The organism is Magnetospirillum sp. (assembly GCA_027532905.1).
Taxonomy (GTDB): Bacteria; Pseudomonadota; Alphaproteobacteria; order CACIAM-22H2; family CACIAM-22H2; genus Tagaea.
In genome coordinates this window covers 424,552-481,007 of sequence record JAPZUA010000004.1, presented here as the reverse complement: position 1 = coordinate 481,007, position 56,456 = coordinate 424,552, and the positions used below count along the sequence as shown (strand labels likewise).

The 56,456-nt window shown below is 61.5% G+C and carries 52 protein-coding genes and 1 pseudogene (2 of these 53 only partly in view); 23 read left to right on the top strand and 30 right to left on the bottom strand.

Annotated elements, in window-relative coordinates; genetic code table 11:
• From murJ to O9320_16175, 6 genes are all read left to right on the top strand, one after another.
• Positions 1 to 1,285, top strand: the 3' portion of a protein-coding gene (gene murJ / locus O9320_16200) for a murein biosynthesis integral membrane protein MurJ (GenBank protein ID MCZ8312389.1). It extends 263 nt beyond the left edge of the window; 1,285 of the gene's 1,548 nt are visible here — the last part of the coding sequence; its start codon lies beyond the left edge, outside the window; its stop codon occupies positions 1,283 to 1,285.
• Positions 1,286 to 1,319: 34 nt separating this feature from the next.
• Positions 1,320 to 2,318, top strand: coding sequence for a tryptophan--tRNA ligase (trpS, locus tag O9320_16195; protein MCZ8312388.1), 999 nt, complete (start codon positions 1,320 to 1,322; stop codon positions 2,316 to 2,318).
• 82 nt (positions 2,319 to 2,400) lie between these two features.
• Positions 2,401 to 3,330, top strand: coding sequence for a sulfite exporter TauE/SafE family protein (locus O9320_16190; protein MCZ8312387.1), 930 nt, complete (start codon positions 2,401 to 2,403; stop codon positions 3,328 to 3,330).
• Positions 3,331 to 3,342: 12 nt separating this feature from the next.
• Complete coding sequence (locus tag O9320_16185; GenBank protein ID MCZ8312386.1) at positions 3,343 to 4,293, top strand: sulfite exporter TauE/SafE family protein; 951 nt, start codon at positions 3,343 to 3,345, stop codon at positions 4,291 to 4,293.
• Positions 4,290 to 5,021: a TIGR02186 family protein gene (locus O9320_16180; protein MCZ8312385.1), complete on the top strand. Its 732-nt coding sequence runs from the start codon at positions 4,290 to 4,292 to the stop codon at positions 5,019 to 5,021. Before O9320_16185 ends, O9320_16180 begins: the two co-directional genes overlap by 4 nt.
• Before the next feature lie 27 nt (positions 5,022 to 5,048).
• Positions 5,049 to 5,531 (top strand): universal stress protein, encoded by a 483-nt coding sequence (locus tag O9320_16175; GenBank protein ID MCZ8312384.1) that lies wholly within the window; start codon positions 5,049 to 5,051, stop codon positions 5,529 to 5,531.
• Between the two features lie 116 nt (positions 5,532 to 5,647).
• Here the strand turns inward: O9320_16175 and O9320_16170 are convergent, their stop codons facing one another.
• From O9320_16170 to O9320_16160, 3 genes are all read right to left on the bottom strand, one after another.
• Positions 5,648 to 6,721 carry an XRE family transcriptional regulator gene (locus O9320_16170; protein ID MCZ8312383.1) on the bottom strand — a complete coding sequence of 358 codons (1,074 nt, stop codon included), beginning with the start codon at positions 6,719 to 6,721 and terminating at the stop codon, positions 5,648 to 5,650.
• A gap of 5 nt (positions 6,722 to 6,726) precedes the next feature.
• Entirely contained in the window at positions 6,727 to 7,332 is a 606-nt protein-coding gene (locus tag O9320_16165; protein MCZ8312382.1) for a hypothetical protein, read from the bottom strand.
• 346 nt (positions 7,333 to 7,678) lie between these two features.
• Positions 7,679 to 8,974 carry an adenylate/guanylate cyclase domain-containing protein gene (locus tag O9320_16160; protein MCZ8312381.1) on the bottom strand — a complete coding sequence of 432 codons (1,296 nt, stop codon included), beginning with the start codon at positions 8,972 to 8,974 and terminating at the stop codon, positions 7,679 to 7,681.
• A 139-nt stretch (positions 8,975 to 9,113) separates the two neighbouring features.
• On the opposite strand from O9320_16160, the gene O9320_16155 reads away from it, so the two are divergent.
• Together O9320_16155 and O9320_16150 are read left to right on the top strand one after the other, a co-directional pair.
• The gene (locus O9320_16155; GenBank protein ID MCZ8312380.1) at positions 9,114 to 9,671 is read left to right on the top strand and encodes a NifU family protein; all 558 of its coding nucleotides are present in this window, start codon (positions 9,114 to 9,116) and stop codon (positions 9,669 to 9,671) included.
• 41 nt (positions 9,672 to 9,712) lie between these two features.
• A complete protein-coding gene (locus O9320_16150; protein ID MCZ8312379.1) occupies positions 9,713 to 10,648 on the top strand; it encodes a glucosaminidase domain-containing protein in 936 nt (311 codons plus the stop codon).
• On the opposite strand, the gene O9320_16145 is transcribed toward O9320_16150, so the two are convergent.
• Entirely contained in the window at positions 10,645 to 11,661 is a 1,017-nt protein-coding gene (locus tag O9320_16145) for an aromatic ring-hydroxylating dioxygenase subunit alpha (GenBank protein ID MCZ8312378.1), read from the bottom strand. The genes O9320_16150 and O9320_16145 overlap by 4 nt on opposite strands.
• A 74-nt stretch (positions 11,662 to 11,735) precedes the next feature.
• On the opposite strand from O9320_16145, the gene O9320_16140 reads away from it, so the two are divergent.
• Genes O9320_16140 through O9320_16130 form a run of 3 tightly spaced genes read left to right on the top strand, consistent with a single transcriptional unit; the run spans position 11,736 to position 14,529 of the window.
• Entirely contained in the window at positions 11,736 to 13,364 is a 1,629-nt protein-coding gene (locus O9320_16140) for a CocE/NonD family hydrolase (GenBank protein MCZ8312377.1), read from the top strand.
• Positions 13,361 to 13,951, top strand: a complete 591-nt coding sequence (locus O9320_16135) for an NAD(P)H-dependent oxidoreductase (protein ID MCZ8312376.1) — start codon at positions 13,361 to 13,363, stop codon at positions 13,949 to 13,951. The genes O9320_16140 and O9320_16135 overlap by 4 nt, the downstream gene beginning before the upstream one ends.
• Positions 13,948 to 14,529 (top strand): NAD(P)H-dependent oxidoreductase, encoded by a 582-nt coding sequence (locus tag O9320_16130; GenBank protein ID MCZ8312375.1) that lies wholly within the window; start codon positions 13,948 to 13,950, stop codon positions 14,527 to 14,529. Before O9320_16135 ends, O9320_16130 begins: the two co-directional genes overlap by 4 nt.
• Positions 14,530 to 14,544: 15 nt before the next feature.
• Here O9320_16130 and O9320_16125 read toward each other — a convergent pair whose 3' ends face one another.
• The 10 genes from O9320_16125 to O9320_16080 form a co-directional block, all read right to left on the bottom strand.
• Positions 14,545 to 15,939 (bottom strand): FAD-binding oxidoreductase, encoded by a 1,395-nt coding sequence (locus O9320_16125; protein MCZ8312374.1) that lies wholly within the window; start codon positions 15,937 to 15,939, stop codon positions 14,545 to 14,547.
• Entirely contained in the window at positions 15,936 to 17,351 is a 1,416-nt protein-coding gene (locus O9320_16120; GenBank protein ID MCZ8312373.1) for an FAD-binding oxidoreductase, read from the bottom strand. Before O9320_16120 ends, O9320_16125 begins: the two co-directional genes overlap by 4 nt.
• Positions 17,348 to 18,706, bottom strand: a complete 1,359-nt coding sequence (locus O9320_16115) for an FAD-binding oxidoreductase (protein MCZ8312372.1) — start codon at positions 18,704 to 18,706, stop codon at positions 17,348 to 17,350. The genes O9320_16120 and O9320_16115 overlap by 4 nt, the downstream gene beginning before the upstream one ends.
• Before the next feature lie 2 nt (positions 18,707 to 18,708).
• Positions 18,709 to 20,043: a cytosine deaminase gene (locus tag O9320_16110; protein ID MCZ8312371.1), complete on the bottom strand. Its 1,335-nt coding sequence runs from the start codon at positions 20,041 to 20,043 to the stop codon at positions 18,709 to 18,711.
• Between the two features lies 1 nt (position 20,044).
• On the bottom strand, positions 20,045 to 20,803 hold the full coding sequence (locus O9320_16105) for an ABC transporter permease (protein MCZ8312370.1): 759 nt from the start codon (positions 20,801 to 20,803) through the stop codon (positions 20,045 to 20,047).
• 113 nt (positions 20,804 to 20,916) lie between these two features.
• On the bottom strand, positions 20,917 to 21,750 hold the full coding sequence (locus tag O9320_16100) for an ABC transporter ATP-binding protein (protein MCZ8312369.1): 834 nt from the start codon (positions 21,748 to 21,750) through the stop codon (positions 20,917 to 20,919).
• Between the two features lie 2 nt (positions 21,751 to 21,752).
• Entirely contained in the window at positions 21,753 to 22,766 is a 1,014-nt protein-coding gene (locus O9320_16095) for an ABC transporter substrate-binding protein (protein ID MCZ8312368.1), read from the bottom strand.
• A gap of 177 nt (positions 22,767 to 22,943) precedes the next feature.
• The gene (locus O9320_16090) at positions 22,944 to 23,747 is read right to left on the bottom strand and encodes a creatininase family protein (protein ID MCZ8312367.1); all 804 of its coding nucleotides are present in this window, start codon (positions 23,745 to 23,747) and stop codon (positions 22,944 to 22,946) included.
• Between the two features lie 68 nt (positions 23,748 to 23,815).
• Positions 23,816 to 24,085: a hypothetical protein gene (locus tag O9320_16085; protein MCZ8312366.1), complete on the bottom strand. Its 270-nt coding sequence runs from the start codon at positions 24,083 to 24,085 to the stop codon at positions 23,816 to 23,818.
• 14 nt (positions 24,086 to 24,099) lie between these two features.
• Positions 24,100 to 24,654, bottom strand: a complete 555-nt coding sequence (locus O9320_16080; protein MCZ8312365.1) for a cytochrome c family protein — start codon at positions 24,652 to 24,654, stop codon at positions 24,100 to 24,102.
• 182 nt (positions 24,655 to 24,836) lie between these two features.
• Between O9320_16080 and O9320_16075 the strand changes: the two genes are divergently transcribed.
• On the top strand, positions 24,837 to 25,703 hold the full coding sequence (locus O9320_16075; GenBank protein ID MCZ8312364.1) for a prephenate dehydratase: 867 nt from the start codon (positions 24,837 to 24,839) through the stop codon (positions 25,701 to 25,703).
• On the opposite strand, the pseudogene O9320_16070 reads toward O9320_16075, so the two are convergent.
• Positions 25,700 to 26,539 (bottom strand): annotated as a pseudogene (locus tag O9320_16070) (PA0069 family radical SAM protein). The gene O9320_16075 and the pseudogene O9320_16070 sit on opposite strands and share 4 nt — an antisense overlap.
• Before the next feature lie 326 nt (positions 26,540 to 26,865).
• Here O9320_16070 and O9320_16065 point away from each other — a divergent pair.
• The 5 genes from O9320_16065 (at position 26,866) to O9320_16045 (ending at position 35,103) form a co-directional block, all read left to right on the top strand.
• On the top strand, positions 26,866 to 28,386 hold the full coding sequence (locus tag O9320_16065) for a class I SAM-dependent DNA methyltransferase (GenBank protein ID MCZ8312363.1): 1,521 nt from the start codon (positions 26,866 to 26,868) through the stop codon (positions 28,384 to 28,386).
• Positions 28,383 to 28,763 (top strand): hypothetical protein, encoded by a 381-nt coding sequence (locus tag O9320_16060; protein ID MCZ8312362.1) that lies wholly within the window; start codon positions 28,383 to 28,385, stop codon positions 28,761 to 28,763. Before O9320_16065 ends, O9320_16060 begins: the two co-directional genes overlap by 4 nt.
• 2 nt (positions 28,764 to 28,765) lie before the next feature.
• The gene (locus tag O9320_16055; GenBank protein MCZ8312361.1) at positions 28,766 to 30,268 is read left to right on the top strand and encodes a class I SAM-dependent DNA methyltransferase; all 1,503 of its coding nucleotides are present in this window, start codon (positions 28,766 to 28,768) and stop codon (positions 30,266 to 30,268) included.
• Positions 30,261 to 31,418, top strand: coding sequence for a restriction endonuclease subunit S (locus tag O9320_16050; protein MCZ8312360.1), 1,158 nt, complete (start codon positions 30,261 to 30,263; stop codon positions 31,416 to 31,418). Before O9320_16055 ends, O9320_16050 begins: the two co-directional genes overlap by 8 nt.
• A gap of 142 nt (positions 31,419 to 31,560) precedes the next feature.
• Positions 31,561 to 35,103 carry an HsdR family type I site-specific deoxyribonuclease gene (locus O9320_16045; protein ID MCZ8312359.1) on the top strand — a complete coding sequence of 1,181 codons (3,543 nt, stop codon included), beginning with the start codon at positions 31,561 to 31,563 and terminating at the stop codon, positions 35,101 to 35,103.
• Positions 35,104 to 35,460: 357 nt separating this feature from the next.
• Here the strand turns inward: O9320_16045 and O9320_16040 are convergent, their stop codons facing one another.
• Entirely contained in the window at positions 35,461 to 37,980 is a 2,520-nt protein-coding gene (locus O9320_16040; GenBank protein ID MCZ8312358.1) for an AAA family ATPase, read from the bottom strand.
• Positions 37,973 to 38,200 (bottom strand): hypothetical protein, encoded by a 228-nt coding sequence (locus tag O9320_16035; GenBank protein ID MCZ8312357.1) that lies wholly within the window; start codon positions 38,198 to 38,200, stop codon positions 37,973 to 37,975. Before O9320_16035 ends, O9320_16040 begins: the two co-directional genes overlap by 8 nt.
• Before the next feature lie 668 nt (positions 38,201 to 38,868).
• Here O9320_16035 and O9320_16030 point away from each other — a divergent pair.
• A complete protein-coding gene (locus O9320_16030; protein MCZ8312356.1) occupies positions 38,869 to 39,492 on the top strand; it encodes an HNH endonuclease in 624 nt (207 codons plus the stop codon).
• 10 nt (positions 39,493 to 39,502) lie between these two features.
• Here the strand turns inward: O9320_16030 and O9320_16025 are convergent, their stop codons facing one another.
• Together O9320_16025 and O9320_16020 are read right to left on the bottom strand one after the other, a co-directional pair.
• On the bottom strand, positions 39,503 to 39,886 hold the full coding sequence (locus tag O9320_16025; GenBank protein MCZ8312355.1) for a thermonuclease family protein: 384 nt from the start codon (positions 39,884 to 39,886) through the stop codon (positions 39,503 to 39,505).
• A 15-nt stretch (positions 39,887 to 39,901) separates the two neighbouring features.
• Entirely contained in the window at positions 39,902 to 40,042 is a 141-nt protein-coding gene (locus O9320_16020) for a hypothetical protein (protein ID MCZ8312354.1), read from the bottom strand.
• A 401-nt stretch (positions 40,043 to 40,443) separates the two neighbouring features.
• Here O9320_16020 and O9320_16015 point away from each other — a divergent pair, with 401 nt between their 5' ends.
• From O9320_16015 to O9320_16005, 3 genes are read left to right on the top strand one after another with little or no spacing between them, the layout of a single operon-like run.
• On the top strand, positions 40,444 to 41,235 hold the full coding sequence (locus tag O9320_16015) for a metallophosphoesterase (GenBank protein ID MCZ8312353.1): 792 nt from the start codon (positions 40,444 to 40,446) through the stop codon (positions 41,233 to 41,235).
• Complete coding sequence (locus O9320_16010; GenBank protein MCZ8312352.1) at positions 41,232 to 41,753, top strand: metallophosphoesterase family protein; 522 nt, start codon at positions 41,232 to 41,234, stop codon at positions 41,751 to 41,753. The genes O9320_16015 and O9320_16010 overlap by 4 nt, the downstream gene beginning before the upstream one ends.
• Positions 41,683 to 42,048 (top strand): hypothetical protein, encoded by a 366-nt coding sequence (locus O9320_16005; protein ID MCZ8312351.1) that lies wholly within the window; start codon positions 41,683 to 41,685, stop codon positions 42,046 to 42,048. Before O9320_16010 ends, O9320_16005 begins: the two co-directional genes overlap by 71 nt.
• Positions 42,049 to 42,188: 140 nt before the next feature.
• On the opposite strand, the gene O9320_16000 is transcribed toward O9320_16005, so the two are convergent.
• The 8 genes from O9320_16000 to O9320_15965 are packed head-to-tail and all read right to left on the bottom strand — an operon-like array spanning position 42,189 to position 52,090.
• Positions 42,189 to 44,342 carry an AAA family ATPase gene (locus O9320_16000; GenBank protein ID MCZ8312350.1) on the bottom strand — a complete coding sequence of 718 codons (2,154 nt, stop codon included), beginning with the start codon at positions 44,340 to 44,342 and terminating at the stop codon, positions 42,189 to 42,191.
• Positions 44,343 to 44,345: 3 nt separating this feature from the next.
• Positions 44,346 to 44,798 (bottom strand): hypothetical protein, encoded by a 453-nt coding sequence (locus tag O9320_15995; GenBank protein ID MCZ8312349.1) that lies wholly within the window; start codon positions 44,796 to 44,798, stop codon positions 44,346 to 44,348.
• Position 44,799: 1 nt separating this feature from the next.
• A complete protein-coding gene (locus O9320_15990; protein MCZ8312348.1) occupies positions 44,800 to 45,291 on the bottom strand; it encodes a hypothetical protein in 492 nt (163 codons plus the stop codon).
• Positions 45,284 to 47,431, bottom strand: coding sequence for a hypothetical protein (locus tag O9320_15985; protein MCZ8312347.1), 2,148 nt, complete (start codon positions 47,429 to 47,431; stop codon positions 45,284 to 45,286). The genes O9320_15990 and O9320_15985 overlap by 8 nt, the downstream gene beginning before the upstream one ends.
• 5 nt (positions 47,432 to 47,436) lie before the next feature.
• On the bottom strand, positions 47,437 to 49,323 hold the full coding sequence (locus O9320_15980; protein MCZ8312346.1) for a hypothetical protein: 1,887 nt from the start codon (positions 49,321 to 49,323) through the stop codon (positions 47,437 to 47,439).
• Positions 49,323 to 50,747 (bottom strand): tyrosine-type recombinase/integrase, encoded by a 1,425-nt coding sequence (locus O9320_15975; GenBank protein MCZ8312345.1) that lies wholly within the window; start codon positions 50,745 to 50,747, stop codon positions 49,323 to 49,325. The genes O9320_15980 and O9320_15975 overlap by 1 nt, the downstream gene beginning before the upstream one ends.
• 8 nt (positions 50,748 to 50,755) lie before the next feature.
• Positions 50,756 to 51,019, bottom strand: a complete 264-nt coding sequence (locus tag O9320_15970) for a hypothetical protein (GenBank protein ID MCZ8312344.1) — start codon at positions 51,017 to 51,019, stop codon at positions 50,756 to 50,758.
• Between the two features lie 60 nt (positions 51,020 to 51,079).
• A complete protein-coding gene (locus O9320_15965) occupies positions 51,080 to 52,090 on the bottom strand; it encodes an aminoglycoside phosphotransferase family protein (GenBank protein ID MCZ8312343.1) in 1,011 nt (336 codons plus the stop codon).
• Positions 52,091 to 52,185: 95 nt separating this feature from the next.
• Between O9320_15965 and O9320_15960 the strand changes: the two genes are divergently transcribed.
• Together O9320_15960 and O9320_15955 are read left to right on the top strand one after the other, a co-directional pair.
• The gene (locus tag O9320_15960; GenBank protein MCZ8312342.1) at positions 52,186 to 52,842 is read left to right on the top strand and encodes a TIGR04283 family arsenosugar biosynthesis glycosyltransferase; all 657 of its coding nucleotides are present in this window, start codon (positions 52,186 to 52,188) and stop codon (positions 52,840 to 52,842) included.
• Positions 52,839 to 53,429 (top strand): TIGR04282 family arsenosugar biosynthesis glycosyltransferase, encoded by a 591-nt coding sequence (locus O9320_15955; GenBank protein ID MCZ8312341.1) that lies wholly within the window; start codon positions 52,839 to 52,841, stop codon positions 53,427 to 53,429. Before O9320_15960 ends, O9320_15955 begins: the two co-directional genes overlap by 4 nt.
• Here the strand turns inward: O9320_15955 and moaB are convergent.
• The 3 genes from moaB to O9320_15940 form a co-directional block, all read right to left on the bottom strand.
• The gene (gene moaB, locus O9320_15950; GenBank protein MCZ8312340.1) at positions 53,426 to 53,983 is read right to left on the bottom strand and encodes a molybdenum cofactor biosynthesis protein B; all 558 of its coding nucleotides are present in this window, start codon (positions 53,981 to 53,983) and stop codon (positions 53,426 to 53,428) included. The two genes, O9320_15955 and moaB, sit on opposite strands and share 4 nt — an antisense overlap.
• A 6-nt stretch (positions 53,984 to 53,989) precedes the next feature.
• Positions 53,990 to 56,023 (bottom strand): lytic transglycosylase domain-containing protein, encoded by a 2,034-nt coding sequence (locus O9320_15945; GenBank protein MCZ8312339.1) that lies wholly within the window; start codon positions 56,021 to 56,023, stop codon positions 53,990 to 53,992.
• Positions 56,024 to 56,189: 166 nt separating this feature from the next.
• Positions 56,190 to 56,456: the end of a uracil-DNA glycosylase gene (locus O9320_15940; protein MCZ8312338.1), read on the bottom strand. The gene runs 543 nt beyond the window's last position; only the last 267 of its 810 coding nucleotides appear in the window; the start codon falls outside the window, past its right edge — the gene reads right to left on this strand; the stop codon is at positions 56,190 to 56,192.

The window sequence follows — 56,456 nt, the reverse complement described above, 5'->3', positions numbered from 1 at the left end:
TGCCGTGTTGCTGGTCGCTTTGTTCGCGCTCGTGGTCGCGTGCGAGTTCGCCATGCCGTGGATTTTGCGCGTCGTCGCCCCCGGCTTTGCCGACGAGCCGACGCGCTTTACGCTCGCGGTCGAATTCACGCGCATCACGTTTCCGTATCTGCTGTTTATCAGCCTCGTATCGCTGCAAGGCGGCGTGCTCAACTCGCTCGACAAATTCGCGGCCGTGGCGGCAACGCCCATCCTGCTCAATCTGTGCATGATCGGCGCGTTGCTGGGCCTCGTGGGTCGCGTGCCGACGGCCGGCCATGCCGCGTCGTGGGGCGTGCTTGCGGCGGGCTTGGCGCAGTTCCTGTTCCTTGCATATGCGTGCAGCCGCGCCGACATGGCTTTGCGCCTGCGCTGGCCGCGCTTGAGCGACAACGCCAAGACATTGCTGAAGCGCATGGCGCCGGTGGCTCTCGGTTCGGGCGCCGTGCAGATCAATCTTGTGATCGACGTGATGCTGGCCTCGCTGCTCGCGGCAGGGTCGATCAGCTGGCTCTATTACGCCGACCGCGTCTACGAATTGCCGCTCGCCGTGATCGGCATTGCGATCGGAACGGCCCTGCTGCCGCTGATGTCCAAACAGGTGCGCAGCGGCGACGAGGCCGCCGCCCTTGCCACGCAGAACCGCGCGCTCGAAGCCGCAGGCCTGCTAACGCTGCCCGCAACCGCCGCCCTCGTGGTGCTGGCCGAGCCCATCGTCGCAGGTCTGTTCGAGCGCGGCGCTTTTGCGGCTGCCGACGTTGCCGCCACCGCCGCGGCGCTTATCGCCTACACGGTGGGCCTGCCGGCTTACGTGGCCGTGAAAGTGCTGGCACCCGCCTTCTATGCGCGCGAAGACACCAAAACGCCGGTCAAGATCGCCGTGCTGTGCGTTGCCTTGAACAGCATCGTCGGGTTCGTCTCGATGCAGTTCGTCGGCCATGTCGGCTTGGCGCTCGCAACCGCGCTGTCGGCGACGTTGAACGCACTGCTGCTGCTGCGTGCCCTTGCCGCGCGTGGCCAGTTTGCTGCCAGTGCCCGGCTGCGCCAACGCCTGCCGCGACAGCTGGCCGCGACGGCGGCAATGGCGTTGGGCCTGTGGCTTGCCCTGCAGGCCGCATCCCCGTTCATGGCCGAGCCCGGTATTTTGCGCCTTTTTGCGCTGGCGGGGCTGATCGCGTTGGGGCTCGTCCTCTATGCTGCCGCCGCCTGGGCCTGCGGGGCGGCCGATCGTGCGGATCTGCGCGCATTGCTGTCGCGCCGCACTTGATTAACGCCGCAAAGGCCGCCATAAGCTGCGCCCCATGAACCGCATATTCTCGGGCATCCAGCCCACCGGCAACCTGCACCTCGGCAACTATCTCGGCGCGATCCGCAACTGGGTCAAGCTGCAGCGCGACTACGAATGCATTTTCTGCATCGTCGATCTGCACGCGATCACGATGCCGCAGGAGCCCGCCGCCTTGCGCAAAGCCACGCGCGAAGTGACGGCTGCGTACATCGCCTGCGGCATCAATCCCGTCGCCTGCACGATCTTCAACCAATCGACCGTGCCGGGCCATGCGGAATTGGGCTGGACGCTCGGCTGTTTTGCCCCGCTTGGCTGGCTCAACCGCATGACCCAGTTCAAGGAGAAGGCGGGCAAGCAGCGCGACAATGCGGGCCTTGGCCTCTACGCCTATCCGGTGCTGATGGCGGCCGACATTCTGCTCTACAAAGCCACGCACGTGCCGGTCGGCGAAGACCAGAAGCAGCATCTCGAACTCGCGCGCGACATTGCGGGCGCCTTCAACCACCGTTACGGCGTCGAGTTCTTCCCGCTGCCCGAACCGCAGATTTTCGGTGCCGCCACGCGCGTGATGAGCCTGCGCGACGGCACCAAGAAAATGAGCAAGTCCGAGCCGTCGGAGCAGAGCCGCATCAACCTGACCGACGATGCCGACACGATCGCGTCCAAAATCCGCAAGGCCAAGACCGACCCGCATCCGCTGCCCGACAGCGTGGCGGGCCTCGAAGGTCGGCCGGAAGCCGAGAACCTGCTCGGCATCTACGCAGCCCTGACCGACAAGACCCTCGAAGCCGTCGTGGCGGAATTCGCAGGCGCGCAGTTTTCGACGTTCAAGGGCGCTTTGGCCGACATGGCCGTGGCCGTGCTGTCGCCGATCACGGCCGAGATGAACCGGCTCATGGCCGATCCCGGTGCCATCGACGCGATCCTGAAGCAGGGGGCCGAAAAGGCTAACGCGATCGCCAAGCCCAATCTGCGCCAAGTCTACGAACTGATCGGCTTCTTGGCGCCGTAAGGCCGGCCAAAGCTCTTGCTGCAAAAAGCTTGCTGCAAAGCGCTTGCCGTATCGGGGCGGGCGGGCGCATTCTCGGCAGCGCGTGCTGATCTATCTGCCCCTTGCCGAAGTTTCGGTCGACGTTTTTCTGCTGCTGCTGCTCGGCGGCGGCGTGGGGTTTCTGTCGGGTTTGTTCGGCGTCGGTGGCGGCTTTTTGATGACGCCGCTGCTGATTTTCGTCGGCATTCCGCCGGCCGTGGCCGTGGGTTCGGAAGCAGCCCAGATCGTCGCGGCGTCGGTCTCGGGCGTGCTCGCCCATATGCGGCGCGGCAATGTCGATTTCCGCATGGGTGGGGTCCTGTTGGCGGGTGGCATTGTCGGCTCGACGCTCGGCGTGCAGATTTTCAAATTGCTGCAAGGCCTCGGCCAAATCGATTTGTTCGTGTCGCTGGCGTTTGTGGCCGTGTTGGGCGCGATCGGCCTCTTGATGCTGGTCGAATCGGTGCGTGCTTTGCGCCGGCGCTCGGGCGGCAGGCGTGCCGCACCCGTCAAACGCCACCAGCATCTGTGGATCCACGGGCTGCCGTTCAAAATGCGCTTCCCGCATTCGATGCTCTATATCAGCGCTATCGCCCCGTTTTCGATCGGGCTTGCCGTCGGCGTGCTCGCGGCTTTGATGGGCGTGGGCGGCGGCTTCATCATGGTGCCGGCCATGATCTATCTCTTGGGCATGCCCACCTCGGTCGTGGTCGGCACGTCTTTGTTCCAGATCGTGTTCGTCACGGCCAACGTGACCTTCCTGCAAGCCTGGCAGAACCAGACGGTCGACATCGTGCTGGCCTTGCTGCTGCTTGTGGGCGGCGTGGTGGGTGCGCAGTTCGGCGTGCGTGCGGGGTCCAAATTGCGCGGCGAACAATTGCGCGGCCTGCTGGCGTTGATGGTGCTCGCCGTTGCGGCCAAGCTGCTCGTCGATCTCGTTTCGACGCCCGAAGATCTCTATTCGCTCGGCAGCCGCACCAAGGCGGGGGGCTAGGCCATGGCGCTGCTGCCGGTCTATCTGCCGCTTGCCGAAACAGCGATCGACGGCTTGCTGCTCGTCGCGATCGGGGCGGGCGTGGGTTTGATGTCGGGCATGTTCGGCGTGGGCGGCGGGTTTCTGATCACGCCGATGCTGATCTTTTTGGGCGTACCGCCGCCGATCGCGGCGGCAACCGGGGCCAACACGGTCGTGGCCTCGTCGGCCGCGGGGGCGATCGCGCATTGGCGGCGCGGCACGCTCGACCTCAAAATGGGCACGCTGCTGCTGCTGGGCGGGCTTGCAGGCTCGGGGGCGAGCGTATGGGTTTTCGGCTGGCTCACGAAACTCGGCCAGATCGATCTCGTGGTGGCGCTTTGCTACGTGGTGCTGCTGGGGGGCGTTGGAATACTGATGTTCGCCGAAAGCATGCGCGCGATCTTGGCGAAACCCGTGCGTGCCGCACATGGCAAACCGGCCGTGGCCAAGCCGCGCGGGCAGTGGCTGCGCGGCTTGCCGTGGCAGATGCGCTTTCCCAAATCGGGCATCGACACGAGCGCGCTTGCCCCGCTTGTGCTCGGCATCTTCATCGGCGTGCTCACGGGGCTCATGGGTGTGGGCGGCGGATTTCTGCTGGTCCCCGCGATGATCTATTTGTTGGCGATGCCGACGGCCACGGTCGTCGGCACGTCTTTGTTCCAGATCGTGTTCGTGTCGGCCAATGTCACGTTCCTGCAGGCGGTTTCGCACCAGACGGTCGATATCGTACTGGCGGGTTTGCTGATCGCGGGTAGCGTCGTGGCGGCGCCCTTGGGTGCGAGGCTCGGCGCGAAGCTCGGGGCCGCGCGCTTGCGCGTGCTGCTGGCTTTGCTCGTGCTCGCCGTTGCGGGCCAGCTTGGCTACGGCCTCGTCGAGCGGCCGGACGATCTCTATTCGATCCGTTTCGATGTCGCCCCGCCGCCGCAGGGGGAAACGCCATGATGCGTTTTGCCCTCGCACTGCTCGCATTGCTGACCTTCGCTCCTGTCGCCAAAGCGCAGCCGCTGGTGGCCGATCTGTCGAGCCATTTGATCGCGATCACCACGGGCTTTGCCGGCACCGAGCTGTTGCTGTTCGGCGCCACCGAAGGCGAGGGCGACGTCGTCGTCATCGTGCGCGGGCCCGACAGCGAAACCAGCGTGCGGCGCAAAGCGCGCGTCGCAGGGCTCTGGATCAACCGCGACGAGATGCGCTTTGCGGGTGCCCCCGCCTTCTACCGCGTGGCGGCCTCCAAGCCGCTTGCCGAGTTCGTGCCGCCCGCCTTGCGCCAGCGCTACCAGATCGGCGCCGAATTTTTGCGCCTGCAAGCCCCTGCCAATGCGGCCCCCGACGAGGTCGCATCGTTCCGTGCGGGGCTCTTGCGCAACAAGGAAGCGCAGAATCTGTACGATGCGGAAATCGGCCGCGTGTCGTTCCTCGGCCCGCGGCTGTTCCGCACGCGTATCCTGTTTCCGGCCAACGTGCCGACGGGCGCCTACTCGGTCGAAGTGCTGCTCGTGCGCGGCGGCCAGGTGATCGGGGCGCAGACCACGCCGATGTTCGTGAACAAAGTGGGCGTGGGTGCGGACATCTACGATTTCGCGCACGATTGGGCGGCGATCTATGGGCTGCTCGCCGTGCTGATTGCCGTCTTCGCCGGCTGGGCTGCCGGTGCGATCTTCAGGAAGTAACCCGCAAGCCGAAGACTGGGGGACACGATGCCGAACCGTCAGCCGCACACCCAGCGCATTTTTCTGGTCGTCGTCGACCAGACGCCGGAACTCAAGATCGCGTTGCGCTTCGCGTGCCGCCGCGCTTTCCATTCGGGCGGGCGCGTGGCGATGCTGTTCGTGACCGAGCCCGCCGAGGGCGTGGAATGGATGGGTGTTGGCGAACTCATGCGCGAAGAGCGCCGCCAGGAGGCCGAAGCGCGCCTGCAGGAACTCTCGAGCCTCGTGCAGGAATTGTCGGGCCAGATGCCGATGCTGCATGTGCGCGAAGGCGACGTGCGCGACGAATTGCTGAAGCTCCTCGAGGAAGAACCCTCGATCTCGATTCTGGTGCTGGGGGCGGGCACGTCGGCCAAAGGCCCCGGCCCGCTCGTGTCGGCGCTGACGGGCAAATACGCCAACAAGCTGCGCGTGCCGCTGACCATCGTGCCCGGCAGCTTGGCCGACGACGAGATCGACGCGATTACGTGAGGGGGTGATAGTGCTGCCAGCACTTTTGATTTCTAAGGCTGTATCTAGTCAGCTCTTTCTGGCTGATTTGCAGAGTAATCTAGTATACTAAATCGAAATACACCGCGCGATGGCAGCTAACTAACAATTCTCAGTCCTTGGCGTGGCTTAGGAATTCCATACATCTCGCAAATGTCGGCTGCTTCGATGGCAAACAAATCTGCAAGATCGTCCAGGGTATAGTGAAGCCCTTTTAAATGAGCTTCGATTAATTCCTTGTCGAGCGTAGTTGTCTCTATAGGAAAATCCAATTCGGGCGGTTCAGCGCGCCTGTACCCCATGGAGCTAAATTTCTTCCACAATAGCTGTTTCTGACCTGGGCCTATGTAACCAAGCTCATCAGCGGCGTACAAAAGCGCAGCCATAGAGACGCGCCACTCCGGCTTCAGTCTCGCAAGCATTTGGATATCGATTCTTCGACCACGGAAATAAGGGCGAAGATCGTCCTGGGGAAGTAGAATGCCACTGGCAAAGGCATTTGCTTCCTTCTCCATTTCAGGCGTCGGGATGAGGTGCATGACGAGATGTCCCAACTCATGCGCCAAGGTAAAGCGCATCCGGTCTGCGGGGAGTTGGCGATTAAGGACAATAATCGGAGGGAGCCCAGTCAATCTAAGAGAGAGGCCATCTACATCAATTTTGTCCAGGTCAGAGTGAAATACGAAAATGCCTGCGCGCTCGACATAGCTCGTTAGATTGTGGAGTGGCCCTGCTGGAATCGACCACGCGCGGCGAACAAGCTTGGCAATCTCCTTGCAATTTCCGCTATAGTCTCCCGGCTCATAGCGCGGTAAAGTTAGTTCGGGCTCAAAGACTATCGACGGCATGAGTGCACGAAGATGTAATGCTCGGATATTTGAGTCTGCCAGCACGCGGTCAATGTCCCGCTGGGATACTGATTGCCGCTTTCTCCACATAGAGTGAAAGCTAAGAGGCAATCCCGATGGCTGGCTCGAAAACTCAAAGAAATTGGTTCTTACTCGCAACGCTTCTGCGCATTTAGAAACAATCAGCCCGGATGGTTCTAGCGCTCCATTTTCTGCTCGCGAAAGATACGCAGCGTCTACGCCCACTCGTTCCGCCAGTTCTTTCTGGTGGAATCCGCGATACTGCCGCGCTAAGCGCAGCATATAACCGTTAAACTTGCTCACAATTTTTACTTTTCGTCGTCCTTGCGACCCTTTTGGGTAGCAGGGAGCTTGATGATATTCGAACGAGGCGTTCCGATCGACGGCGGCGCTGTCGGATTTATGGAAGCGACCACGGCTTCGCCGGCATCGTGATCCGGCTGATAGCTCCAAACTACCGACTCGCCTAACCGCGCCGCTACAAGAATGTATTCGATTTTTGTCTCGAGTTCGTTGAGCACATATCCGAAGTCTATCGTATGGATATCGGGCAAATCTTCGTACGCGAACGGGAGAGGTAACTCGTTTGTCAATGCCAGCGTCGCTTGAGTGGGTTGAGCTCGCGTATAGCCTCGCCGATCCATCTTCTTTAAGCGCACAACAATTTCTCGATTAATCAAAAGCCGAATGGTCTCATGCTCTTCGAGCAGTCGCACGTCTTTGCTTTCGCCAAATTCTGCGCGCACTTCGTTCATTACATGCTGATGCATCAGAACAGCGATTGTTCGTTTGTAATCGTAACTTGCCCGACCCGGCAGGTTCGAAACCTGACTCCATGCTGTGTTTATGATTTCGCAAAGCTTCCGCTCATAGCGGGACAGTATGCTTTGGGCGTGATGCTCGGTTGGGACCATTGGCGGCTCCTTCGAATTAACATTCTTGGCGATTCGAATACCAAAATCAAGAAAAAAATTGACAAATAAATTGATTCGAATCTGATCAGCTATCAGGCTTCTTCAGCTTATATTCTTATTGCAAACAAAACTCGAACATTCTACCATGTAGCTAATGCCCTCGTGGGTAGGCGCTGTTTGAAAAGTGAATACAGAGTGTTCAGTCCAGTTCCGCTGAAATTTCGGCGGAATCATGGATAGAACCGAGCGTTTTCAATGGCCTGGGTTGAAAAACGTCGCCTTTATGTCGCTTCTGGGTCGCGTGTCCGTTGCGCCGATGTCGCGTCTATGTCGCGCAAGCGTCGCGTCAGGCGGGCGCCATCGTCGGGCAGGTGAAGACCTCGACCGGCTCGGCGACACCTCTGAGCGGGTGGCTGCCCAGCGAGGCGAGTTTTTCCGAGCTGATCGCGGCAAAGGCGGCCGACACGATCAGTTCGCGGTCGAGCGATTTGACCAGCTGTTCGAGCCGCGAGACCACGTTGACCGACGGGCCGATCGCCGTGAAATCGAGTCGGTCGGGGGCACCGATATTGCCGAGGAAAATCTCGCCCGTGTGCAGGGCGGCCACGGCGCGCAAGGGGAGTGCGTCGGCAAAGGCCGGGTCGGTGTTCATGGCGTTCGCCGCCTTGATCGCGTCGCGCGCGGCCCCCAGCGCATCGCGTGCGGCCATGCGCGCAAGCTCGACATCGACGATCGGGAAGATCGCCAGCATGCCGTCGCCGATGAATTTGATCACCTCGCCGCCATGCGCATGCACGGCCCCCACTTGGCGCTCGAACCAGGCATTGACGATCTCGACCATGCGTTCGGCCGGCAACCGGTCGCTCAGCCGCGTAAAGCCGCGCATGTCGGTCGCCAGGATCGCGGCCCGCAAAGGCTCGCCGGCACCGCGCCTGATTTCGCCCGCCAGCACGCGCGGGCCGGTCGAGCGGCCGAGATAGATCGACAGGAGATCGCGCGCAATGCGCCGTTCGGTTACGAGCGTGAGCGGGGCGGCGAGTTCGGCCAACACGTGCGCGAGGTAGGCGACGTCCGCGTCTGCGAAGCCGCCGGGGCGTTTGGTCGCCCAATTGACGGCCTGGAACGGGCGCTCGAACGTGCTCGGCAGAAAGCCGTACAGCGACAGCGGCTGGGCGAGATAGCCCGTGAAACCTTGTTCGCGCAATTCCGTGATCACCGGATAGGGATCTTCGTTCTGAAGCGGGCCAATTTGCAGGCGTACCGTCTCGCCGCGTTCGACCACGGCCGGGAATGGGCTGCTTCGGTAGGCGTCGCTGTCGCGCACGCCATGTTCGATCAGCGATTCTTCGGCCTCGCCGCTTTCGCGCCACCAGCGGATGCCGTAGCCCGCGAATTGCGGGTGCAGCAGGGAAACCGAAACGCCGGCCCGGTCGATCGGCACGCCGGCGGCGACGAGGCGCCAGCACAGACCGTCGAGCAGCTTGATCGGGCTGCCCGCCCCGTGGGCGGGGCCGCGCAGCCACAGCAGAACCGAATCGCGCGTCGCGTGTTTCGGGCGCGCCGCCACCGGGCGCACATAGCGGCGATGGCCGTGTACGCCGGCAGGGCGTGCGTTGCTCCGATTCGGCGGCGATGAGCTCAATTTAACTCTTTCTGTTTCAATATGTTGCAGTGCAAGGCTTGACAGGGTCGGCGTTCGGCGCCAAGTCAGCAGATAACCCAACTTCCTTCTTCAGTTCATAGCGCTGCTCTTAGCGCTGCGCATGGCCGGAGTAAATCGAATGTTCATCCAGACCGAAACCACGCCGAATCCGGCGACGCTGAAATTCCTGCCCGGCCGCGAAGTGCTGGCCGCGGGCTCCGCCGATTTTGCGAGCGCCGACGATGCGGCCGCCCGCTCGCCGCTCGCCGCCAAGCTCTTCGGCGTCGAAGGCGTCACCGGCGTGTTCTTGGGCTCGGATTTCGTGACCGTGACCAAGACCGACGACAAAGATTGGCACCTGATGAAGCCGGCTTTGCTGGGTGCCATCATGGAGCATTTCACGTCCGGTGCCGCCACGCTGGCGGCGGGCGGTGAAACCGCGCACGGGACGGCCAGCGGCGAAGACGGCGAGCTCGTGCAGCAAATCATCGAACTGCTCGATACGCGCGTGCGCCCGGCCGTGGCGCAGGACGGCGGCGACATTCTGTTCCACAAATACGAAGACGGCGTGGTGTATCTCACGATGCAGGGTTCGTGCTCGGGCTGCCCGTCTTCGACGGCGACGCTCAAGATGGGCATCGAGAATATGCTGCGCCACTACATTCCCGAAATCGTCGAGGTTCGCGCAGTCGCCTGACGGGCGAAGCTGCGGCACTTTCGAAAGGTTTTTCTATCGAGATGGCATACGACTCCGCACTTCGTGCGGCGCCGTCGGGCGGCTTTCGCACCGGCGGTACCGTCCTCGTCGCCGCGATTCTGGCACCGATAGCGCTTGCCCTCGCGCTCGTGCCGCCGGGTGCGCGCGCGCCGGGCCTCACGCATGGGCTCGCCGAACAGCTGCCGCAAACGCCAGAAGCGGCGGCGCCCGACATGCCGCGCCTCGCGCGCATGGCGGCGGGCGATCTCTACGCGCTGTTCGTCGAACGCGGCTACGAGCTCGGCAGCTTGCGGCGCGGCGGCGAGCCCGTCCCGCGCCTCGTGGTCGAGCAATTGCCGGGCGATCTGGCAGCCCTCGACTCGATCGATCTGCGCAAATCGGTGTTCATCAAATCGCTGCTGCCGCTGCTGCTGCTCGAAAACGAGCGCATTGCGGCCGAGCGCGAAAAGCTGATCGCCATCGTCGAGAGGATCGGCCCGCCGGACGCAACCGATACCGCTTTCCTCGCGGAGCTTGCCGAGCGCTACGATTCAGGCCCCGGAAATCTGCGCGAATTGCTGCGGCGGGTCGACGTCGTGCCGGTCTCGCTCGCCTTGGCGCAGGCCGCCCTCGAAAGCGGCTGGGGGACGAGCCGCGGCGCCAAGGACGGGCATTCGGTGTTCGGCCATATGCGCTTCGGCGTCGACGACGAAGGCCGCGTGCGGCATTTCGCCGATCTACCGACGTCGGTCGAGGCCTATGCGCTCAATCTCAATACGCACCGCGCTTATGCTGAGTTCCGCCGCGCGCGCGCCGCCTTGCGGGCCGAGGGCAAGCCGCTCGACGGCCACAGCCTCGCCCAGCATCTGCACCGCTATTCCGAGCGGCGCATGGACTATGTGCGCGATGTGCGCAGTATGATGCGCGCCAACGCGCTGCGCAGCTTCGACCAGGCCAAGCTGAATCTGGACGGCTAGGCGCTGCGGCGCACTTCCGTTTCGCCCGCCTGGGCGAGCAGCGCCGCCAGCTTGTCGCGCATCAGCAAGCCCGGCTTGTCGGACGGCATGTGGAATTCTTCGCCCGACATGCGCTGGAGCGGCACGTCCCAGTCGCACGCCTCGAGCACGGCGCGGTCTTCCTGCGTCACCTGCCGGTCGAACGCCACGACGGAGGCGGCCGGCGTGTCGGCCTCGGTGTCGTTGCGGTACACGAACTGCACGAGCTGGCTCGTGCGGTCGTCGATGGGGGTGGCCCCCGTCAGGATCGCGTGGACGAGGCCGTTCGGATATTTGATGCGCAGCTTGCGGAAGAACGGCATGTACCAGGTGCGCGTATTGTCGCGCACGGTCATCTCGTCGGCGAGGCCGAGATTCTTCTTCTGCAGATCCGGATTCTTGACGTGCACCAGCGAGTGCGTTTCGAAGCCCCACGGATAGTCCGTGTAGGTCATCTCCGAGGGCGAAGGATCCGGATCGCCGAAGCTCGATTTGTGCACGAAGGTGAAATGCGCGTTGTCGAACGAGTTTTCGAGCACGCGCAAAGCGCCGGCATTCCACGTCTCGTAAAATTCAGGGATGTGGCGGAAGGAAGGATCGTCGGCCTCCGGGATCGCCGGGATATCGAACAGCGGTTCGTCTAACGCCACCCACACATAGCCGTAGCGCGCTTGGGTGCGGTAGCTGTCGATCTTGAATTTGGGCGTGCGCGTCGGGTCCTTGTGCTGCGGGATGCGCACGCACGCCCCTGTGCCGTCGAACTCCCAGCCGTGATAGCCGCACACGAGGCGGCCCTGCTGGCAGAAACCTTTCGAGAGCTTGGCCGTGCGATGGCAGCAGCGATCGATGGCGGCAGCGGGCTCGCCGGCTTCGTTTCGCCACAGCACGATCGCCTCGCCCAGCAGCGTAAATGGTACCGGCTGGTCGCCGAGCCGATCGAGCGGCAAAACCGGGTACCAGAAGCGGCGCAGGACTTTCTGTTGGGTCACGAGCATGGCAAAGCCTTGGCTAAAGACAGTGAGCTTGCATGATCGTTGCAAGCTTCCGGCCAAACGGGCAAGGACAGAAAATGACGTTCGAGATCGCCGAACCGCAAACGATTTCAATGACCACGCCGGATGGGGTGCGGCTCGACGCCGATCTGTGGCGCCCGGCAGCGCCCGGCCCCTTCCCGGTGCTGCTGATGCGCCAGCCTTACGGGCGGGCAATCGCCTCGACCGTGGTCTGGGCGCATCCGTCCTGGTACGCCGCCCAGGGATATATTGTGGTGATCCAGGATGTGCGCGGCCGCGGCAGTTCGGGCGGCGAATTTCGACTTTGGCAAGACGAAGCGGCCGACGGCAAAGCGACACTCGACTGGATCGCGACCCTGCCCGACACGACCGGCAAGGTCGGCATGTACGGCTTCTCGTACCAGGCCAGCACGCAGCTTCTCGCGGCCGCGTCCGGGGCCAAGGGCCTCGCCTGCCTATCGCCCGCCATGCCGGCTTTCGATGTCTATGCCGACATGGCCTACGAGGGCGGGGCATTCCGGCTGCACCAGGCGCTGCTATGGGGCGTGCAGATGGCCGCCGACAATGCGCGGCGGGCGGGCGACCACGACGCATTTGCCGCTTTCATCGCCGCCTCGCGCGGCTTGCCATTGACGGCCGCGATTCCGGAACGCCCGCCGATCCTGGTGCTGCTTGAAAAATACGGTCATTACGCGAACTGGCTGGCACATCCTAAGCCCGGACCCTATTGGGCGGCGATGTCGGCATCGGCACAGTTGGGCGCCTGCGATCTGCCGATGCTGCATATCGGCGGCTGGTTCGATTCGCTGTTGACCGGCACGCTGGGCCTGTGGAAACACATGGCCAAAAGCGGGGCGCCGCAGCGCCTCAAGATCGGGCCGTGGACGCATCTACCCTGGGGCCGCAAGGTCGGCGAGCGCGATTTCGGCGCCTCGGCCGCACGCGGCATGGATCGCATTCAGCTCGCTTGGTTCGACCATTGGCTCAAAGGGGCGCCGCTGCCGGACGAGCCGGCCGTCGAGTTTTTCGAGATGGGCGGGGATCGCTGGCGGGGCTTCTCGGCGTGGCCTGAGCCTGCGCCGACGCGCTATTTCCTGGCAAGCGACGGGCTTGCCGCAAGCGACATCGCAGCAGGCACGCTTGGCGCCGCGCCCGCGTCTACGACCGCTATCGACCGACTGGTGTTCGATCCGTGGCGCCCCACCCCAAGCCATGGCGGCCATACCGGCCCTGTCTCGGGGGCGTACGACCGGGCTGCGATCGATGCGCGCACGGATGTCGCGACCTACACAGGCCCGGTGCTCGAGCGTGCCTTGCACCTGGCGGGCGATGTGGCCGCCGAAATCCATGTAACGGCCGACGCCCCCTGTTTCGATCTGTTCGCCGTCCTGTCGGACGTCGCACCGGACGGCAAAGTCTGGAACCTCACGCAAGGAATTGTGCGCGTCGAGAATGTGCAATTACCGGTTCAGGTTGCGATGCGCGCCACCTGTGCGGTATTGAAGCCGGGGCATCGTTTGCGCCTGTCTCTGTCGGCGGGTGCGTTTCCGGCTTTCTCGGTCAATCCCGGTACGGGCAATGTCCCCGGCACGGATGCGGTCGATGCCCAGCGCATTCTGTGTCTTTCCATCGGCAGCGGTGCAGCTGCCCCGTCTGCGATTCTTCTGCCGGTCGTGCCTGAATGAAAATCCTCGTCGTCTACTGCCATCCGGTCGAAACCAGCTTCAATGCCGAGATCCATCGCACCGCTGTCGCTTCCCTGCGCGCCGGCGGGCACGAGGTCGAAGACGTCGATCTCTACGCCGAAGGTTTCGATCCCGTGCTGACGCGCGAGGACCGGCTCAGCTACCACGACCAGAGCGTCAATCGGCTGAAGGTGCAGCGTTATGTCGATCTGCTGCAATGGGCCGAGGGGCTCGTCTTCGTGTTCCCCACCTGGTGCTATGGCTTGCCGGCCATGCTCAAAGGCTGGTTCGACCGCGTGCTGCTGCCCGGCGTTTCGTTCGAACTGACGGACGAAGGCATTGCGGTCCCTGCCTTGCGCAACATCAAGAGCATTGCCGGCATTTCCACCTACGGGCGGCCCTGGTGGGTCGCGACGTTCGTGATCAGCAATCTTCCCAAGCGCCATATCCTGCGCTATTTCAAGCTGCTTTCCGGCGGGCGTGCACGCACCAAGTGGCTCGCGCACTACGACATGAACCGCTCCACGCCGGAAACCCGCGCCAAGTTCCTGGCGCGCGTTGCAACCGAGATGAAGTCGTTCCGATGAATGTCCTGGTCGTCTATTGCCATCCGCGCACCGACTCGTTCGTGCATGCGCTCAAAGACACTGTCGTGGCTGCCCTCGGCAAGGCCGGCCACAAGGTGGCGCTGGCCGATCTCTACGCCGAAAACTTCCAGCCCGTGCTGACGGCCCAGGAGCGTTTCGACTACCACGACGTCGCCAAAAACTGCATCGGCATCGAAAGCGAGATCGAACGTTTGCGCCAAGCGCAAGCTTTGGTCTTCGTCTATCCGACCTGGTGGTACGGGCTGCCCGCGATGCTCAAAGGTTGGTTCGACCGCGTATGGGCGCCCGGTGTGGCGTTCGAAATCAATGGCGGCGTGATCCGCCCGTTGATGGGCAATATCGAAACCGTCGCGGTCGTGACCACGATGGGCGCACCCTGGTGGTTCTCCTGGTACATGGGCCATCCGGGCCGCATGTTCCTGTCGCGCGGCGTGCGCGCCATGTGCAAACCCGGCTGCCGCTTCCTGTGGCGCGGCCTCGGGCGCATGGACAGCCGCACGCACGAACAGCGCACGGTCTTTCTCGAAAAAGTCCGCCGTACGTTCGAGAAGTTTTAGGCGCGGCGAGAAGTTCTAGATCCAGCCCGTCGTTTCGAGTTCGACCGCACCGCCGCCCAATGTTTTGAGCGCCGGGCCCGTCGGCCAGCCCGCCATCTTGCCGGGATTCATCAGGCCCTTGGGATCGTGGCGGCGGCGGAATTCGAACTGCGCTTCGTCGATGCGCTTCATGCCGCCGTTCTGCAGCAACCACGTATGCGGATTGGCGATGCGGATGCCGAGTTCTTCGTGCGCGCGCACGAGCCGGTCGAGCTGGGCGCGGTCCTGCCATTTGAAGACCGGCACGCCCTGGCACGTGACCACCCCGTTGAAGCGCACGCATTCGTAATGGTGCATCATCTCGCCGCCTGTTGCGGCTTCGAGGGCCACGGCACGCGCCACCGTATCGCCGGGCGGCAGCATGCTCTGCAGATAGGTCACGCTGCGGTCCTTGCGGATCGTGTGCAAGGTCGTGTGGCCCCAGGAATACTCGTAGAGCGGCGGCTCGCCGGGCGCTTCGCCTGCCAGCCGGTCGAGCGTGATCTCCCCACCCATTTCGCGCACGAGATCTTGCCACGCCATGCGCGCGAAATCGGCGACCATCGTCAGCACGATCCACTGGCCGGCCGGGCACGCCTCGCGAATGGGACCGAAATTCGCGGCAAGGGCCGGATGCACCACGCCCGCAAGCTTTTTGGCGATGCCGTCGGATGCAGCAAGGGCGAGCCCGAAGCGCAAGGCGCTTTCGAAGCTCGAAAACGCGACGACGCCCTCGCGCCAGTCGATCGCGTTCTGGATCGGCACGTCGACCGACAGGATGAGCCCGTTGGTGCCGTAGGCGTGGTTGGCCTGCTGCACCGCGTCGCCTTCGAGATCGACGATTTGCGGGCTCGGCCCCAACGTGGCAACACGCAAACCCAACACGTTGCCGCGGTCGCGCAGCATGCCCCATTGGATCGAGCCGATCCCGCCCGAGCCGCCGGCGATGAAGCCGCCGAGCGTTGCCGTGCGCGCGGTCGAAGGATGCAGGCGCAATTCGGCCCCGTGCTGCAGCCGCAGCTCGAAATCGAGCGCCATGATCTTGGTGCCGGCACCCGCGCGCACGCGGCCCGGTGTGACCGCGCGTATACCTTCGAGCGCCGAGAGATCGACGATGGCCCCGCCCGCAAGCGGCATCGCTTGGCCGTAATTGCCGGTCCCGCCGCCGCGCGGCGTGAGCGGCATGTCGGTTGCGGCGGCCGCTTGCAAGACTGCAAGCACGTCGGCCTCGTCGCGCGGCATCACCACAAGGTCGGCGGCGAGGGCGCCGAGTTCTTCGCGCAGGATCGGCGAAAACCAGAAGAAGTCGCGGCTTTTGAGGCGCAAGCTCGCCGCGTCGTCGCGCACCGGCACGTCGCCGAGCAGGTCGCGAAAACGGGCAAGGTCGCTCACAGATCGACCTCGGCCCACTTGCCTTCGGTCGGCGTGCGCTCGTCCCAGGCGCGCATTTTGAACTTGTTCAAAAGCCCGTGCGGATCGGACGCGCGCTTGAATTCGTACTGCGCCTCGTCGACCACGCGCATGCCGCCGTCTTCGAGCAGATAGGTGTGCGGATCGAAGATCGGGGCGCCGGCCGCTTCGTGTGCCGCGATGATTTCGGCCAGTCGCTCTTGCGTCGTGTAGCGCACGAGCTGCAGGCCGAAACACGCGACTTGGCCGCCCAATCGCACGAATTCGAGATGCATCGGCACCTCGTCGCCGAACTCCTTGTAGAGCTTCTCGACGAGGGCTACGTGCTGCGGCGGTGGAAACAAAGTCTGCAGATAGGTGATGGTCTTGTCGACCTTGAGCGCCTGCAGCGTGGTGTGGTTCCACGTGAATTCGTAGAGCGGCGGGATTTCGCCGCTCTCGTCGGCAAGTTCGCGGCTATAGACGAGGCTGCCGCCATGTTCGGCCAGCAGATCCTTGAAGGCATCGAGGCTCGGATCGGCGATCATGCAGATCACGATATGCTCGCCCTCTTTGAGATGGCCCAAGAGCGGCTTGAAATATTTGGCGGCCCCCCAGGCGACGGGGGCGACTTCTTTTTTCACGATCGCATCGGCTTCGCACAGGCTTTGCGCAAAACGCACGCTCGCCATGAATTCGGGGAAGCTCGCGATGCAGTCGGTCCACGGCCAAGCGCGCGCCATTGCGATTTCGAGCTCGGTCACGATGCCGTTGGTGCCGTAGGCATGCACAACCTTCTGCGCGTCGTCGCCCACGAGGGTCACGATGCGCGGGGTTTCTTCGACCGTGACGACGCGCAATGCTTTCACGTTGCCGCGGTCGCGCAGCACGCCGAAATTGATCGAGCCGATGCCGCCCGAGCCGCCGGCGATGAAGCCGCCGATCGTGGCCGTGCGGCGCGTCGAAGGATGGAAGCGCATCTCCCAGCCTTGCGGCAGGGTCTCGGCTTCGAGATCGATGAGCTTCATGCCGGGCTGGACCTTGAGCGTACCCTTGTCGAGCGACACGATCTTGTCCATCGCCGTCATATCGAGCACCACGCCGCCCGCAAGCGGCATTGCCTGGCCGTAATTACCGGTTCCGGCTCCGCGCACGGTCAAGGGAATGCGGCGCTTGGCGCATTCGCTGGCGACCTTGATCACTTCTTCTTCGCTCTTCGGGATCACGACGAGATCGCCGAAGTGTTTGCCGAGCTGGCGTTTGAGCACCGGCGAGTACCAGTAAAAATCGCGCGATTTCTGTTTGACGAGGGCGGGCTCGTCGATCGTCTCGACCGGGGCGATCGCCTTTTTGAAAGCGGCCCAGTCGGCGTTGTGCGAAACCGGGGCGGGGGGGTCTTTCCACTCGTTTTTCATTGGGTCCAACGCGTCATTTTGCCGGGATTGAGCAGCCCGTAGGGATCGGATTGCTTCTTGAACGCAAGCTGGGCGTCGCCCGCGATCACCTTCGGGCCTTTGTCTTCGAGAATGTAGGTGTGCGGATTGGGCACGATGCAGCCCGCCGCCTCGTGGTCGCGGATGATCTCGTAGAGGCGCTCCTGCGTGGTCCAGCGCACGACCTGCAGCGCCGAATTGTTGACGCGGCCGAAGCGGCGTTGGAATTCGAGATGCAGCATCACCTCGTCGCCGTAGCGTTTGTACATCGTCTCGACGGTTTCGAGATTGCGCCCGATCGGGAACACGGTCTGCAGATACGTGACCCCCTTGTCGAGCTTCAGCACCTGCAGCGTCGTGTGGTTCCAGCAATATTCGTAGAGCGGCACGTCGTTGCCGACGGTTTCGTCGGGCGTGTCTTTCCACAGCGTGACCGTGCCGCGATGTTCGGCCGCGAGCCTCTCGAATGCGGCCCGCTCGCTGTCGGCGACCATGCAGAACGCAAAATGTTTGCCCTCGGGGCAATGGGGTTTGAGCGCCTTGAAATAGACGGCGATCGAACCCGCGATGACGGCGATTTCTTTTTTGACGATGCCGTCGGCCTCGCCGAGCGCTTGGCCGAAGCGGGCGGCATCCATGAAATCGTCGAACGCGACGATGGCGTCGCGCCACGGATAGACGAGCGCCAAAGCGATCTCGACTTCGAGCAGCACGCCCGTGGTGCCATAGGCGTGCGTTGCGGCGGCGACGTCGCGGCCGCGGAAATCGAACACGCGCGGCACGTTCTCGCACGTGGCCACGCGCACGGCCGGGATGCTGCCCCAGTCGCGCAACTGGCCCAGCATCGCCGAGCCCACGCCGGCGGCACCGCCGGCGACGAACCCGCCGAGTGCGGATTGGCGCTTGGTCGAAGGGTGCATGCGCAGTTCCCAACCGATCTTGCGCGCTTGCGCGTCGATCGAAACGAGATTCGCACCCGCTTCGAAGCGGCCCACACCGGGCTTGATGAACAAGGTGCGGTCGAGCTTTTCGGTGTCGAGCACGATGCCGCCATGGAGCGGTACGAGCTGGCCGTAATTGCCGGTGGCCCCGCCGCGTGCCACGAGCGGAATGCGGAACTGCGCGCATGCGCCCAAGATGCGCAAGGCTTCGTCCTGGTCCTTCGGCACGGCCACGAGATCGGCCGATTTGCGGTTCAGCTCGGCCTTCAGGATCGGGCTGTACCAGAAGAAGTCGCGGCTGCGCTGGCGCACGAGCTGCGGATCGTCGATCAACGCAATGCCGGCGACCGCTTTGCGGAAACCGGCAAGGTCGTAGCCGTGGCCGCCCGCATCCATGCTCAGGCTCCTACGACGGCGTCGAGTTCGCGATAGTCCGGCAGGCTTGTGTCGATGGCGCGCCCGTTGCGGATCACTACACGGTCGTGCTGCTGGCGCGACAGCAACTCGGAGAAGCTGCGCGCCGGCAGCACCACGAGGTCGGCGGGCAAGCCCGCCGCAATGCGGCCGGTCTCGGGCAGTTTCATGATGTCGGCGGGCGTGGTCGTCACGGCCTTGACCCAATCGCCGAGCGGATGGTCGAGCTGGGCGATGCGCACCGACTGCACGAAGGTCTCGAGCATGTCGTGGTCGCCGTAGGCGTAGAAAGGATCGCGCACATTGTCGCCGGCCACGGCCACGCGCAGGCCCGCCGCACGCGCCTCGTGCAGCACGGTCACGCCGCGCCAGCGCGGCGTGCGCGCCGGGGTGCGCCCTTGCAGATACATGTTGCACATCGGCAGGCTCACCATGTCGATGCGCGCGTCCGCACACAGCTTCAGCGTTTCTTCGACCGCTTCGTCGGGCTGCACCGACAGCGAGCAGCAATGGCCGACCAGGATCGGGCGCTTGAAGCCGCGCTTGGCGGCCATGCGCGCGATGCGGATCAAAGTGCGCGCGGTCGGATCGCCCGTCTCGTCGACATGCAGGTCGAGATCGAGGCCGCGCTCTTCGGCAAGCTCGAACACGCGTTGCATGTAGTCGTCGAAATTGGCGGGAACGCCCACGTGATCCTGGCCTGTGAGGCGCGTGACCACGCCGAGCTGCCCGCCGGTTTTGGCGACGAGGTCGGCGAGGCGCGGCCCGTCGTCGGTCGCGATCGGATCCATCGCCACAATCGAGGAGGCTTGCAGCGTGATGCGCCCGGCCCAGCGGTCGCGCAGCTTGGCGAACACCGGCCACGAGATTTCGGCTTGCGGCGAGAAACTGTCGAGATGCGTGCGGATCGCCGACACGCCGTGCGCATACGCGCAGCGCAGCGCAAATTCGAAGCGCGGCTCGATGTCGGCGGCCAGCCAGTTTTTCTTGCGGTCGTTGCCAACGGCGGCAAAAGCGCCGGCAAACGAGCCGTCCGGATTGGGCGAGCGCGGCCAGATATGGCCCTTGTCGAGATGCGTGTGCAGATCGGCGAAGGTCGGCCACACGCTCGCCTGGCGCAGATCTGGGCCGGACCCCGCATCCATGCTGCCGGCCGGTGCAAGGCCTGCCACGCGCCCGTCGGCGATCGCGATGTCGAGTTCGAGATGGCCGTCGGCGGTTTGCGGCGCCACAACGCCCGAGACCAGAGCGGCAGGAACGCGCACATGGCGCAGCGCATAGCGTGCTGCCGCAGGCGGGACGAAGAATCCAGTTCGCATGTCAGTTTTCCCGCTTGAGCGCGCTCTCGTGCCAGCGCCGCAGCGTCAAGTGCGACAGCAGCGACAGGCACATGAAAATCACGATGCCAGAAATCGAAATCATGAACAGGGCCGCGAACATGCGCGGGATGCGCAATTGGTAGCCCGATTCGAGAATGCGATAGGCAAGGCCCGATTGGCTGCCGCCGGTTCCGGCCACGAACTCGGCGACGACGGCGCCGATCAACGCAAGCCCGCCCGAAATCTTGAGGCCACCCAAAAAGTAGGGCAGCGCCGAGGGCAGGCGCAGATTCATCAGCGTCTGGAAACGCGTGGCTTTGTAGAGCTGGAACAGATTGAGCAGATTGTGGTCGGCAGAATTGAGGCCGAGCGTGGTGTTCGACAGGATCGGGAAAAACGCGACGATCCAAGCGCAGATCAGCAGCGAAAGCTTCACATCGTTGACCCAGATGATGATCAAGGGCGCGATCGCGACGATGGGCGTGACCTGCAAGATCACAGCATAGGGGAAGAACGAAATCTCGACCCATTTGGATTGCGCGAACAGCACCGACAGGCTCACGCCGAGGACCACGGCCGCACTCAAGGCCGCCAAGCTGATCGACAGCGTGATCCACAGCGAACCCGAGAGCGTGCCCCAATCCGCCACCATGGTTTTGGCGATCAGGATGGGTCCGGGCAGGATATAGACGGGAATGCCCTGCAGACGCACGGCAAGCTCCCAGCCGGCGAGGGCGAGAATCCCGACGGCGAGCGGCATCAGAATCTTAGGCCACGTCGCGACCGACACGCCGAGCACGCGCTTGTGCTGCAGGATGACGGGCGGCGCGTCGTCGCCGATCGTGATGGCGGGGCGGGCGGCTTCGGCCATTTTCAATGCGCTCCCAGGGCGTGACCCATCGCGACTTCGAGTGCTTGCGAGGCGCGGCGGCAATGGTCGTTGTAGAGCGGCGAGGTGCGATAGTCGGGCGTGCGTGGATAGGGGGCGGTCGTGTCGAGATCGGCGATGATGCGCCCGGGGCGCGCGGCCATCACGACGATGCGCTGCGAGAGATAAACGCTCTCGAACACCGAGTGTGTCACGAACACGACCGTGAAATTGGACGCGTGCCACAATTCGAGCAAATCGTTGTTGAGCTTGAAGCGCGTGATTTCGTCGAGTGCCGCAAACGGCTCGTCCATCAGCAGCACGTCGGGCTTGGTCACCATGCCGCGCGCGATAGACACGCGCATCTTCATGCCGCCCGAAAGTTCGCGCGGGTAGGCGTTTTCGAAAGCGCCCAAACCCACCATGGCGAGCGCTTCGGACGCGCGCGCGCGGCGCTCCTCTTTGGGAACGCCTGCGAGCTTCAAAGGCAGCATCACGTTTTTGATGGCGGTCGCCCACGGCATCAGCGTGGGTTCCTGGAACACGAAGGAAAGGCGTGGCAAGGCTGCGCCATGCGCGTCGTGGTCGGCCTCGGGCCAGTCGATGGTGCCGGCCGAAGCCGAGCCGAGCCCTGCGATCATGCGCAGCAAGGTCGATTTGCCGCAGCCCGACGGACCCAGAAGCGACATGAATTGGCGACGCCCGATATCGAGATTGACGTTTTGGAGTGCCAAGGTGCCGTTGGAAAACAGCTTGGCAACGCCGCGAACGGCAACGACCGGCCGGGCGGAGGGCCCGGCCGGTCGCGCGATTGCGGCCGCGTTGTCGGCAGCGATCAAGTTCAGCCCATCCCGACGCGCTTGTTGACGAAGCGCAGCGTGTAGGCCTTCGAGAGGTCGAGCCCGGCCTTGACGGCACCGGCGGCGACCATCGCGTCGTAGAAGCTCTTCCAGCGCGCGTCGGTCATCGCACCCACGCCCAGCGTGGTCGCGTCGCCCGACTGCACGATGCCGTTGTCCTTCATGGCCTTGATCGCGTAGGCAATCTTGGTGTCGTCCATGTCGGGGTTGTCGCGCTTGATGAGCGCATTGGCCGGGGCCGGATCGCCGTTCAGGTACGAAACCCAGCCCTCGATCGAAGCGCTCACGAAGCGCTGCATGAGGTCGGGCTTCTCGTTGACCATCTTCCACGAGGTGTTGATCGTGGTCTGGTAGTTGTCGAAGCCGTAATTGGCCATCAGATGCACGACCGGCTTCACGCCAGCCTGTTCGATCGCGAACGGCTCGCTCGACAGGAAGCCCTGCTGCGAGAGCGTCTTGTCGGCCAGGAACGGCGCCATGTTGAAGGTGTAGGGGCGCGCCTGCTCGTCGGTGAAGCCGAATTTCGACTTGAGCCACGGCCAGTACGACGTGCGCCCGCCCGCACCGATCAGGATCGGCTTGCCCTTGAGGGCCGGCAGCGTGTCGTTGCCCATGCCCGGGTGCGAGATCAGCACCTGCGGGTCTTTCTGCATCACGGCCGCGACGACGACGAAGGGCAGGTTTTCGGACGCGTAGTTGAAGCCCGCGAACGAGTTCGACATGATCGCATCGACCCGGCCGCCGACCAGCAGCGTATTGGGATCTTGCTGCGGGCCGCCCATGCGGATTTCGGCGTCGATGCCGTATTTGCGGTAAATGCCGGTCGCGACCGCCTGGTAGAAGCCGCCATGTTCGGCCTGGGCGCGCCAGTTGGTCTGGTACGAGAATTTGTCGAGCGTCTGGGCGCGCAAGGCGGGGGCCGCCAAGGTGCCGAAGGCTGCGGCGGCGCCAAACAAACCAAGCGAATGGCGGCGCGAAATTTTTGTTTCGCTCATTGCGATGCTCCTGTCCGGGGAGGGGGGTAAAACAAGGGTTTCAGGCAGTCTTTTCCGGTCCGCGAAAGCAGCAAAACCCGTACCATTGCGGTCCTGCCAAGGGCCGGTCGCTGGCCCCGCCAACATCCTAGCAAGCTGCCGTAAATTTAGGCAATGCGCCAGCGATTGCAGCAAACCTCAGCGCGATACGATGTTGGACAGCGGATAGCGGTCGATTTCCTGCAAGGCTTTGACGAAGCGGGCCGCAAAATGCTCGACGAGGATCTTGCCGCGCGCGGCATCGGCATCGGCGGCATTGCCGCACGCCCCCATCGGGTGCAGGTCCTGGGTTTCCCAGCCGAAGCCGATACGGCCTTCAGGGGCAAGGATTTCGTAGTCCTTTTCCATGCGCACCGACAACGGCTCGAAATTGCGGCATTCTTCCGTCTTCACGAGATCGCCGCGCAGATGCATCATCATCGAGGTTTCGCCCGAGCCGCCATGGATGCCGTGTTTGAGTTCGCCCTCCGGAAACAGATTGGGCGGCTTGCCGAGCGCGTAGTAGTTGATCGCGACCGCAAACATTTTATGGCGAACGCGCAGTTCGCGGCACACGATGTCCGAGACCTGCGGCTGGCCGCCATGGCTGTTGAAGATCACGAATTTGCGGATCCCGGCGCGCGCAACCGACTCGCCGATTTCGGCCCACAGCCGGATCAGCGTTTCGGCCGAAAGCGTGAGCGTGCCCGGATAGGAAATATGTTCGTTCGATTTGCCGACCGGCATCGGCGGCAGGAACGTGACCGGCAGATCCGCGGGCATCGTCTCGATCGCTTTGGCGATCACGCCCGCATTGATGCAGGCGTCGACATAGACGGGCAGATGCGGCCCGTGCTGCTCGATCGCCGCCACCGGCAGGACCGCGATCGCGCGCTCCGCGTCGAGGGCGGCGAAGTCCGGCCACGTCATTTCGTGCCAGTGGCGTTTGGGCAGTTTGGACATTTGCGCGGCCTCGTTTGCGTCAGAAAAATCTTGCTTCGAGGCTTGCGTTAGGCAAGCGGCGTGCCGCTTCAGGCCATCACGACTTTCTGCCATTTGAGATCGGCCGTGCCCTTGCCGCGCAGGGAGGCGACGAGATTGGGCGCGCCGAGATAGACGGGCTTGCGCATCAGATCGACATGCATCAGCACCACATGCTTGCCGAGCAGGCGGGCTTGGAAAAACTTCATCGAGCGCGTCTGCATTTCGGGCGTCGAGCACGAGGCCGCATCGACATGGACGACCACGATCTCGATGCCGCCGACGGGCACGACGGCGACATTGTATGTTTGGCCGGCCATGGTTGGGCGCTTCGTTACGGCAACGCTGCCGGGCTGTCCGACAGCGTGCGCATGTAGGCGATCAGATTGGCGCGGTCTTCGGCGCGACGAATGCCTGCAAACGCCATACGCGTGCCGGCAAGATAGGCGCGCGGGTTGGCAAGGAAGCCGTTGAGCTGCTCGTAGCCCCACTGGCCGTCTTCGCCCGGGCGGGCGGCAGCGGCCGTCAAAGCCTGCGAATAGTTGAAGCCGTCGATATGCGCCTTCTTCTTGGCGACGACATCCCACAGATTGGGACCCACGCCGTTGCGGCCGCCCTTCTCGAACGTATGGCACGAGGTGCAGTTGCGTAAGGCAGCCTTGCCCGCCTCGATATCGGCCGAAGCCAGCAGCGGGCCGATCGGCGGGAGTGCGACGGCCGGTTCGGCAGGTGCCGCCGCGACGGCGGTCTCCGGCAGCTTGATGTCGAGCACGGACTTTTCGAGCTGGCGCGGTTGCACCAGCATGTTGGCGATGAACCCAAGGACCGTCACAACCAGCACCGAACCGACGACGGCGCCGAAAATCTTGTTGAGTTCGTAGGAGTTCATGGTCGCGGCCCCGACTCGTGCTGAATTGGCGATTGACAAACGTGCCGCAATTTAGAGGCCTGTTCGGACCTGCGCAACCCAAACAAATACATCTGCGGCCTGCGACAGTCTGCCGCAGGTGCGCTGTTGACGCAGGCCCGCTTGGCCCCGGATACTCCGCGCCCTTTTCCTCGTGTGCCGAAATGGTTGCCATGCCGAAACCCAAAACCCCGCCCCGCATCGCATTCCAGGGCGTTCCGGGCGCTTATTCGCATCTGGCCTGCAAAGCGGCTCGTCCGGATTTCGAGCCGCTGCCGTGCCCGAGCTTTGAAGAAGCGTTCGAGGCCGTGCGCAGCGGCCGGGCGGAACTCGGCATGATCCCGATCGAAAACTCGCTCGCGGGCCGCGTGGCCGAAATCCACCATCTGATCCCGAGTGCAGGCCTGCATATCGTGGGCGAACATTTCCAGCGGGTGAACCACCATCTGCTGGCCCCGCGCGGCGCCACGCTTGCGACGCTGCGCACGGTGCAGAGCCATATCCAAGCGCTCGACCAGTGCCGCGAGACGACCAAGAGGCTGGGCTTGAAGCGCGTGGTGGGTGCCGACACGGCCGGTTCGGCCGCCGAAATCGCGCAGGCGAACGACCCCACGCGGGCGGCCATCGCCTCGTCGCTGGCGGGCGAAATCTACGGGCTCAAATCGCTGAAAAAAGATCTCGAGGACGTCGCGCACAACACCACGCGCTTCGTGGTGCTGTCCAAAAAGGCACAAGAGGCCGATCCCAAAAAGGGCCCGGCCGTGACCACCTTCGTATTCCGCGTCAAGAACCGCCCGGCAGCACTCTACAAGGCGATGGGCGGGTTTGCGACCAACGGCGTCAACATGACCAAGCTCGAAAGCTACATGCTGGGCGGCGTGTTCACGGCCACGCAGTTCTATGCCGACGTCGAAGGCCACCCAAGCGAAACCAATTTTGCGCACGCACTCGAAGAGCTCGGCTTCTTCTCGGATTTCGTGAAGATCATCGGCGTCTATCCCGCCCACCCGTATCGTTTCAAGGGCCGCTAGAAAAACGCGAGCTGGTCGCCCTTCTGCGGCGGCGGCTTGAACTGCGTGAGGTCTGTCGACCAATCGTTGCGGTCGAGGCTCAAGCGCGTGCGCGCTTTTTTGAAGCGCTGGTTCAGCAGGGCGGCATAAGGGCCGTTGCCCACGAAGCGCGTGCCGAATTCGGCCGAATTGAGGGCACCCCCGCGCGTGTCGCGCACCAGCGACAGCACGTGTTTCTTTTTGAGCGGGGCGTGCGCTTCGAGCCATTCGTCGAAGATTTCTTTGAGCTCCAAGGGCAGGCGCAGCAGCGTGTAGCCCGCACTCGTAGCGCCTGCATCGCGCGATGCTTCGAGGATCGCCTCAAGCTCGGCATCGTTGAGGGCCGGGATCATGGGGGCCGCCATCACACCCACTTTGCAGCCCGCATCGACGAGCGCGCGGATTGCGGCCAGGCGCTTGGCAGGCGTGGGTGCGCGCGGCTCAAGCGTGCGTGCCAAATCGCGGTCGAGCGTTGTCACCGACACGAACACGTGGGCGAGATTGCGCGCGGCCATCGGGCCGATAATGTCGCGGTCGCGCGCCACGAGATCGGATTTGGTGACGATCGAGAACGGATGCGAAAACGCCGCCAACGTCTCGAGAATGCGGCGCGTGATTTTGAGATCGCGTTCGATCGGCTGGTAGGGATCGGTGTTGGTGCCGAGTGCGATCGCCATCGGCTTGTAGCCGGGCTTGCGCAACTCGGCCGCCAACAATTCAGGCGCATCGTGCTTGGCGAATAGTTTGGTCTCGAAATCGAGCCCCGGCGACAGGCCAAGATAGGCGTGCGTGGGCCGCGCATAACAATAGACGCAGCCAAGCGTTATATCCGTCCAATTATGTTCATACTATGTAGATTGCCCTGTAAGTAAGCTGATTTATAGGTTTGAAGATGTGAACAAATATTGTGAACACTTTTTCCGTGATTTAACAGTGTCTCAAAAAACCGAGGTTGAGGCTCTGCATACTTCGGCGGCCACCTTGCCTGGAATGGTTTGGTCCGTATGGTCAAACTTATTGCAAGAATCGGATGCGATACATTCAGAAAGCATGGCACCCTGTCCCTTGAATGAACTTTCGGCCTCCCGTCTAGTTGGGCGCGCCATGGTTGATCCCATATCTCCAAGCATGATTGACGGTGTGTATGTCGACGGCCAATGAACCGGAAGACCAAGGACGTCAGCTAAAGTCAGCCATGTGGGACGCGGCGAACACTCTTCGCGGTTCCGCAGTCGATCGCACAGATTGGAAGGGCTACATCCTTCCTTTGCTGTTCTTCAAGCGCATCTCCGACGTCTGGGACGAAGAAACCGTTGCTGCTCGCGAGATTTTCGGTGATGCGGACTCGTCACTCTTTCCCGAGGTGCATCGCTTCGTGCTCCCGGACGGCTGCCACTGGAATGACATCAGGGAGGCACCCGCTAACGTCGGCGCCGCTCTGCAAAAGGCCATGCAGCAGATCGAGCGGGCCAACCCGGACACGCTCTTCCGCGTCTTCGGCTCGGCAGACTGGGGCAACAAGGAGAAGTTCTCCGACGAATTGCTGAAGGATCTGATTGAGGGGTTCTCCGAGATCGGGCTGGGCAACACGACGGTCAGCACGGACGTGCTCGGTGACGCGTACGAGTATCTGGTCGGTAAGTTTGCTGACGTCACGCGCCGAAACAAGGCGGGTGAGTTCTACACCCCGCGCAGTGTCGTGCGCATGATGGTCGAGATCCTCGACCCCAAGGAAAGCGAGAGTATCTACGATCCCGCTTGCGGAACTGGCGGCATGCTGCTTGGGGCTATCGAGCACGTTGTCCGCAAAGGCGGTGATCCACGCACCTTCTACGGCAAGATTTATGGTCAGGAGAAGAACCTGACCACGGCTGCGATCGCGCGGATGAACCTCGTTCTGCACGGGATTGAGGATTTCCAGGTGGCGCGCGAGGACACGCTGCGCAATCCGGCCTTTACGGATTCCAGCACTGGCGGACTAGCCACCTTCGACTGCGTGATCGCGAATCCGCCGTTCTCGCTCAAGGAATGGGGCCGCGATATTTGGGAGGCCGACCCTTGGGGCCGCGCCCAGTACGGCATCCCGCCCGAGAGCTATGGCGACTATGCCTTTGTCCAGCACATGATTGCGTCGATGGCGCCCGCCGGGAACAGCCGCATGGCGGTCGTCCTGCCTCAAGGTGCGCTGTTCCGGAAATCGGCCGAAGGCTCCATCCGGCAGGCTCTGCTCGAAAAGGACATGGTCGAGTCGGTCATCGGCCTAGCGTCGAACTTGTTCTACGGCACGCAACTGGCAGGCTGTGTGATGGTACTGCGCCGCAAGAAGCCCGCAGCCCGCAAGAATAAGGTCCTGATCATCGACGCTTCCAGCCTGTTCCGGAAAGGCCGGGCGCAGAACTTTCTCGACCAGGAGCACAGCGACCAGATTGTTGCTTGGCACCGCGCCTTCGAGGATGCCGAGGACCGCGCCAAGGTCGTAACACTTGACGAGATCAAGAAGGAAGGCTGGACGCTGAATATTTCGCGCTACGTCCTGCCACCCATCGGCGAGGATATCCCGCCGCTGCCCGACGCCGTAGAGGCGTTCAAGACTGCGCTCGTCGATGCCCGGGCAGCCGAGGATTATCTGCGCAAGGTGCTGACCGAAGGGGGGTGGCTGCAATGAGCATCGCCACACCAGTTTCTGTTTCAGTCGAAGGAAAGGAACTCACCGCGTTCCTGGACCAGCTATGTTGCGACAACGATGACACTTCGTTTGTCTTCAAGCTGGCAGGCGTGAACACCCGCTGGACTAGCGTTTCCGATCTTCTTTCGGACCAGCAAAAAGAACTGTTTGACAGGATTGCCTTCAGGCCGCAGCGAAGGGGTGATGGTTTCAGCCCGGGTAGCTTGAAGGCGCACTACGTGCTGGATGAGGACTTCATCAACAGCGGCTCGGCAATCGTGATTTTCTCGCTCGTCGGCACGCAATGGACACATGTGGTCCATGTACAGGGTCAGAATCTATTTGCCCCCGCTGAACGATGGCTGGAAAGCCAATAAGTATGGGCCAGATTAGCCAACGCGAACTCGAAAGCTATCTCTGGGGCGCTGCGACCCTGCTGCGTGGCCTCATCGATGCCAGCGACTACAAGCAATACATCTTCCCGCTGATGTTCTTTAAACGCCTGTCCGACGTTTGGGACGAGGATTATCAAAAAGCCCTCGATGAAACTGGGGACGCGGGCTATGCCACTGACACCGCCAACGATCGCTTCGTGATCCCCAAAGGCGCCCACTGGAGAGATGTCCGCGTCGCGCCGCGCGATGTGGGGCGCGCACTGCTGTCGGCCTTCCTCGCCATCGAGTCGGCGAATCCAGAACGCCTGCAGGGCGTCTTCGGTAATGCGAACTGGACCGATAAGGCCGAGACGCCCGACAGCACGCTGAAGAATTTGATCGAGCATTTCTCCAAGCACGACCTGACCCTTGCTGCCGTGCCAGAGGATGAGCTCGGCAATGGCTACGAATACTTGATCAAGAAATTCGCCGACGACAGCGGTCACACTGCACAGGAGTTCTACACCAACCGCACACTTGTCCATCTGATGGCGCAGATGCTGGAGCCCCAGCCCGGCGAAAGCATCTATGACCCGACCTGCGGCACCGGTGGCATGTTGATCTCATGCTTGGCCGAGGTGAAGAGGCGCGGCGGTGATATCCGCACCAACGGTCTTTATGGGCAGGAGTTGATCACCATCACCGCTGCCATCGCGCGGATGAACCTAGTCATCCATGGCGTGGACGATTTCCACATCGCCAGCGGCAACACGCTGGCAACGCCCGCCTTCGTGGAGGGCGATCGACTAAGAACTTTCGACGTGGTCCTGGCCAACCCACCCTATTCTATCAAGAAATGGAACCGGGGCGCTTGGGAGCAGGATGCCTGGGGCCGCAACTTCCTCGGCACTCCGCCGCAGGGGCGGGCGGATTACGCGTTCTTCCAGCACATCCTGTCGTCGATGGACCCGAAGACCGGGCGTTGTGCGGTCCTGTTCCCACATGGCGTGCTGTTCCGCAACGAAGAGGCCGAGATGCGGCGTAGGCTGATCGAATCCGACCGGGTCGAATGCGTACTGGGGCTGGGGCCGGGGCTGTTCTACAACTCACCGATGGAGGCCTGCGTGGTAATCTGCAGGTCGCGGAAACCGGCGGCGCGCAAGGGCCGTATCCTGTTCATCGATGCGGTGGCCGAGATTGCGCGCGAACGGGCGCAAAGCTTACTGCGCCCGGACCATCAAATGCGCATCCTGTCGGCCTATCAGGCCTTTGCCGATGATCCCGGCTTTGCCGCGGTGGCGGAGGCGACCGATGTGCTGGCGGCTGACGGCAATCTGTCGATTGCCCGCTATGTGAAGCGGCTCAAGGCTGCGGTGGCAGGTGGGGGTACCACGCTGGCGGCGACCTGGGCGGCGTTTGATGAGGAAGGGCGCGAGTTCTGGACGGGCATGGACGCGCTGGTGGACATGCTCGATGGCCTTGCGCCTTCGGAGGATTCCGATGCTTGAGCGGCCGATTTCCAAGGCGGGGTCGACACGCGTGGCCTTTGGCGACGTGGTACGCCTGTCGAAAGTGCGTGTGGCCGATCCGGAGGCCGCCGGGATCGAACGTGTGGTGGGGCTGGAGCATATCGAACCCGGAGACTTGCGCATCCGGCGCTGGGGTGACGTGGCCGATGGCACTACCTTCACCACGTTGTTCAAGCCGGGACAGGTTCTGTTCGGCAAGCGCCGTGCCTATCAGCGCAAGGTGGCGGTGGCGGATTTCGAAGGGGTTTGTTCCGGCGACATCTATGTGCTGGAACCGGCGATTGATCGGCTGATGCCCGAATTGCTGCCGTTTCTGTGTCAGACCGATGCCTTCTTCGATCATGCCGTCGGTACCTCGGCCGGGTCGCTGTCGCCGCGCACCAACTGGACCAGTCTGGCAACGTTCGAGTTCCTACTACCACCAATCCAGGAGCAGGCGCGGATGGTGGGAGCACTGATGGCAGCAAATGAGGTCCGTGATGGACTCGGTACTGTCGCCGACTCTGCTGCGTTAGCGATGCGTTCGTTCTGCAAGACACTGTTCATTGAGAAGAGAAAAGAGATTGCGCGAACGCGCATTGGGGAGGTCGCAACCGTTCGAAACGGCACAACACCCAGTCGTGAGAACCCAGACTTCTGGAACGGAAACGTTCCGTGGCTGCCGACAGGAAAGGTCAATGAACGTTACATCGAAGCGGCTACTGAGTGCATAACTGAACTCGCTCTGAGAAAATGCTCACTTCGGCTGATCCCGGCAGGTTCGACACTCGTGGCCATGATCGGCGAAGGAACAACACGCGGTAAGGCGGCGCTGCTCAGGATCGACGCCACCACCAATCAGAACTTTGCGGCGGTATCGCCTAGTGAGGGCATCGTTCCCGAGTTCCTCTTCTATCAGCTTGAATCCTGCTACGAGCCGCTACGCCATTGGAGCCACGGAACCAATCAGCATGCTTTGAATACGAAGCTAGTATCTGATTTCCCCATTTGGGTACCGCGCATCGACGAACAGAAGGAAATCGTCGCGGAGATTGCCGTGCTCGAAAACCAGCGCGTAGCGGCAGAAAGACGGCGAGATAGCTTCCAATGCTTCTACCAGAAGATTTCAGCGAAAGTGTTCGATGCGTGATGGGTATGAAGTTCAATGGCGCCAACACCGTCGAAGTCCATCTGCGCGACCTTCTCGCGGGCGCGCCCCTGGTCAATTCTGCGCGACTTAGCGCCGACGTTGTCATCGATGGCGAGTACTCCGATCTCAGAGAGCAAGTGTGATGCCGACCCGCCCGTTAATCCCTGCGGAAACACAGCGCAACCTGATGATTGAGTGCGGGCATCGGTGTTGTGCATGCGGCGAAACTGTTTCGCTAGAGAAAGCGCATATCATCCCGTGGTCGGAGACTAAAGACCATTCATTCGAGAATCTGGTCGTGCTTTGCAGCCTTTGCCATAAGCTTTCACATGATCAAAAGTGGGATGCAAAGACGCTCAAGAAGTATAAGAAAAAGCCGTGGGTGGCTCGCTATAAAGGCGTCTCGGCCGATTTCGGACCAAAAACGTTGGTAACTCTTGAGCTCGATACGACCAAGGATAACTTCGAACAAGAGAGGAATCGAGTGCTCGCAGCGATCGCGGCGGTTATCGACGCCTCGCCGAAGGACGTGCTTATCGTGTCCGTAAAGCAGGGCAGCATTCTTCTGACTGTTTCGGTTCCGGCTGATGGAGCCGACAGATTGCTGCATTCGGTGGAAACTCAATTCAAACTGCAAGCCCTGTTGGGACCCATCAAAGTGGCTGGGATTGAACCTGGCGTGGAAAGCGCATCATTCCAAGACGAACGCGCCCGTCGTATAGCCAGCTTCAATGAAGGGAACACCGTTGAAGCGCATCTGCGCGATATCCTGGCTGGTCCATCGATTTCACGTCCTCGAGAGTTTTCGCCTGGCTTGGCCCGCGCGGGTGGCAGGATTGCGGGCCTCGGCTGGCACTATATCTCCCCCGTCGACCTGCCCCGGCAGTCGCAAGAGGTACTCGTCGAAGCCCATCTTCGTGATGCACTGATCCGCCTGAACCCCGATATTGCTGCCACCCCAGGCCGGGCCGATGACGTGCTCTACCGCCTGCGCGCCATCGTCATGGGCGCGCGGTCGGACGGTCTGGTTAAGGCGAACGAGGAATTTTCTGCGTGGGCCTTGGGCGAGCGCTCAATGCCGCTCGGCGCAAATGGCGAGCACGTCACCATCCGATTGATCGATTTTGACGATATCGAGAAGAACAGTTTCATCGTCACCCAGCAGTTCACTATCCGGGCGGGCAAGACCGAAAAGCGCGCCGATCTGGTTCTTCTCGTCAACGGCATTCCTCTTGTCCTGATCGAGGCAAAGACGCCGGTGCGGTCAAGCCAGAGCTGGCTCGACGCCGCCTTGCAGGTGCATGACAACTACGAACGAAACGTGCCGGAACTGTTCGTGCCCAACGTCTTTTCGGTGGCGACCGAGGGAAAGGAGTTCCGCTATGGCTCGGTTCGGATGCCGGTCGACCTTTGGGGCCCCTGGCGAGAGGGCGACGGAGCGCAATCGCTGGGCGCGGTGGAAAAGGCCGCCACCTCGATGCTGCGACCGGCGATGGTTCTCGACATGCTCGGAAGCTTCACCGCGTTCGCGACGCAGAAGGGCAAGCTCCGCATCAAGGTAATCGCGCGCTATCAGCAGGTGGACGGCGTCAACAAGATCGTCTCGCGGGTGGTGGCGGGACAGCCGCGCAAAGGGCTGATCTGGCATTTCCAGGGTTCGGGCAAGTCGCTCTTGATGCTGTTCGCCGCGCGCAAGCTAAGGCTACATCCGGCGCTGAAGAACCCCACTGTGCTGGTGGTGGTCGACCGAATCGACCTCGATAGCCAAATCTCCGGCACCTTCTATGCCGCCGACATGCCCAACATGGTGCGCACCGAAAAACGCAAGGACCTGGCCGATCTGCTGGCTAAGGATGCGCGCAAGGTGGTGATCACCACGATTCACAAATTCGCCGAAGCCGATGGCGTGCTGAATGACCGCGACAACATCATCGTCCTGGTCGATGAGGCGCACCGAACGCAAGAAGGCGATCTCGGCCGCAGAATGCGCGAAGCGCTTCCGAACGCGTTTCTGTTCGGTCTAACCGGTACGCCGATCAACCGGGCCGACAAGAACACCTTCTACGCTTTCGGCGCCGAGACTGACGAGGGCGGCTACATGAGCCGCTATGGGCTCAACGACTCGATTCGCGACGGCGCAACAAAAGAGCTGCATTTCGAGCCGCGACTGGTAGACCTGCACATCGACCAGAAGGCCATCGAGGAAGCATACGCCGAGTTGACGCAGGGCCTGACAGACGAGGACAAAGATCGGCTGGGCAAGGCTGCTGCGAAGATGTCGATCCTGGTGAAAGCGCCCGAGCGCATCCGTGCGATCTGTGGCGATATCGCCAAGCATTTCCAGGAGAAGGTCGCCCCGAACGGTTTCGGCGCGCAGGTGGTGACCTTCGACCGCGAAAGCTGCCTGCTCTACAAGCAGGAACTCGACCGGCACCTGCCGCCCGAGGTCTCAGACGTTGTGATCTCGGTCAACAGCGGCGAGCCGCAATACGCGCCCTTTAAGCGTGATCGGGATGCCGAGGAAAAGCTATTAGACCGTTTCCGCGATCCGAAGGACCCACTCAAGATCATCATAGTGACGTCGAAGCTGTTGACCGGCTTCGACGCGCCGATCTTGCAGACGATGTACCTGGACAAGCCGCTGCGCGATCACACGCTGCTGCAGGCAATCTGCCGCACTAACCGTCCGTATGGCGAGCAGAAGACGCATGGTCTGATCGTCGACTACCTCGGCATCTTCGACGACGTGGCGCAGGCGCTGAAGTTCGACGAGGAAGGTGTGCAGAAGGCGGTGTCGAACATCGCCGAGTTGATCAACGCACTCCCTACAGCCTTACAAAAGTGCCTCGCCTATTTCGCTGGCGTGGATCGCAGCCTGACCGGATACGAGGGCCTGATCGCCGCGCAGGAGTGCATCCCGAACAACGACCTGCGCGACGCGTTCGCTGCCGACTTTGGCGTCCTGGCGCGGATTTGGGAGGCGTTGTCGCCCGATCCGGTGCTTACCCAGTTTGAGTCTGACTTTCGCTGGCTGGCACAGGTCTACGAATCACTGAAACCGTCTAGCGGCACAGGTCGGCTCCTCTGGCATCGCCTTGGCGCCAAGACCATAGAGTTGATCCACGCCAACGTCCGTGTTGATGCCGTGCGCGACGATCTCGACACGCTGGTCCTCGATGCCGGACTGCTGGAAGCTGTGCTCGAAAATCCCGATCCCGAAAAGAAGGGCAAGGAAATCTCGATAAAGCTGGCGGGCCGCTTACGGAAACACGCAGGCAATCCGAAATTCAAAGCGCTTGGCGAACGCCTGGAGGACCTCAGGAATCGGCACCAGCAGGGTCTGCTCCTTTCGATCGACTTCTTGAAGGAGCTTCTGGCTCTGGCAAAGGACGTCGTGAGGACCGAGCGCGAAACTCCCGAAGAAGAGGATATCGATCGCGGCAAGGCGGCACTGACCGCACTGTTCGAGGAGGCGCGGAACGGCGACACGCCGGTAATGGTCAAACGGGCCGTCGATGATATCGACGAGATTGTGCGCGCGGTGCGCTTCGATGGTTGGCAGGCGACACACGCTGGCGAGCGCGAGGTAAAGAAGGCGCTACGGCAGACACTCTTTCGCTACAAGCTTCATCAGGAAGCGGATCTGTTTGAGAGGGCATATGCCTATGTCAAAGAGTACTATTAAGTTTATAAAACTGGGCCCCTAAGAGCAAAATATCATAAGAATGATATCAGTGGGATTTACTGAATCCCCACTAAAGTAAATGAAGCCGTCAACCGCTGAGGATATGTATCTCGGGGCAGCATGGTTAAGCTGAGCTTTGCCTAAACAACGTCGTCCAAAAATCGAACCGCCCCAGGATTGCGACGATGACTTGGGTAGACTGGTTCAACAATCGTTGGCTACTGGAGCCTATCGGCAATATCCCGCCGGCGGAAGCCGAGGCAAGTTTCTACGCTATGCTCAGCGAGTAGAAGCGGGCGGCGTGACTTAAGCCAAATAGCCTCAGGCGATCCCGGGATGGTTCAATCGCCTTGCGTTTCAAAGGTCTGCGTCGCCAACTCGAGGGGCCTTGATCGCTTTACCATTATGCCGCTCCACAGCTCCGAACTCAAATTGGGTCTCACACCCGTCATGTGCGCATACCGGCTTCTTAAGCGTGAGTGGTCTTTGGAACCTTGTGCGATTACATTTCTTACAGATGAACTGGCTTCGGAAGGTCTTGAACTCTTCCCAGCGTGCCTTTTCATCGCCGATCGAGCCGCTGCCATAAGGCACGTCCTGAAAATGACTCCCAAAGTTTTCAATGACGCCGGTTGCAAGGCTTGAGAGGAAGCGATTGGCGACACTCGGCACCAAGGCTGGTTCCAGCTTAGCTTTCTTGAGGAAACCGCCCAGCGCTGATGCCAACTCACTACGCTCGTACGAATAGGCCTTCTCCAGTGGTCGGATTTGAACACTAACGCCAAAATCGCGGCAAATGCAGAGTAACCATTCCTCTTCGGCTTGGCGCATCTCGTTGGCCGCCGACTGCCCGGACTCCCAACGAGCCTCGATCATCGCGTCACTCACCTTATGATCTGCGAATCTCGGCCCGGCTGGGTCGGTGCCGATAATACGGGTGAAATGCCAGGCCTTATCTTCAAGTTGATCCTTCAAGTAGAGAAAGAATCTCTCGTCATGGGTAGTGATTAGAACTTGGCAGTCGCCGAACATAGTGGCAATCAGCCCAGAAATGTTGCGGCGATGATCGGCATCGTAAGAGGTGACAATGTCGTCGAGCGCGATGATGGGCGCATTCGCGTTGAACTGCTTGATCGCCGCCATACGCAGCGCCAACGCCACTGAATGGATCTGGGAGTCGCTTAAATAGCCGCCCGGCTGTACACCGGTCCGATTCGCAGCAAAATCAATCAGCAGATTGAGGCGCTGCTGATTTCCATCCTCTTCTCCCGGAAGCTCAAGCCGGATCGGCTTGGCATCCGCGCCCTGAATGATCTTGTATATGTCATTCATTGGCTTCTGAAGTTTTTCAAGCAGTGCCTGCACTTTCTTTCGGATCTCCGCCGAGATCGTTGTCGTTTGCGCCATGAGCGCATCAGACAACTTCCCCATTTCCTTGCTTATCTGCAGCGCGAGATTCCGTTCGCCCTCCAGCTCCCTTAGACGATCGACCTGTGCTTTGGCCCTGATATAGGTGTGATCCCCTTGTTTAGCCTCAATGTCGGAAATCTCTTTATCGACAGCTATCAGTAGCTTGGAGATCGAGGCTGCGATTTCGATCGAGGCTAACGCAGCGTTTTTCGGCCAACCGACGATGCCTGACTGATACGCAACCAATTCGGTTCTGAGCGGCGCATCCACATCTCCAAGCAAACCAATCAACCCACGAAGCGACGCCACTACTTGTGTATGGGCCTTTAGTGCCAGAATCTTAGCATCGTCGCGCGCCTTCTTGGCAGTTGCATAATCGGCTAGCTGCTCAAGGTGTTTTGCAACGTGGTTGCGAATCGCTTCTGCGCTGCCGGCCTCCGTATTCGCAATCGGTGTTGTACAAACCGGACAGGCATCTAATATCGGCGCGTCCTCGGCAAAAAGCGGCTCAGCGGCTTTCCACAGAGCCTGAAACACGGTCCCGGCTGCTTTGTCACGCTCTTCGCCTTCCTTGACTTCAGCAGCAGTGAGTGTCGCGACGGCGGTATCGAAGCTCGGAACTGCGCCACTGACGACTGTTTCACCGCTATCGCTGTCAGTTTTAGCCAGCCACAAGTCGGCAGCCGCGTTTCGGATTTGCCGCAGGCCGGCGAGCCCAACCTTGTTCTCCTCCGCTTTGGCGCGCGCCTCTAGTTCGATATAGGCTGGATTAGATACATCAAAGGATGTGAGGACTAGAGCCGAGTCAAGTGGCGCAAGAATCGCCGTATTGATATGGGAAACAACTGCGGCTGCGTCCCAAGTTTTAATCGCCTGGTTGGTCTCCTTGGCAAGCTGGACATCGATGCGCCTGAACTCCGTCTTATCTTCGGCCTCAGACTTAATCTGCGTGCGAAGCAGCCTTAGGTTCTTTTGTACTTCTACCAGCGGGCCAAGTTGCAACCAATTTGCGACATCCGTGTAACGCTGCTCCGGCGTATGTTCTTCTACAAAAGAACGGAGAGAATGACCGCGAATAATGGGCGGAACCGCAAAACAAGCATTGATCGTAGTTGCAACATCAGGAATCGGACGTTTCGTACCTGCTGCAGGGCGACTACCGCTCGAGACCTTCTTACCTGAAACTACGCTGATCGCCACGGTCGGTGTGATCTTTGCTTTCTCGGCAAGATTATGCGCAAGGGCATTCGGACCGGCTTGATTGTTAACCGCGCGCTGCCCTAGTTTTTCAAGCGTTCCATCTTTGGAAAGTATGAACTCAAGCGCATCAATGAAGCTCGATTTACCGCTGCCATTTGGCGCGAAGATAGCAAGACATCGCTTTTTGCTGAAATCGAAGGTCTTCGGCTGGAGGTAAGCCCGGAACCCAGTCAGACTCAACGACTGTAAAAAAAACGGATCAGCCATCGACAACCCCAACCTTCGGCGAGTTCGCCCGCGCGGTGGCGAGCTTTACAATGGCGTCCTTCGCTTGGGCCACGGCGTTTTGTGCTGGAGCAGCTTTTAGAATGTTCGCGACAAGAACAGCCGCTAGATCGGCATCAACGCCTTCTTTTTCCTTTAGACTATTTCCGAGAGCGGCAAGGAAGGCATCAGGTGTTTCCTGCGGCTTTTCTTCATCAGCCATGATCGATACGCCCCTTATTCCCGCTTTTGACTACGCCCGCCATCAGATTAACTTAGACGATCCAATACTGCATTTCAAAATCCCTTACGCGGCCTAGGGTAGCATCTTAAGCAGCTCCTCACCTGGGTAGCAAGCGATAGAGCCCGAACGTACTGTGCCTGATCTAATTCTACTGTTTCAAGGCAGTCGAAGCTCAACGCCACGGTCGCCGCTTACCCTCCCACAGTCGCGCCAGACCGGCCGCCACAAGTGCCTCGCCTAGATCCACGCCATCGACCCGAACGAGTGCCAACGTTCGCCCATACTGATCCCTGGGGCGTTTCTGATCGCGCACAAGCTCCACGCGGCCGCGAGTCAGGCGATCAACGACAAACAGCTTCGCCTTGATTGCCAGGTCGGCCTCGAGCGCGCACTTCGAATGTGATGGCATTTCGGCAGCGTCGATATTTTCAATACGCCGTCGGCGCATGGCGCCGGAAACTCAGTCCGTCAGAGCTGCCGTACTACCAAAGTGGCGGCTGCAGCCAGATTCTGACCCGGCATTCTCCGCGTCGGACCTAGCACGATTTTACAGCAGCCTTGCGAGATTTGCAGGCCCTTCAACTGGCAAGGTTTCATAGCGCGCGCGGCAGATACTGAACCAAAACTAATTGTGATAACCTCAAAAAATGACCTCAATCAGTCGTCCCTGCCTGCGCATTCCAGTTCCTCAAATCTTGGAGGCAGCACGTCTCTTAAAATCCGCCGCTGAGGCACATCTCCGCAAAGATAAAACAACAGCGGCGCGTCTCTTCGCCGACGCCAACATGACGACCGTACGAGAATGGACAGAGAGCATCTGGGGCAAGCACAGGCCGGAAATTCTTTGTAAGCGGGACGTTCCAGATTCGCCGCCGCACCTTGCGAAAGCCGACCGCATAAAGCGTCGAATGCCGCCGAGCGGCGACCAAAAACGCCTAATCGCGCATTACGGATACCAGTGCGCGTTTTGCGAGATACCGCTCATCCATCCGCGCGTTCGCAAGCGCGCTGCAAAACTATATCCAGAAGCTGTTCCCTGGGGGCGGACCAACCCAACCCAGCACGCTGCGTTCCAGGCGATGTGGCTGCAGTTCGACCACGTGTTGCCGCATGCGCGCGGCGGGGACAATAGATTCGAGAACCTCGTCATTACCTGCGCGCCCTGCAATTTCGGCAGAATGAACTACACGCTGACAGAGCTCGGACTCGCCGATCCGCGCGAGCGCGCCGTCAAGAAAACGAGCTGGAATGGGCTTGAAGAGTTGAAATAGTGCGCTAACCTCAACACCACGCTCGCCGCTTCCCCTCCCAAGGCCTTGCCAGGCCGGCCTGGATGAGCGCCTCGCCCAGATCAACGCCATCCACCTTCACAAGCGCCAGCGTACGGCCATAGCGGTCCCTGGGGCGTTTCTGGTCCCGCACGAGCTCTATACGGCCGCGCGCCAGGCGATCGACGATGAAAAGTTTTGCCCTGATTGCTAGATCGGCCTCGTGGGCGCACCGAGCATGCGGCGGCATCTCGGCCGCGTCGATGTTTTCGATCCGAATGGTCTCTCGCGAACATACGATTGTATCGCCATCGATAGCGTGGCAATTCTTGACCGGCTGTGAAAAGGCAGGGGCAAAGTTCATAAGCATCAGCAGCGGCAGCAGTCGAAAAAGCATACCGCCAACATAGCATCATTCGTCGGCATCGTCCTCGGTCAGCGAGGCCAATCGAGCGGCCCGCACCGACGGCACCAGCGGGTTTTGCGGTCGTCTTCTTGCTTTGTCGTCAGAGGGCCGGCGCAGCGCGGGCACGTCGGTGCGCTTGATTTCCATGGCCGGAGAGGGGGCGGCGTTTCGGGCATGGCCGCAGAGTAGCAATTCAAAAATGCGAGAAAAACTTATAAATTTAATACGTAAAATATATACTATACATAAGGTTGCTTTCAGGCCACACTCGACCGGCCTAGTTCGTGTGCTTGATGCGCATAAGCGGCAAAAAATCTGGACAGGTCGTGTTTGATCGGATATATTCAAAACATCATGAGGACCCGCCGACTTCAAATGCCGATTAAACGCACCGAACGTCTTTGGACGATTTCGGTTCCGGCGGCGCGCGTCTGATTCCCTGACCCGCCGCTGCTTCTCAAAAGCAGCAAAATGGCGGGTTCATGTCAACTCAGATCAACATAACAGTCAGCGATTGGCAGCCCGCACCTTCACCGGTGTCGTCTCCCTTGATCGCGATCGCCGACATCCACGGCGCAGCAAACTTGCTGCTTGCCCTGCGCACGCATCTGGCGACACTGCCGGCGCACCGGCGCGTGTACCTGGGCGACCTAATCGATCCGCATCCGCGCCGCGAACATGAACACGATTGTGCTGGTGTGATCGACCAGGTCGCCGAAGACCAGGCGAGCGGCAGTACCGATGTGCTCGCCGGCAACCATGACGCATTCTTCTTGATTGCGCGCCAGGCTGGTCGCGATCGCGTCGACGTGCCGTGGATGGATGGAATTTGGTACGACCAGGGCGGCCGGGAAACGGTTGCCGCCTGGGGCTTCGGGTTTTCGACGATGGGCAAGCCCCATGAAGGTGCTCTCGCTCGAGCACTCGACGAGCTCATGACGCCCGCGCAACGCGGCGTGTTCGATAACATGAAGATCTGGGCGGACCACGACGCCTATCTTCTGGTCCATGCCGGATTCGAACCGCAAACGCCACTGCAAAAGCAGCAGGCGCGCGCGTCGATTCTGGATTTTCCGAGCTGGAACAGCGAGCAGTCTCATCCGTTGTGGATGCGTTTCAATCCGACAACAAACGCGGCTCCAAAGGGACGCGTTCTTGTGCACGGCCACACGCCAACACGGTCGGCGATTATCGGCAAGAAGCGAATCTGTATCGACACCGGGGTCAAGTATGGCGGCCCGTTGACGGCGCTCGAGATCGTCAGCGACCAGATGCGGCTGCACCAAGCATGGCCCGCGGGAATGGACGCGGCCACGTGGAAGAAGGATGGCATGAGATGAGTGATCTTCCGCATATCCTGTTCGCAGGGGATCCTCACGCTGATTTTCGTCTGATCGTGCGTGCGGCGCTCGCGCGCAAGCCTGATTGCGTCGTGTTATTGGGCGACTGTGATCTCGCACGCCCACTCCATGTAGAGATGAAGCCGGTGATTGATGCTGGGATCCCGATCCATTGGATCCCAGGGAATCACGATTACGACACTGAGGCCTTCCACGACCATCTGTTCCTGTCGGATATTAAAAAGGCGAATCTGCACCGCCGGATTTCCTTCGCCGGCAAGCTGTCGATGACAGGACTCGGCGGCGTCAAAAACGCACGCGCCTGGGACGATCAGGATCGTCCGGTACACAAGACACGCGCGGACCTGCTGCCGGATATCCGGATGATACGGATAATCCCGGATTCGATTTACGCATGGTTGTGGAAATCTAAACTGGAGGCCCGTTATGAAAACTGTCTGGCAGTATTTTCTTGCGATTCGCGCCGACACGGCGACGCTGCACATTCTGGGCATTGAACGCGACGACTGGTGGTGGTCGACTCCAGTCGTCGAGCTGGACGCCGAGACCGCAAGAACGCGCTCCGGCAGCGTCTATAGGCTCGGGCAACGCACCGACGATATCGCCGCTGCGGATCCGTTTTTCGTTTGGAAAGTCGTCGCGCGCGACGGCGAGTTTTTAGTCGTGCCGATAGACGTCGGAATCGAGGATTTGAAAGACTTCATCGATGCCGGCCGGGCGCATGCGGTCGCCGTTGAGAAGATGATGGCGAGTCAGAAGGTCTGGCCGCTGAGCATGCGGATCGCAGCGTGACCTCGCTCAGCGATTGCAGATCGCCGCGATCTTGCGCTCGGGAACAGCCGGCCGCGAGGGCTTCAACGACAGTATTGAGAAGAGTATCAACGTTTGGGATCGCGGATCTCAGATGCGACATTGATCAACTCCCTAAGAGTCTAGCGAAATGATCGATCCCAACGGAACCCAACACGCCTCCGCTCGGCCTGCCCTGGCACAGCCACGGCTGCTTCAAGCGCCGCCTGCTTGCCGACCAGAACGACCCCCGTTTCGGCGCGGGTAACCGCTGTGTAGAGCCAGCTTCGGTCCAGCAATCGGCACTTCGGCAGCGCCACGATCACGGTCTTTGCTTGGCTACCCTGTGCCTTGTGCCCCGACATTGCGTAGGCCAGCCGTAGGTCAAACAGGTCTGCGGTGTTCAGTTCGTGTGGCGCAGGATCACCATCGAACTGCACGACAGCACCGCGCTCAGCGAGATCCAAATCTTCAATTCGCCCAACTAGGCCGTTCCAGAGCGAGCGCGAATAATCGTTGCGCGTGAAAATCACCGGGTCGCCGATGCAGAACCATTCGCCAAGATATCCCTGCAGTTCGGGCTGGTCGCGCTTTTGGCGGTGCCAGTCATGTAGCCGCCTGTTCAACGCCCGGACACCGGCGGGGCCGTCATTAAGCGGGGTCAAGACCATCGTTTCGTCGGTCGTAGATAGGGTGGGATACATATCCGCGATCCGGTCGCCGATTTCTTCACTTTCGCAGTCCAGCAACATAACGCCCTGCGCCTGCCCATTGAATGAGGGTAGCGTCGGCATGAGACCAGCCCGGATCGCCGCGCTGACCGCCGGGATTCCAGTCGCTTCAGTCTGCCGGTGGACGATCGTTAGGCGTGACGTGATGTGCGGATCACTGACCAGCTTGTGATAGACCAAACCAAATCCGACTGGCGGAAGTTGGGCTTCGTCGCCGACCAGCAGCAGCCGCGCACCATCCTCGAATTGGTCAAGTAATGCCGCCGCCGCCGGCAAATCAAGCAGGCTCGCCTCATCGATGATTACGAGTGTACGGCCATCGATCCGAATTCGCTTTTCCTCGTCTTCGTCCTCGCAACTCCGGAGCAGCCGGAACACGGTCACCGCCAGACGCCCGGTCGCCCTAGACAGACGCAATGCGGCCTTTCCGGCCACTGCCGCCAGAATCACGCGGCCTCCCAAGTCTTCCCAAACGTCGCAAATTGCCTTGGACGTTGTCGTCTTTCCAACCCCAGCACCACCAGACAGGCACGCCAAAGGCGATTGCAGGGCTCTAAGAACTGCGGCCTGCTGTTCGGGGTGCAATCGGCGCCCTTGGCTCTCAAAACTCGCCAGGCGACTCTCTAATGCTTTTTTTGACGGTAGTCGGAGTTCTGGTGTGCTGCTCAGCACCGATCGAAGCCGTTCGATCAGATTTTCCTCGAGCGTCCCCGCGCCGGGGGCGCGCCAGCCACCGCCGACAGGAATCCAATAGGCCGACGCGCTTTCGCCGTATGACAGGGCACGGGCCGCGAGTGCGGGATCACCTAGTAGTCGCCCCGTCGCCACGGCCAAGTCTGGAAGATCGCCCGCCGTGTGGCCGTCTGCGATGGCGGCTTTGACCGCTGCGTCGACCGCCCCAATTAGTCGGCGCTGATCGCGTTTCGGATCGGCACAACCGCTTTCAGCCAGCAGCTTCAGCCCAAGCGCATCGACCCGCGTCCAGCTCAGCAGCGGTACCAAGCAATACGGATTGTCATTGAGACGCGACACAGCATCTTCGCCGAGGATGCGCGCAACGCGCCGGGCGATCGCCACATCCTCGATACCCTTCTCGGAGAGCCACATTACCGTGGCTGCCTCGGCTTCCGCATCTTGCCATGCTGCCACACAGGCTGCCGCAAGCCGGGGCGCGAGGTGGGGGCGGTCGGGGGCAAGGACGCGCGCGATCTCGACGATATTGTTCGGGTCGCTCAACGCCCGAGTTAGGTCCATCCCAAAATGCGTCCAGAGCCGCGCCGCGCGCTCGGGCCCAATGCCCGGCGCATGTGCAGCGAGAAAATCGATAACGAGTCTGCCGGTCGGAAGGACGCGCACGGCGCGGGCGGCTTCGACTTGCCGGCCCCATTGAGTATCCCTAACGTCGCCGTCGATGTCCCAGGTCTCGCCGATCGTCGGCGTAATCGCGCCGGAGATTTTTACGCGGATGGTTTGACCGGCTAACGGATGATCATGGTCAGCGATACGGGCGCTGACGATTGCTCCAAATTCTCTCGCTGAAACGATGGTCTGGACGGCGACGCGCATGGGCTATGTCCTTAGCGTCATCCCGACTTCGCTGAGCAGCCGGAGCTGGGCGCGCAGCGCATCGTTCTCCGTGCGGAGCTTCAAGATCGTCGCCTCTCGCTCGGCGAGGGACTTGGCGAGCTTATCGGCATTGCTTGCAACGAGGGCGAACCGCTCGCGCACGATTTCGTCTTCCCCTGCGATCTGCTCGCGGCTGCCGATCGGTAAGAGGCGCTGCGCTTCCGCCGTTGCATTGAGCAGCGTGCGAAGCTCGGCGTGTCGAAAAAAGTGCTGCTCGTGTGTCCTTCGCAGCCCAAGCGCCAGCGTCACGGCTCGCACGTTGATTTTGCCATCGGGCGTCTCGGGGAGCGTCGCCTGACGGTCGTCAACCGGCATGGCGTTCCACTCGGCCATCCGGGCTTCAAGCCACGGCTCAAGCTTTGCTCGGATTTCAGGGACGATCGACGGACGGGCCATGTCACTTCCCCTTTACGATGGAGACGACCTTGCCGGCTTGTTCGCGGAGCGCTGTAAGCTGCTCGCGAAGCAGCTTGATCTCACGCTGGTCGGCATCGTGGTCGGATTTGAAACGTCGTCGCTCAGCTTCGACTTCGATCACAAGCGCCTGCATCCTTGCCTTAAGGCAGTTGATCTCGACATCTAGCTCCCGGTTCCGCATCATGGACAGGATCTTCTTGTCACTGCCACTGACGGTCTCAACCCCTCTCCGCTTCGTGATTATCTCCATCACTTCTTTGCGGACGCGCGGGTACTTGCACTTCCGCCCCTCTTGACTGATCAGCGTGCGGCTGTGCCCCGCTTCGGTCGCCAAAGACGAGAAGGTAATCTTCAGCTTGCCGGCCTCGGCAGCCTCTTTGTTGTCCGGGTGGTTGGGCCGCCCTTTGTGCAGCCTCTCAAGCGCCCGGAAGAAGTCGGCTTCTATTTTGTCGACGGGTGCGATCTCAGGCATTGCCCATCTCCTTCGATTCCAGTTGAGCCAATTCCGTATCGATCCGCTGGTCCAAACCATCGACATCAACATTGAGCTTGCTCAAAAGTCCACGCGCCGTGTTGACGAAAGCGACGACGGCGCGATAGCCGTCCGGCGTCTCAGCACATCGAATAGCCTTGGTGTCCTCGACGTAACTCTGAATCCAGAAATCCTGATGCTGCTCATCGACGACAAAGCACTTGCAGCCGGCGCAGAGGGCGGGCGTGCGCGTCTGATAATTCGGCGGCTGCGGCAGCCAATCGGTCGTTCCGGCAACCTCGTGGCAGCGCATGCTGGTCGGGTTTAGCGGATTGCACTTGCCATGTGGCGCGAAGAACAGCTTGAAGTCGCGCTCGTCTACCCATGCGACAACCCGCTTCCAAGCCTCGGCGGGGGGCAGCCGCTGCATTTCAGCTTTGAAGTCGGCCGGAATGTGCTGCTCGATCTGCTCTCCCATTCGACCGGCAAGTGGCGCGTCGCGCCGCATGTGCGCGAAGATGCTTTGCCGGGCGCGGATATACTGCCCCTTCCCGATCGCGGCTAACTGGGCCGTGTTCAGGTAGCCCTGCATGGTCATTGCCAGAGAGACGTGCTTGAACTGATCCTGGATCGCCTCGACCAGGCGCGCGTCGATCGATGCGGCGAATTGCGCAAACGTCTTGCGGAATTGGTGGGACTTGATGATCCGTCCCTTGCTTTCCCGCCATTTGACTAAGTCGTTCGGTTCGATCGCGTAGCGGCTCTGATCGGGCAGGTTCGACAGATCGACCCATTCTTCAACGAAGCGTTTCATGTGCTGACGGATTGTATTCGAACTAGGATTCCTTATCCCGTTATCTGACCGCGCAAAACCTCGACCAAAAGCAAATCCGGCAAGAACGCTGGGGTTAGATGGCTTCTGCGCCGTGACGCCAGACAGTTCAGCGACTCGATTGAGGATGACGAGGGCCTGCACCGCAAGCGGCAGTTCCTTCGAATGCATTGGCCGCAAGCCGATCACCCACTCGACCGCGCGCGGTGTATCCTCAGTCTTGCTGAGCTTCGAGCGCAGCATGTAAAGCTCGAACAATCCCTCATTTATCTGGCGGTTCTCGATGCAGTTCGGGAGTCCACTTTCCCTATCCACCCCGAAAGGCATACCGCAGATTTCGCTGATCCGCATGCCGGTCGTGGCCTGAATGACAATTACGCAGGCGGCTTTAAGGCTATCCACCAAAGCGCGAACCGTATTTCCGATTTCTCCTGGCTCGAACAACCGGGGATGCCAGGGTTTGGAAGCACCTGGAAGAATGGTGAATTCGAAAGCCCTTGCGGCTTTTTGTCGTGCCAGCATTTGAGGGTATCTGCTAACGCCCCCATTTGGCGGCGTCGCAGTCTGGAACGCATGAAGAAGTTCGCAAATGTCATTCGCAGCGTATTGGACAAAGAACGTTGCCTGGTTAAGAACGGGAATGGCCACTTCGTCCTGGAGCGGTGGAATTTCGCCGATCTCGCGCGATGTAACTCGTGAAACGGCTTGCTCAACCGATTGTCCATCGAACGGCATTGTGGAGGCGCGTTCGATTTTGATAACAGGGGCTTGCTCCCAAACGCGCTGAAAGAACCGCACGGAAGGGCTTACCTGGGACCGCGACAAATCGGAGTCGTCACCGGCGTCCAACAGGTCCCGTAATTCCTCGACAAACTCCCACGACGCCTCACGCGTTAGCTCGACCGGCGTGCGACGCTTCGTTTCCATCATCCAACGAACGAGCGTCTTAGTGCCGCTAGAAATCTGACTCGCCGAACCAGGCGCGGCGAGATGGCCACGTGCTGGGCTCGTGAAGCACGACCAGACGATCCGCCGCAACCAATCGAGCATCTCTGCGTGGTCTGGTGCGGTGAGGTATTCTCCATCGGCAATCTCGATGTCCCACTTGATCGACCGAGAACCTTTGGACTGCCCCGGCACATCGCCATCCAGCACCCAACGCACATCGAACCACCGCGACTGCGACGACACCCAGGCGTCTTTCAGCTCGGCATTGGTGCGCAGAAAGAGCGGCTTCAAAGCAGTCGATTGGATGATCGTCTGGGTCGATTGATTAGCGATCGTGAGTTGACGGATCTGCGCGGGCATGTGCGTCACCGGATGCTCGGCAAGGGGTACGGGAGAGGTTTGATCTTGGCCTTCACGTCGTCGGGTATTGCGGAGATTAGCACTTCGAGGTTCAGGGCGATTGAGGCCCATTTTGTGCGCCACGCGGCCGGTGTGACGAACGAACCAGCCGCGTCAAAAATCGCTTTTTGCAGCGCGATGTAATAGCTCGCCGCAATGCTATCATGCGGATAGGCGACTGCCTTTGGGCAGGCAGCGCATTCGCCGTAGGCTTGGCAAAGCTGCCCGGCTTTTTGATTTGGCCTCGGCGAATTAAGCGGGTCTCGGCAAGTAAAGCCCGGCGTAGCCGCCCCCTTGTCACGGCCGTCCCGGTAATTCTTCCGCGGGTCAATCTTGCCCTTGGAATGCGCCCAACGATGAAAAAGAAGCTGGACTTCGCCAACCCGCGCTTGACCGCGACGGCGCGTAGCGCCGCTCGTGTAGAATTTCCGGGTTGTATCGACGGATTCATGGCCAAGAAAATCCGCCGCTTCGATCGCACCGAAGCGCTGCTGGATATCGTCCCCGACGGTCGGGCGAATTTGCGACAAGTTAAAGCGCTTCAAATCATTGTCGCTGATGAAGCGATCCAAAATACTTCTCCAAACTTGATCGCTTGTGGCCGGTTGACGAGATGTGCCAAATCCGTTGCGGCCCACAGCGCTACCCCAAGCTGGCCGAAACACAAAAAAACGGCCATTGTATTCCCTCGCTGCACTGCGACGCGCGCGCTCAGTCGCCCGCTTCAATTGCTCGAAAATATAGCCAAGCCCCATTCCATCGAGGTCTCCAGCCGGCTTGCGAATTTTTTGGAATGAACCGGCTCGATCTTTGAAGACGTTTATTATAATAAACTGTTCTCCCATATCGTCGACTAACTCAAAGTCCTTCAGTTCGAGCGTCAAAACCTGTTCGGCATTCAATCCAGTAGCGATCGAAATCAGCAGCGCGAACGGCACTAGGTCGCGCGATAGTGCACCGCGCGAGCTTGTGTAGGTGAGAAAACCCCGCCGCTTGACCGCGTTGAAGAGCTTCGCGCCGACTGGTCCCTCTGCCCGAAGATCGCGCTTCATTGTGTATTCGTCGGGTACGACGTCTGGGTAACGTGTGTCGATCGCGGCGAGGCTGACCGAAACATCCTTAAAGAAATCGATGCTCCCCTGGGCAAGTTTCTCGCGCCCCTCAGCGATCAGGCGCTCACCTTCGTCGAGACGTGCCACAATCTTCCGAACTTCCGCCTCGGCTGCCGCTTTGATTTTGAGCAGATCCGACCATTCCAATGTTTCGCGCGGGACGTTCTTACGGGCCGATCCCGGATAAGCCCCACGCGGGAATTCCGTCACGATGCGTCTAGCCTCGTCCGACCACTTAGGCAGTGTCGCAAGTGCCTCAAACAAGGTGATTACATTGCTTAAACATTGACGGCGCACGCTAGGATGCCAGGGGTTCGACGAACCGCTCCGCGGCTTGTCGAGCCATCCTTTGAAGGCCATCCATAGATCACGATTGATCGACTGTAGGCCTATTTCGAACGCGCTTTCCTCGGAGAGAAATTCGATGAAGGAGCGGCGTAGGCCCGTTCGGATGATGTCGCGTGTCGTTCCTTGCTTGTCGGGGCCCCAGCGCTTGAACGCTTCGGCCAATGGTTCGCAAAGATTTGGAAAGTCACATAGATAAGAGAGGTTGTATACTTCTGGGTCACCGCCGGCGACAGGAAACACAACGCGGCAATACTCCCCCTGCGCGCCCACCCCCCGATCAACACGGGTCTCGGGCCGGAACGCGCTGAGTTCATCTACATTCGCACGGGCCCCCTGCTTGTCACGCGCCCGCTCGACGAGCTCTAACATCGCGTTTTTAGTTTTCGGGGGCATCAGCGGCCCCTCCGCATAAATTGGCCGGGCAGGCGCACGTGCTGATAGCCATCGGGGCGTTGCGAGGCGCGGACGCGGCGCAGCCAGATGCCGGCTTCTTTGAGATAGACGTTGCGCGTCGTCGAATAGTGCGCGTGGCCGAGAAGCTGCTGGATGTGGAGGAGGCCGTCCTCGGTCTTGTTGTTCGCCATAAATCCGGCCAGACACATTACCGCGAACGTGTGCCTCAAGTCGTGCGGCGAGACGCGGGCCTCGACGACAACCTTTCCTTCAAAATGCTTTTCGAGGGTCAACCCCGCCTTCACGCTTGAATTTTGGACGACTTCCCACAGTCTGTTCGCACTGAGACGACGACCAGGTTGGCCGTTTCGTGTGGCAGCATTGGTTACCAACAACGCACGCTCGCCGTCACGCGCGACGCTCCGCGCGCGGGTCGCAAAGAGCCTGTCATTCGCGATGTAGTGCTGAATGTCCGCCACCAACTCTTCATCAAACAAGACATTGCGGGCTTTGCTGCCTTTACCGATCACTTCAATTGGATGCACAGCCTCAGGGTCGCCGGTGAGCAGAACGTTAATGAACTGCAGGTAATCCAAATCGGCGATTTCTTGCCGCCGCAGCCCGGTTTTCCAAGCAATATCGACCACAAGGCGATCCCTCGTGCGCGGTTCGCCGGCGGCCTCTTGCAAGGCCCGGAGCTCGTCATACGTCAAAGGCCGGATCGGGCGGCTTGCCTTGGCTCTCGGGACAGCCGCGTAACCACCCGAACGACCTTCGCCGGTGCGAGTGTGGGCGAGCAAGTCGCTGTCGATCGGAGCGCGAGACTTACTTGGCCGCTGGTAATCGCCCGAGAGGATATCGCCAACGTAGTCACCCCGAGCCGCCAAAAACTGGCAAAACTTGATAGCAACGATCATTCGCAGACCGATTGTGCCGCCGGAAAACGCCTCCCCTGTTTTCGCAGAGCCCTGGGCGTGAATGTCCCGGAACATTTCTAAATCCTGCTGGCTAGCGCGCAGATAGTCGCGGCCGCTATAGGCCAAAAAGTCGAGCCAGCCCGCGAGCGAGTAGGCGTAAACCCGCCACGTTCCGGGCCTGCACATCCCCGTAAGGGAATAAAGGTAAGTCGTCGCGTCGCGGTGAATCGACCCGTCCGAATTGAAGATCGCAGGGGTCCGGGGTGGGATGGAGACGGAGGGTTTCAGGTCGCTAGGCTGTGCGTAAAAATACACCGTATGCCCCACGCTCACCTGGACAAAACTGTTCACGGCGTTGGGCTGATTGGCTTCTTTCATCTGAACAATAATGAGCCGAAAACAGGAAATAGTCAAGTTTTTCATGTGCTTTGAACAAAAATACTGACTTTCTATAGAGCATTTTTTGACATGAAACGCGCCCACAAGAAAGGCTGCAAAATCAAGCATTCATGTTTTCAGAGGGCGCCGGATAAAACATGCTCGCAGCCGCGATAGGGATTGATCGATTGCGCGAACGGAATGTCCGGGGATTCGTTGCGCGCAATGACGGTGCGGCTCGCGTCGCGCGTGACATGCGTGCGCAAGGGCGGCAAATCCTCGTCCGGCTCGCGATGCCACCCGTCGTCGATGCGCTGGCTGCCGAGTCGCTCGAAGCGCCCCGCCGCATTCGAAACCGCCCCGCGCCCTTTGCGCGCCATATCGGGAATCGCATCGTCCATGGGGCTGGACGCTAGCGAAATTTTTAGAACATTTCAAGAACTATTCGACGCGTGCGCCGATCAAGACCACGCTTTGCGCTGGGCGACGATCGTGGCGATGTCGAGTGCCGCGTCGATGGCTTTTTGCGCGTGCTCGGCCGCGCGCGGCTCGAGCGTTTTGTGCGTTCCCTCGGCTTTGAAGCGCACGAACATGGCCGTGGTGCGCAGCCAAATCAGGCGCCGGAACGGGCGGAACAGGCCCACCGTTTCGCGCGCGATGGGATCGCCCACGCGCGTGGCCCACACGCGCATGAACGCGTCGATCTGGCTCGAAGTGAGCGTGGCCGCACAGTCCGGGTCCCAGCTTGTGGCAGGTAGCGAACAGGCGTGCGCAAGATCGAAACCGGGCAGCGAATAGGCGCAGCGCTCGAGATCGACCGCATAGGCCCGCCCGCCCGGCGCCACGACGAAATTGCCGGGGTGCGCATCGCCCAAACACAAAGCGCGCGTGAGTTGGGCAAAGCGCTTGGCGTTGGTCGTCGAAAATTCGCGCGCCCAGGCAAGCTCGTGGCCCAAGGCGAGTTCGACCTTCGGGTCGAGGCTGGCGCGCGGCGCAATTTTTATGTTCTCGGCAATGCCCGTCACGGTTTCGCCGAGCGGGTCGGCGGCCCATGGAATGGGCGCGCGGGCGGCCGCATCGGGCAGCCGCAATTTGTGCAAGGCCGCAAGGGCGGTCGCAAGGGCAGGCAATTCGGTCGGCAGGTTGGGGGCCGTACCCGGAATGTCGTCGACGACCAATGCGCCGAAAGGTACCCCCTCGCGCGGCGCGATGGTTGCGAGCACGCGCGGGGTTGCGTCCGACAATTGCGCGCGCGCAAAACACGCCTCTTGGCGCGCGAGGCTGGCGGCCGCATCGAGCCCGCCGAAGGCCGCGAGCGGGACGCGCACCAGCGTGCGCCCGCCGGGCATCCGGTAATGCATGTGCGCAAGACCTTTGCGCGGCATTTCGACGAGCGCGCTGGCCGATATGTCGGCAAAGCGCGGAATCTCGATCAAGGCGGCGGCCAAGGCCGAAAGCGTGGGCAGCGTCATAGGAACGATTTTTAGACCATTTCTGCACCTCTTGGCGAACGGGATTTGATGCGGCAGACTCCAAAAATGTCGACCCGCCCCATATCGCACCGCACGTGAAACTTTCGGTCGTCCTGCCCGTGCTGGATGCGGGCCCCGAACTTGGCGCGACGCTGGCGACGTTGGGTGCCGATTGCGAAATTCTCGTCGTCGACGGCGGTTCCAAAACCCCGCCGCAGCCAGGCCCTGGTATGCGCGTGCTGTCGGCGCCGCGCGGGCGCGGAACCCAGCTTGGTGCCGGGGCCGACTCGGCGAGCGGGGATTGGCTCTTGTTTTTGCACGCCGACACCACGCTCTCGGCCGATTGGCGGGCCGCTGTCGCGGCCTTTGCGGCCGATCCTGCGAACGGCGAAAAGGCCGGCTATTGCAGGCTTGCCTTCGCAACCGACGATGCGCGCGCGGCCCGCGTTGCTGCACTCGCAAACTGGCGCGCGCGCGTTTTCGGATTGCCCTACGGCGACCAGGGGCTGCTGATCGCGCGCAAATTCTATACAAAGCTCGGCGGCTACCGGCCGCTGCCGCTCATGGAAGACGTCGATCTCGTGCGCCGCATCGGCAAGAAGCGGCTGGTCGAACTCGCCGCGACGGCGACGACCTCGGCGAAGCGCTACGAACGCGACGGTTGGTTGCGGCGGCCGCTGCGCAATCTCCTGTGCCTCGGCCTCTATTTTGCGGGCGTGTCGCCGCAGACAATCGCAAGGCTCTACCGATGAAACGCACGCTGATCGTGTTCGCCAAATTCCCGCAGATCGGCCGCGTCAAAACGCGGCTCGCCAGGGGGCTTGGCAGCGCGGCGGCCCTTGCCTTCTATCGCCGCACGCTGGCCGCCACGCTCGCCAAAATGCGCGGCGGGCCGTGGCGAACGGTGCTGTGCGTTGCCCCCGATGCGGCACGGCGCGTGTCGCGCGTCTGGCCGCCCGGCGTGGCACGCGAAGGCCAAGGGCGCGGCGATTTGGGCCAGCGCATGGCGCGCAGCCTTGCCGGCCGCACCGGCCCCACCGTGATCGTCGGCGGCGACATACCGGAGATGCAGGGCCGCGACATCGCCGCAGCGTTTGCAGCCCTCGGGGGCGCCGACATCGTGTTCGGCCCGGCGGCGGATGGCGGCTATTGGCTCGTGGGCGTGCGCAGCGGTCGCTTTGCCGCGCATCTGTTCGACCGCGTTCGCTGGTCGAGCGAATATGCGCTGGTCGATACGCTCGCAAATGCGCCGCGCGCGCGCGTGGCAAAACTGCGCGTTCTCGCCGACATCGACACGGCAGAAGATTGGCGCAGCTGGCAGAAGCGCGTGAAGGCTTAAACCGTCGCTTTGGGCTTTTTGGGCAGATGCTCGAGCAGGCGCGGCATCAGCTCGACCAAGTTGCATGGGCGATGGCGCACGTCGAGCTGCCATTTCAGGATCTCGTCCCAGCCGTCGCGGCAGGCCGAAGGCGAGCCCGGCAAGGCGAACAGATACGTACCGCCCGCAACGCCGCCGACGGCGCGGCTCTGCAGCGCGGACGTGCCGACCTTCTGGAAACTGATCATGCGGAACATCTCGCCGAAGCCGTCGATCTTCTTGTCGAACAGCGGCTCGAAAGCTTCGGGTGTGACGTCGCGGCCGGTGACCCCGGTGCCGCCCGTCGAGATCGCGACATCGATCGCAGGGTCGGCGATCCAGGCGCGCAGCTGGGCTTGGATATGGTCCTTGTCGTCGCGCACGATGGCGCGGGCCGCAACCTTGTGGCCGTCGCGCGCGATCATTTCGGCAAGCGCGTTGCCCGAGCGGTCGCTTGCCGCATCGCGCGTATCCGACACGGTCAGGATGGCGATGTTGCACGCCAGAAACGGTTGGGTTTCGTCGATCTTCGGCATCTTCGGCTAGCGGCGTACGACCGTACGGCTGGGGGCCGGTGCCGGCTCGGGCATCAGAAGGTTTGCGATGCGCGGGCTCGGGGCCGGCGGCGGCGGCACGGCGGCGGCGGCCGTGATCGGCGCAACTGGTGCGGCGACGGCAATCGGGGCTGCTGCGGCAACGGCGACCGGGGCAGCTGCAACGGCAACGAGCTCGGCAGCCACGCGCGGGCCCGGGGCCGGCGGCGGTGGGGGCGGTTGCAGCGACACAAGCGGGCTTGCGGGCCGATTGGCGAGGGCGGCCGGCGGCGCATAGAACGGCCATTCGCCCTGGGCGATCTGGTCGAGGCTTGCGGTCGGCTGGCCCAGGCGCTCGGAATACATCCAGTAGGAATAGAGCAGGCGCGCGATGAAATGCCGCGTCTCGGCCGAGGGCAGGCTTTCGAGGAACAGGAGCGCGTCTTCGCGCTTCTCGCCGCGATTGTCCTGCAGCCGCTTCCAGCGCGTGAGATTGCCGATCCCGCCATTGTAGGCGGCGGCCAAGCGCACAAGCTCGCCGCCGATAAGCGGCTCGTCGATGAGATGGCGCAGATAGCGCTGGCCGAGCGTGACGTTGATCTCGGGATCGAGCAGCAATTCGGCGCGGCCCCGGAAGCTGCGCGTATCCATGGCTGCCGCCGTTGCCGGCATCAGCTGCATGAGACCGCGTGCACCGGCCGGGCTCACGGCCGAAGGGTTGAACGCGGACTCAAGCCGCATGAACGCGAACACGAGGGCGGGATCGACGTCGTAGCCGCCGACCGGCTGCCAATGCGGAATCGGATAGAACGCACCGTCGAAGCGCCTGCCGTCGACGTCGGCGATTTCGCGCGCCAGGCGCATCGACAGGCCGGGCATATTGGCGCGCATCGACACGGCCAGAATGGCGCGGTTGGCGGATCCGCCGCTCTGTGCCGAGATGCGGCGCAATTCGACCTCGGCCCGGCGGTCTTGGCCCACCTGCAGCAGCGCGAACACGCGCGCAGCCCCGCCGAAGCGCTGCAACTGGTCGAGCTCGACCTGGCTCAAGGGCGGGGGATTCCAATTGACGCCGGGCTCCACGCCCAGCACGCGCGCGGCCATGAGCCCGTAGAAGGTGCGCGGATGCTCGGCCGCCAGCGCCATCCATTCGTTGTAGCGCTCGGGCCGTTCGGCGCGCAGATGCGTGCGCGCGGCCCAGAAGGCGCCTGCCGCCATGTCCCAGGGCTGGCCTTGCGGCAGCCGGGCCAAAGCTTCGAAATACGCAGCCGCTTGCGCGTAGTTTTCCTGGCGGAAGCGGGCAAGCCCGGCGATCCAATAGGCGCGGGGTACAGCCGCCCCCGAGCGCTTCAGCGCCGGTTCGGCCAATGCAAGGGCGCGCGCATCGTCGCCGCGCGCAAACCAGCCCGCCGCCAGCATGGCGCGCAGATGGTCGATCTCGCCGGCATTGAGGGCGGTTTGCGTTTCGCGCGACGCAAGGCTGCGCTCGACCGCGTCGAAATGTCCGTCGCCGATCTGGTCGCGAAGGCGCGCGCGCAAGCCCGACGCAGACGGATTGCCTGGCGGCATCGGCCGGGTCAGCGAGGGGCCCAGATCGTCGGCCGCCGCGCGTTCCTGGAACGAGGCTTCTTCGCGCGGGCGCGTCAGCGCATTGGCGCGCACGCCCGGCCGCCGAAGCGCCAAATTGAAGATGGCACGCGCATCCGGGTGGGCGGCATTGTCTTTGAGCCAGGCGGCCAGCTCGTCGCCCGTGGGGCGATAATGGCGGCCGAGATAGCGGTCGGCCAGCACATGGCCCACGAGCGTGCGGTCGCGCAGCTTGGCCAAAAGCTGGTCGGCGGCCGGGATGGCGCCGCGCGCCTGCAGCTGGAAAATCTCGCGATAGAGGGCGGCATCGGCGGCCGACAAAGGCTGCGGCAGCTCGGTCGCACGGTCCACAAGCGCGTCGAAACGCGGCAGCGACGCCGTCTGGATCCGGCGCTCGCCCGGTTCGGCGGTTCGCGTTTGACTCGAGGCAAAAGACGTAAGTCCAACTGTCAGCACACAAAAGCTGCTGACAGCTAATACTGCGACCCGCGAAATATAGTTGGCTGGCTGGCGCATGACGGCAAAGTCATAGTGCAATACATCCTGCCGCAGCAAGCAGAATTATAAAGTTTTCCACATACTTAGACTAAAGACGAGAGGCTTTATTCATGCCTTTCTATATTTATAGTTCACCGATCTTTTGTTTGATTGACAATAAATCGCTCCACGAATCCCGTTTTTGCAACGGCTGCTTCAACAAATACCAGGGATGATATGTTGCCAGAACGTTAATAGGGGCGGGCAAGGCCGGATCTTCGTAGCTCTTCCAGCGCCCGCGTAGCTTGATGATGCCTTCGCTGGTGCCGAGCAGGCTGCGGGCTGCCAGCTCGCCGAACAGCACCAGCAATTTGGGCCGGGCAAGGGCGATATGGCGGCGGGCAAAGGGCAG

Excerpts from the sequence above, each read along its gene's own strand:
- trpS (MCZ8312388.1), top strand. The coding sequence starts at position 1,320 with ATGAACCGCATATTCTCGGGCATCCAGCCCACCGGCAACCTGCACCTC.
- O9320_16180 (MCZ8312385.1), top strand. The coding sequence starts at position 4,290 with ATGATGCGTTTTGCCCTCGCACTGCTCGCATTGCTGACCTTCGCTCCT.
- O9320_16175 (MCZ8312384.1), top strand. The coding sequence starts at position 5,049 with ATGCCGAACCGTCAGCCGCACACCCAGCGCATTTTTCTGGTCGTCGTC.
- O9320_16165 (MCZ8312382.1), bottom strand. The coding sequence starts at position 7,332 with ATGGTCCCAACCGAGCATCACGCCCAAAGCATACTGTCCCGCTATGAG.
- O9320_16155 (MCZ8312380.1), top strand. The coding sequence starts at position 9,114 with ATGTTCATCCAGACCGAAACCACGCCGAATCCGGCGACGCTGAAATTC.
- O9320_16150 (MCZ8312379.1), top strand. The coding sequence starts at position 9,713 with ATGGCATACGACTCCGCACTTCGTGCGGCGCCGTCGGGCGGCTTTCGC.
- O9320_16145 (MCZ8312378.1), bottom strand. The coding sequence starts at position 11,661 with ATGCTCGTGACCCAACAGAAAGTCCTGCGCCGCTTCTGGTACCCGGTT.
- O9320_16140 (MCZ8312377.1), top strand. The coding sequence starts at position 11,736 with ATGACGTTCGAGATCGCCGAACCGCAAACGATTTCAATGACCACGCCG.
- O9320_16135 (MCZ8312376.1), top strand. The coding sequence starts at position 13,361 with ATGAAAATCCTCGTCGTCTACTGCCATCCGGTCGAAACCAGCTTCAAT.
- O9320_16130 (MCZ8312375.1), top strand. The coding sequence starts at position 13,948 with ATGAATGTCCTGGTCGTCTATTGCCATCCGCGCACCGACTCGTTCGTG.
- O9320_16120 (MCZ8312373.1), bottom strand. The coding sequence starts at position 17,351 with ATGAAAAACGAGTGGAAAGACCCCCCCGCCCCGGTTTCGCACAACGCC.
- O9320_16115 (MCZ8312372.1), bottom strand. The coding sequence starts at position 18,706 with ATGGATGCGGGCGGCCACGGCTACGACCTTGCCGGTTTCCGCAAAGCG.
- O9320_16110 (MCZ8312371.1), bottom strand. The coding sequence starts at position 20,043 with ATGCGAACTGGATTCTTCGTCCCGCCTGCGGCAGCACGCTATGCGCTG.
- O9320_16105 (MCZ8312370.1), bottom strand. The coding sequence starts at position 20,803 with ATGCCGCTCGCCGTCGGGATTCTCGCCCTCGCCGGCTGGGAGCTTGCC.
- O9320_16095 (MCZ8312368.1), bottom strand. The coding sequence starts at position 22,766 with ATGAGCGAAACAAAAATTTCGCGCCGCCATTCGCTTGGTTTGTTTGGC.
- O9320_16090 (MCZ8312367.1), bottom strand. The coding sequence starts at position 23,747 with ATGTCCAAACTGCCCAAACGCCACTGGCACGAAATGACGTGGCCGGAC.
- O9320_16085 (MCZ8312366.1), bottom strand. The coding sequence starts at position 24,085 with ATGGCCGGCCAAACATACAATGTCGCCGTCGTGCCCGTCGGCGGCATC.
- O9320_16080 (MCZ8312365.1), bottom strand. The coding sequence starts at position 24,654 with ATGAACTCCTACGAACTCAACAAGATTTTCGGCGCCGTCGTCGGTTCG.
- O9320_16075 (MCZ8312364.1), top strand. The coding sequence starts at position 24,837 with ATGGTTGCCATGCCGAAACCCAAAACCCCGCCCCGCATCGCATTCCAG.
- O9320_16065 (MCZ8312363.1), top strand. The coding sequence starts at position 26,866 with ATGTCGACGGCCAATGAACCGGAAGACCAAGGACGTCAGCTAAAGTCA.
- O9320_16060 (MCZ8312362.1), top strand. The coding sequence starts at position 28,383 with ATGAGCATCGCCACACCAGTTTCTGTTTCAGTCGAAGGAAAGGAACTC.
- O9320_16055 (MCZ8312361.1), top strand. The coding sequence starts at position 28,766 with ATGGGCCAGATTAGCCAACGCGAACTCGAAAGCTATCTCTGGGGCGCT.
- O9320_16050 (MCZ8312360.1), top strand. The coding sequence starts at position 30,261 with ATGCTTGAGCGGCCGATTTCCAAGGCGGGGTCGACACGCGTGGCCTTT.
- O9320_16045 (MCZ8312359.1), top strand. The coding sequence starts at position 31,561 with ATGCCGACCCGCCCGTTAATCCCTGCGGAAACACAGCGCAACCTGATG.
- O9320_16040 (MCZ8312358.1), bottom strand. The coding sequence starts at position 37,980 with ATGGCTGATCCGTTTTTTTTACAGTCGTTGAGTCTGACTGGGTTCCGG.
- O9320_16035 (MCZ8312357.1), bottom strand. The coding sequence starts at position 38,200 with ATGGCTGATGAAGAAAAGCCGCAGGAAACACCTGATGCCTTCCTTGCC.
- O9320_16030 (MCZ8312356.1), top strand. The coding sequence starts at position 38,869 with ATGACCTCAATCAGTCGTCCCTGCCTGCGCATTCCAGTTCCTCAAATC.
- O9320_16025 (MCZ8312355.1), bottom strand. The coding sequence starts at position 39,886 with ATGCTTTTTCGACTGCTGCCGCTGCTGATGCTTATGAACTTTGCCCCT.
- O9320_16020 (MCZ8312354.1), bottom strand. The coding sequence starts at position 40,042 with ATGGAAATCAAGCGCACCGACGTGCCCGCGCTGCGCCGGCCCTCTGAC.
- O9320_16010 (MCZ8312352.1), top strand. The coding sequence starts at position 41,232 with ATGAGTGATCTTCCGCATATCCTGTTCGCAGGGGATCCTCACGCTGAT.
- O9320_16005 (MCZ8312351.1), top strand. The coding sequence starts at position 41,683 with ATGAAAACTGTCTGGCAGTATTTTCTTGCGATTCGCGCCGACACGGCG.
- O9320_16000 (MCZ8312350.1), bottom strand. The coding sequence starts at position 44,342 with ATGCGCGTCGCCGTCCAGACCATCGTTTCAGCGAGAGAATTTGGAGCA.
- O9320_15995 (MCZ8312349.1), bottom strand. The coding sequence starts at position 44,798 with ATGGCCCGTCCGTCGATCGTCCCTGAAATCCGAGCAAAGCTTGAGCCG.
- O9320_15990 (MCZ8312348.1), bottom strand. The coding sequence starts at position 45,291 with ATGCCTGAGATCGCACCCGTCGACAAAATAGAAGCCGACTTCTTCCGG.
- O9320_15985 (MCZ8312347.1), bottom strand. The coding sequence starts at position 47,431 with ATGCCCGCGCAGATCCGTCAACTCACGATCGCTAATCAATCGACCCAG.
- O9320_15980 (MCZ8312346.1), bottom strand. The coding sequence starts at position 49,323 with ATGCCCCCGAAAACTAAAAACGCGATGTTAGAGCTCGTCGAGCGGGCG.
- O9320_15975 (MCZ8312345.1), bottom strand. The coding sequence starts at position 50,747 with ATGCTTGATTTTGCAGCCTTTCTTGTGGGCGCGTTTCATGTCAAAAAA.
- O9320_15970 (MCZ8312344.1), bottom strand. The coding sequence starts at position 51,019 with ATGGACGATGCGATTCCCGATATGGCGCGCAAAGGGCGCGGGGCGGTT.
- O9320_15965 (MCZ8312343.1), bottom strand. The coding sequence starts at position 52,090 with ATGACGCTGCCCACGCTTTCGGCCTTGGCCGCCGCCTTGATCGAGATT.
- O9320_15955 (MCZ8312341.1), top strand. The coding sequence starts at position 52,839 with ATGAAACGCACGCTGATCGTGTTCGCCAAATTCCCGCAGATCGGCCGC.
- moaB (MCZ8312340.1), bottom strand. The coding sequence starts at position 53,983 with ATGCCGAAGATCGACGAAACCCAACCGTTTCTGGCGTGCAACATCGCC.